This window comes from Faecalibacterium sp. 3 (assembly GCF_048323735.1).
Classification (GTDB): Bacteria; Bacillota; Clostridia; order Oscillospirales; family Ruminococcaceae; genus Faecalibacterium; species Faecalibacterium wellingii.
Genome location: NZ_JBLWFN010000001.1, coordinates 2,705,855 through 2,761,835, shown reverse-complemented (window position 1 = coordinate 2,761,835; position 55,981 = coordinate 2,705,855). Strand labels below are relative to the sequence as shown.

The 55,981-nt window shown below is 52.9% G+C and carries 59 protein-coding genes and 2 pseudogenes (2 of these 61 cut by a window edge); 52 read left to right on the top strand and 9 right to left on the bottom strand.

The features are described 5' to 3' along the window. Positions 1–451: the 5' portion of an AraC family transcriptional regulator gene (locus ACNSPV_RS13040; protein WP_348583056.1), read on the bottom strand. 416 nt of this gene lie to the left of the window's left edge; only the first 451 of its 867 coding nucleotides appear in the window; its start codon is at positions 449–451; the stop codon falls past the left edge of the window. A 415-nt stretch (positions 452–866) separates the two neighbouring features. Between ACNSPV_RS13040 and ACNSPV_RS13035 the strand changes: the two genes are divergently transcribed. From ACNSPV_RS13035 to ACNSPV_RS12910, 26 genes and pseudogenes are all read left to right on the top strand, one after another. Further along, the gene (locus ACNSPV_RS13035; protein ID WP_055184864.1) at positions 867–2,240 is read left to right on the top strand and encodes a carbohydrate ABC transporter substrate-binding protein; all 1,374 of its coding nucleotides are present in this window, start codon (positions 867–869) and stop codon (positions 2,238–2,240) included. Between the two features lie 87 nt (positions 2,241–2,327). Continuing rightward, the gene (locus ACNSPV_RS13030; RefSeq protein WP_005926926.1) at positions 2,328–3,212 is read left to right on the top strand and encodes a carbohydrate ABC transporter permease; all 885 of its coding nucleotides are present in this window, start codon (positions 2,328–2,330) and stop codon (positions 3,210–3,212) included. A gap of 12 nt (positions 3,213–3,224) precedes the next feature. Beyond that, the gene (locus ACNSPV_RS13025) at positions 3,225–4,121 is read left to right on the top strand and encodes a carbohydrate ABC transporter permease (RefSeq protein WP_291016282.1); all 897 of its coding nucleotides are present in this window, start codon (positions 3,225–3,227) and stop codon (positions 4,119–4,121) included. An 11-nt stretch (positions 4,122–4,132) separates the two neighbouring features. After that, positions 4,133–4,321 (top strand): DUF6903 family protein, encoded by a 189-nt coding sequence (locus ACNSPV_RS13020; RefSeq protein WP_005926920.1) that lies wholly within the window; start codon positions 4,133–4,135, stop codon positions 4,319–4,321. Positions 4,322–4,361: 40 nt separating this feature from the next. Next, positions 4,362–6,521 carry a 1,3-beta-galactosyl-N-acetylhexosamine phosphorylase gene (gene gnpA / locus ACNSPV_RS13015; protein WP_348583057.1) on the top strand — a complete coding sequence of 720 codons (2,160 nt, stop codon included), beginning with the start codon at positions 4,362–4,364 and terminating at the stop codon, positions 6,519–6,521. Between the two features lie 149 nt (positions 6,522–6,670). Further along, positions 6,671–6,805, top strand: a pseudogene (locus tag ACNSPV_RS13010) (type I restriction enzyme endonuclease domain-containing protein); the annotation flags it as partial. 44 nt (positions 6,806–6,849) lie between these two features. Continuing rightward, complete coding sequence (locus tag ACNSPV_RS13005) at positions 6,850–7,188, top strand: ADP-ribosylglycohydrolase family protein (RefSeq protein ID WP_418268285.1); 339 nt, start codon at positions 6,850–6,852, stop codon at positions 7,186–7,188. A gap of 164 nt (positions 7,189–7,352) precedes the next feature. After that, entirely contained in the window at positions 7,353–8,177 is an 825-nt protein-coding gene (locus tag ACNSPV_RS13000; RefSeq protein WP_097785016.1) for a purine-nucleoside phosphorylase, read from the top strand. Positions 8,178–8,189: 12 nt separating this feature from the next. Then, the gene (locus ACNSPV_RS12995; RefSeq protein WP_339395915.1) at positions 8,190–8,387 is read left to right on the top strand and encodes a PfkB family carbohydrate kinase; all 198 of its coding nucleotides are present in this window, start codon (positions 8,190–8,192) and stop codon (positions 8,385–8,387) included. Further along, the gene (locus tag ACNSPV_RS12990) at positions 8,329–8,649 is read left to right on the top strand and encodes a pyridoxal-phosphate dependent enzyme (protein WP_348583059.1); all 321 of its coding nucleotides are present in this window, start codon (positions 8,329–8,331) and stop codon (positions 8,647–8,649) included. Before ACNSPV_RS12995 ends, ACNSPV_RS12990 begins: the two co-directional genes overlap by 59 nt. A gap of 237 nt (positions 8,650–8,886) precedes the next feature. Further along, positions 8,887–9,351: an Hsp20/alpha crystallin family protein gene (locus ACNSPV_RS12985; RefSeq protein ID WP_120019616.1), complete on the top strand. Its 465-nt coding sequence runs from the start codon at positions 8,887–8,889 to the stop codon at positions 9,349–9,351. A gap of 249 nt (positions 9,352–9,600) precedes the next feature. Continuing rightward, positions 9,601–10,458 (top strand): YitT family protein, encoded by an 858-nt coding sequence (locus ACNSPV_RS12980; protein ID WP_348583060.1) that lies wholly within the window; start codon positions 9,601–9,603, stop codon positions 10,456–10,458. Between the two features lie 107 nt (positions 10,459–10,565). Next, positions 10,566–11,600 carry an alcohol dehydrogenase gene (locus tag ACNSPV_RS12975; RefSeq protein ID WP_348583062.1) on the top strand — a complete coding sequence of 345 codons (1,035 nt, stop codon included), beginning with the start codon at positions 10,566–10,568 and terminating at the stop codon, positions 11,598–11,600. 172 nt (positions 11,601–11,772) lie between these two features. Then, positions 11,773–13,512: an adenine deaminase gene (gene ade / locus ACNSPV_RS12970; RefSeq protein WP_348583063.1), complete on the top strand. Its 1,740-nt coding sequence runs from the start codon at positions 11,773–11,775 to the stop codon at positions 13,510–13,512. 241 nt (positions 13,513–13,753) lie between these two features. Beyond that, positions 13,754–14,359, top strand: coding sequence for a YczE/YyaS/YitT family protein (locus ACNSPV_RS12965; protein WP_021885137.1), 606 nt, complete (start codon positions 13,754–13,756; stop codon positions 14,357–14,359). Between the two features lie 43 nt (positions 14,360–14,402). Then, positions 14,403–14,573 (top strand): hypothetical protein, encoded by a 171-nt coding sequence (locus ACNSPV_RS12960; RefSeq protein ID WP_172678648.1) that lies wholly within the window; start codon positions 14,403–14,405, stop codon positions 14,571–14,573. Between the two features lie 34 nt (positions 14,574–14,607). Then, a complete protein-coding gene (locus ACNSPV_RS12955) occupies positions 14,608–15,012 on the top strand; it encodes a GNAT family N-acetyltransferase (protein WP_227621721.1) in 405 nt (134 codons plus the stop codon). Between the two features lie 97 nt (positions 15,013–15,109). Then, complete coding sequence (locus ACNSPV_RS12950) at positions 15,110–15,592, top strand: peptide-methionine (S)-S-oxide reductase (RefSeq protein ID WP_097774964.1); 483 nt, start codon at positions 15,110–15,112, stop codon at positions 15,590–15,592. Further along, positions 15,585–16,328, top strand: a pseudogene (locus ACNSPV_RS12945) (DUF554 domain-containing protein). The gene ACNSPV_RS12950 and the pseudogene ACNSPV_RS12945 overlap by 8 nt, the downstream one beginning before the upstream one ends. Before the next feature lie 28 nt (positions 16,329–16,356). Then, positions 16,357–16,617: a hypothetical protein gene (locus ACNSPV_RS12940; RefSeq protein ID WP_004798084.1), complete on the top strand. Its 261-nt coding sequence runs from the start codon at positions 16,357–16,359 to the stop codon at positions 16,615–16,617. Positions 16,618–16,669: 52 nt separating this feature from the next. Continuing rightward, positions 16,670–17,161, top strand: coding sequence for an HD domain-containing protein (locus ACNSPV_RS12935; RefSeq protein ID WP_097778870.1), 492 nt, complete (start codon positions 16,670–16,672; stop codon positions 17,159–17,161). 2 nt (positions 17,162–17,163) lie between these two features. Further along, a complete protein-coding gene (locus tag ACNSPV_RS12930) occupies positions 17,164–17,676 on the top strand; it encodes an NAD(+) diphosphatase (RefSeq protein ID WP_005922551.1) in 513 nt (170 codons plus the stop codon). 138 nt (positions 17,677–17,814) lie between these two features. After that, the gene (locus tag ACNSPV_RS12925) at positions 17,815–19,029 is read left to right on the top strand and encodes a Fic family protein (RefSeq protein WP_348583064.1); all 1,215 of its coding nucleotides are present in this window, start codon (positions 17,815–17,817) and stop codon (positions 19,027–19,029) included. Further along, positions 19,026–19,481 carry a (deoxy)nucleoside triphosphate pyrophosphohydrolase gene (locus ACNSPV_RS12920; RefSeq protein ID WP_348583066.1) on the top strand — a complete coding sequence of 152 codons (456 nt, stop codon included), beginning with the start codon at positions 19,026–19,028 and terminating at the stop codon, positions 19,479–19,481. Before ACNSPV_RS12925 ends, ACNSPV_RS12920 begins: the two co-directional genes overlap by 4 nt. 701 nt (positions 19,482–20,182) lie before the next feature. Continuing rightward, positions 20,183–20,419, top strand: a complete 237-nt coding sequence (locus ACNSPV_RS12915) for a hypothetical protein (protein ID WP_005922522.1) — start codon at positions 20,183–20,185, stop codon at positions 20,417–20,419. Positions 20,420–20,738: 319 nt separating this feature from the next. Then, on the top strand, positions 20,739–21,824 hold the full coding sequence (locus tag ACNSPV_RS12910) for a hypothetical protein (protein ID WP_055185778.1): 1,086 nt from the start codon (positions 20,739–20,741) through the stop codon (positions 21,822–21,824). A gap of 122 nt (positions 21,825–21,946) precedes the next feature. On the opposite strand, the gene ACNSPV_RS12905 is transcribed toward ACNSPV_RS12910, so the two are convergent. The 3 genes from ACNSPV_RS12905 to ACNSPV_RS12895 all read right to left on the bottom strand — a co-directional run bounded on the left by ACNSPV_RS12905 (position 21,947) and on the right by ACNSPV_RS12895 (position 23,876). Further along, positions 21,947–22,381: a helix-turn-helix transcriptional regulator gene (locus ACNSPV_RS12905; protein WP_348583067.1), complete on the bottom strand. Its 435-nt coding sequence runs from the start codon at positions 22,379–22,381 to the stop codon at positions 21,947–21,949. A 104-nt stretch (positions 22,382–22,485) separates the two neighbouring features. Continuing rightward, positions 22,486–22,932 carry a sigma-70 family RNA polymerase sigma factor gene (locus ACNSPV_RS12900; RefSeq protein WP_348583069.1) on the bottom strand — a complete coding sequence of 149 codons (447 nt, stop codon included), beginning with the start codon at positions 22,930–22,932 and terminating at the stop codon, positions 22,486–22,488. 143 nt (positions 22,933–23,075) lie between these two features. Continuing rightward, the gene (locus ACNSPV_RS12895) at positions 23,076–23,876 is read right to left on the bottom strand and encodes an SDR family oxidoreductase (RefSeq protein ID WP_348583070.1); all 801 of its coding nucleotides are present in this window, start codon (positions 23,874–23,876) and stop codon (positions 23,076–23,078) included. A gap of 299 nt (positions 23,877–24,175) precedes the next feature. Here ACNSPV_RS12895 and ACNSPV_RS12890 point away from each other — a divergent pair, with 299 nt between their 5' ends. From ACNSPV_RS12890 to ACNSPV_RS12860, 7 genes are all read left to right on the top strand, one after another. Beyond that, complete coding sequence (locus ACNSPV_RS12890) at positions 24,176–27,388, top strand: response regulator (RefSeq protein ID WP_348583071.1); 3,213 nt, start codon at positions 24,176–24,178, stop codon at positions 27,386–27,388. Between the two features lie 210 nt (positions 27,389–27,598). After that, positions 27,599–29,653 (top strand): TIM-barrel domain-containing protein, encoded by a 2,055-nt coding sequence (locus ACNSPV_RS12885; protein WP_348583072.1) that lies wholly within the window; start codon positions 27,599–27,601, stop codon positions 29,651–29,653. Positions 29,654–29,823: 170 nt separating this feature from the next. Further along, positions 29,824–31,329: a DNA methylase gene (locus ACNSPV_RS12880; protein WP_348583074.1), complete on the top strand. Its 1,506-nt coding sequence runs from the start codon at positions 29,824–29,826 to the stop codon at positions 31,327–31,329. Beyond that, the gene (locus tag ACNSPV_RS12875; RefSeq protein WP_348583076.1) at positions 31,310–31,807 is read left to right on the top strand and encodes a hypothetical protein; all 498 of its coding nucleotides are present in this window, start codon (positions 31,310–31,312) and stop codon (positions 31,805–31,807) included. Before ACNSPV_RS12880 ends, ACNSPV_RS12875 begins: the two co-directional genes overlap by 20 nt. A 97-nt stretch (positions 31,808–31,904) precedes the next feature. Then, positions 31,905–32,117: an HFLK protein gene (locus tag ACNSPV_RS12870; protein WP_348583077.1), complete on the top strand. Its 213-nt coding sequence runs from the start codon at positions 31,905–31,907 to the stop codon at positions 32,115–32,117. A gap of 286 nt (positions 32,118–32,403) precedes the next feature. Then, entirely contained in the window at positions 32,404–33,459 is a 1,056-nt protein-coding gene (locus tag ACNSPV_RS12865) for a macro domain-containing protein (RefSeq protein WP_348583078.1), read from the top strand. Between the two features lie 90 nt (positions 33,460–33,549). Then, on the top strand, positions 33,550–34,353 hold the full coding sequence (locus ACNSPV_RS12860) for an ADP-ribosylglycohydrolase family protein (RefSeq protein ID WP_348583080.1): 804 nt from the start codon (positions 33,550–33,552) through the stop codon (positions 34,351–34,353). Positions 34,354–34,447: 94 nt separating this feature from the next. Here ACNSPV_RS12860 and ACNSPV_RS12855 read toward each other — a convergent pair whose 3' ends face one another. After that, positions 34,448–35,101 (bottom strand): NAD(P)H-hydrate epimerase, encoded by a 654-nt coding sequence (locus ACNSPV_RS12855; protein ID WP_348583082.1) that lies wholly within the window; start codon positions 35,099–35,101, stop codon positions 34,448–34,450. Between the two features lie 202 nt (positions 35,102–35,303). On the opposite strand from ACNSPV_RS12855, the gene ACNSPV_RS12850 reads away from it, so the two are divergent. From ACNSPV_RS12850 to ACNSPV_RS12825, 6 genes are all read left to right on the top strand, one after another. Continuing rightward, complete coding sequence (locus tag ACNSPV_RS12850; protein ID WP_348583083.1) at positions 35,304–36,287, top strand: Gfo/Idh/MocA family oxidoreductase; 984 nt, start codon at positions 35,304–35,306, stop codon at positions 36,285–36,287. A 95-nt stretch (positions 36,288–36,382) separates the two neighbouring features. Further along, complete coding sequence (locus ACNSPV_RS12845) at positions 36,383–36,592, top strand: hypothetical protein (RefSeq protein ID WP_339395934.1); 210 nt, start codon at positions 36,383–36,385, stop codon at positions 36,590–36,592. 584 nt (positions 36,593–37,176) lie between these two features. Further along, positions 37,177–37,944 carry an EFR1 family ferrodoxin gene (locus ACNSPV_RS12840; protein ID WP_348583085.1) on the top strand — a complete coding sequence of 256 codons (768 nt, stop codon included), beginning with the start codon at positions 37,177–37,179 and terminating at the stop codon, positions 37,942–37,944. Positions 37,945–37,978: 34 nt separating this feature from the next. Further along, entirely contained in the window at positions 37,979–38,605 is a 627-nt protein-coding gene (locus ACNSPV_RS12835; protein ID WP_348583086.1) for an alpha/beta hydrolase, read from the top strand. Between the two features lie 377 nt (positions 38,606–38,982). Beyond that, on the top strand, positions 38,983–39,741 hold the full coding sequence (locus tag ACNSPV_RS12830; RefSeq protein WP_112091591.1) for a cyclase family protein: 759 nt from the start codon (positions 38,983–38,985) through the stop codon (positions 39,739–39,741). 25 nt (positions 39,742–39,766) lie between these two features. Further along, positions 39,767–40,096 carry a YbaK/EbsC family protein gene (locus ACNSPV_RS12825; protein WP_348583087.1) on the top strand — a complete coding sequence of 110 codons (330 nt, stop codon included), beginning with the start codon at positions 39,767–39,769 and terminating at the stop codon, positions 40,094–40,096. A 212-nt stretch (positions 40,097–40,308) separates the two neighbouring features. Here ACNSPV_RS12825 and ACNSPV_RS12820 read toward each other — a convergent pair whose 3' ends face one another. After that, positions 40,309–41,145 (bottom strand): hypothetical protein, encoded by an 837-nt coding sequence (locus tag ACNSPV_RS12820; protein WP_348583089.1) that lies wholly within the window; start codon positions 41,143–41,145, stop codon positions 40,309–40,311. Positions 41,146–41,432: 287 nt separating this feature from the next. On the opposite strand from ACNSPV_RS12820, the gene ACNSPV_RS12815 reads away from it, so the two are divergent. The 3 genes from ACNSPV_RS12815 to ACNSPV_RS12805 all read left to right on the top strand — a co-directional run bounded on the left by ACNSPV_RS12815 (position 41,433) and on the right by ACNSPV_RS12805 (position 44,004). Next, on the top strand, positions 41,433–42,215 hold the full coding sequence (locus ACNSPV_RS12815) for a ZIP family metal transporter (protein ID WP_097770701.1): 783 nt from the start codon (positions 41,433–41,435) through the stop codon (positions 42,213–42,215). A 246-nt stretch (positions 42,216–42,461) separates the two neighbouring features. Beyond that, a complete protein-coding gene (locus ACNSPV_RS12810; protein WP_348583090.1) occupies positions 42,462–43,073 on the top strand; it encodes a class I SAM-dependent methyltransferase in 612 nt (203 codons plus the stop codon). Between the two features lie 88 nt (positions 43,074–43,161). Next, positions 43,162–44,004: a class I SAM-dependent methyltransferase gene (locus ACNSPV_RS12805; RefSeq protein ID WP_348583092.1), complete on the top strand. Its 843-nt coding sequence runs from the start codon at positions 43,162–43,164 to the stop codon at positions 44,002–44,004. 83 nt (positions 44,005–44,087) lie between these two features. Here ACNSPV_RS12805 and ACNSPV_RS12800 read toward each other — a convergent pair whose 3' ends face one another. Further along, entirely contained in the window at positions 44,088–45,479 is a 1,392-nt protein-coding gene (locus tag ACNSPV_RS12800) for a sodium-dependent transporter (protein ID WP_348583093.1), read from the bottom strand. Positions 45,480–45,595: 116 nt separating this feature from the next. Here ACNSPV_RS12800 and ACNSPV_RS12795 point away from each other — a divergent pair, with 116 nt between their 5' ends. From ACNSPV_RS12795 to ACNSPV_RS12770, 6 genes are all read left to right on the top strand, one after another. Next, positions 45,596–46,492, top strand: coding sequence for a LysR family transcriptional regulator (locus ACNSPV_RS12795; RefSeq protein WP_348583094.1), 897 nt, complete (start codon positions 45,596–45,598; stop codon positions 46,490–46,492). Between the two features lie 288 nt (positions 46,493–46,780). Beyond that, positions 46,781–47,158 (top strand): desulfoferrodoxin family protein, encoded by a 378-nt coding sequence (locus tag ACNSPV_RS12790; protein ID WP_348583095.1) that lies wholly within the window; start codon positions 46,781–46,783, stop codon positions 47,156–47,158. A gap of 183 nt (positions 47,159–47,341) precedes the next feature. After that, positions 47,342–47,863 carry an O-acetyl-ADP-ribose deacetylase gene (locus tag ACNSPV_RS12785; protein ID WP_348583097.1) on the top strand — a complete coding sequence of 174 codons (522 nt, stop codon included), beginning with the start codon at positions 47,342–47,344 and terminating at the stop codon, positions 47,861–47,863. A gap of 3 nt (positions 47,864–47,866) precedes the next feature. After that, entirely contained in the window at positions 47,867–48,532 is a 666-nt protein-coding gene (gene sfsA / locus ACNSPV_RS12780) for a DNA/RNA nuclease SfsA (protein ID WP_348583100.1), read from the top strand. Further along, positions 48,529–48,735, top strand: a complete 207-nt coding sequence (locus ACNSPV_RS12775; RefSeq protein ID WP_348583101.1) for a hypothetical protein — start codon at positions 48,529–48,531, stop codon at positions 48,733–48,735. Before sfsA ends, ACNSPV_RS12775 begins: the two co-directional genes overlap by 4 nt. Positions 48,736–48,794: 59 nt before the next feature. Beyond that, positions 48,795–49,067: a hypothetical protein gene (locus tag ACNSPV_RS12770; protein WP_044960098.1), complete on the top strand. Its 273-nt coding sequence runs from the start codon at positions 48,795–48,797 to the stop codon at positions 49,065–49,067. Between the two features lie 511 nt (positions 49,068–49,578). Here ACNSPV_RS12770 and ACNSPV_RS12765 read toward each other — a convergent pair. Further along, positions 49,579–50,706, bottom strand: a complete 1,128-nt coding sequence (locus ACNSPV_RS12765; RefSeq protein WP_348583103.1) for an SLC13 family permease — start codon at positions 50,704–50,706, stop codon at positions 49,579–49,581. Between the two features lie 455 nt (positions 50,707–51,161). Between ACNSPV_RS12765 and ACNSPV_RS12760 the strand changes: the two genes are divergently transcribed. Next, positions 51,162–52,145, top strand: a complete 984-nt coding sequence (locus ACNSPV_RS12760) for a hypothetical protein (protein WP_348583105.1) — start codon at positions 51,162–51,164, stop codon at positions 52,143–52,145. Positions 52,146–52,211: 66 nt separating this feature from the next. Next, the gene (locus ACNSPV_RS12755; protein WP_348583107.1) at positions 52,212–53,027 is read left to right on the top strand and encodes an alpha/beta hydrolase; all 816 of its coding nucleotides are present in this window, start codon (positions 52,212–52,214) and stop codon (positions 53,025–53,027) included. 146 nt (positions 53,028–53,173) lie between these two features. On the opposite strand, the gene ACNSPV_RS12750 is transcribed toward ACNSPV_RS12755, so the two are convergent. Then, positions 53,174–53,839 (bottom strand): Crp/Fnr family transcriptional regulator, encoded by a 666-nt coding sequence (locus ACNSPV_RS12750; RefSeq protein ID WP_113993024.1) that lies wholly within the window; start codon positions 53,837–53,839, stop codon positions 53,174–53,176. Between the two features lie 99 nt (positions 53,840–53,938). On the opposite strand from ACNSPV_RS12750, the gene ACNSPV_RS12745 reads away from it, so the two are divergent. Continuing rightward, a complete protein-coding gene (locus tag ACNSPV_RS12745) occupies positions 53,939–54,661 on the top strand; it encodes a 4Fe-4S binding protein (protein WP_348583108.1) in 723 nt (240 codons plus the stop codon). Positions 54,662–55,050: 389 nt separating this feature from the next. Further along, on the top strand, positions 55,051–55,981 hold the 5' portion of the coding sequence (locus ACNSPV_RS12740) for an ATP-binding protein (RefSeq protein ID WP_348583109.1). 1,901 nt of this gene lie beyond the right edge of the window; only the first 931 of its 2,832 coding nucleotides appear in the window; its start codon is at positions 55,051–55,053; the stop codon falls past the right edge of the window.

The following is a 55,981-nucleotide window of genomic DNA, read 5'->3' as shown; positions in this document are numbered from 1 at the left end:
TCAGCAGTACCTCCAGCAGGTCCTGACAAACGGTCTCGCAGCCGTCTAAGCTGCGGTCGGCCTCGGCCAGCAGCATGTGCAGCAACGTAACCATCCGCTCCCGGTTCTCCCGGCAATTGAAGATGGCGTAGTTCGTATCCGCCTTGCTGAACAAAAACTCCATGCTGGCAACGCCCAGCACGATATACTCCAAGGGCGAGGCGTTCAGGCTAAGCTCGGTATGCTCCACCTGCGGATTCACAATGACCATATCGTCCGGCTTTACCGGGAACAGCTGCCCGGCAAGGTAGAACTGTCCCTCGCCGCTGAGGCAGTAGAACAGCTCCGTGCAGGAGTGGGTGTGGGCAGTGCTGTTCCAATCGCCGCCAAACCGGCTCTTGCTGATGTACAGCAGACGGAAGGATTCCCGCGGGGCGGGCGCGTGGCGGATATCAAAGCGCTGGGTACTCATAGATGATCGGCTCCTTCGGGAAACGCAAATTTTCTAAAAATAAACGCAACATTCTAAAAACATTACCCCAAAATGGTGCGTTGTTTCGTGCACTTTACCCTCATTATAGAGGGAACACACAAAAAAAGCAAGCCCTGATTTTAGGCTAATTTTTATATTTTTGTTTCTCAAGTCCCTTCGAAATATGTCAAAATAGTTACAGGCTGGGGATTATGCTGAAATTTTTAAAAGATTTTTAGCACTTTTGCTGGAAGAATTTTTCAGAAAGCAACATCTATAAAAAATGAAACAACAAACCTCTTGAGCAAGGAAGCGAAAGAATTTATATTGGAGGCAGAAAAACACACAGTCCTTCGGGCAAAGCCTGTTTGCCCGGCTGTGTTTGAACGGAACAAAATGATGGAGGCAACACAGTATGAATCGTATTTCTCGTCGTAATTTCCTGAAGGCGGCCGGCGTTGGCGCCGCTGCACTGGGTCTGGCTGCCTGCGGCGGCTCTTCCAGCTCCACCGCATCCAGCGTGGCATCCTCCACCGCCGCTTCTTCCGCAGCGGCGGCTGCAGACGTTACCATCAAGGTAGCCGCCATCGAGACCGGCTACGGCGCTGATATGTGGAAAAAGGTCGCCGAGGCCTTTACCGCACAGACCGGCATCAAGGTGGACCTGACCACCGACAAGAAGCTGGAGGACGTCATCGGCCCCTCCATGCAGGGCGGCGACTACCCCGACGTTGTCCATCTGGCTACCGGCCGTGAGGCTGCCCTGACCGAGCAGTTCATCAAGGGCAACCTGATCGCCGACATCACCGACGTGCTGAGCATGACCGTGCCCGGCGAGAGCAAGAAGGTGAGCGAGAAGATCGCCGGCGGCTTTACCGACACCTCCCTGACCAACCCCTACGGCGACGGCAAGACCTATCTGGCTCCCATGTTCTACAGCCCCTGCGGCCTGTTCTACAACGCCGGTTTCCTGAAGGAAAAGGGCTGGGACGTGCCCAAGACCTGGGACGAGATGTGGGCACTGGGCGACAAGGCTGCCGCTGAGGGCACCTACCTGTTCACCTACCCCACCACCGGCTACTTCGACGCCTTCTTCTATGCGCTGATGTACGCTGCCGGCGGCCCGGAGTTCTTCAACAAGGCCACCCACTACGAAGAAGGCATCTGGGACACCCCCGAGGCAAAGACCTGCTTTGATATCGTGGCAAAGCTGGCTTCCTACACCAACCCCATCACCCCCGCACAGGCCAACGATCAGGACTTTACCCAGAACCAGCAGCTGGTGCTGGACAACAAGGCCCTGTTCATGCCCAACGGCACCTGGATCGTGGGCGAGATGGCCGAGGCTCCCCGTGCAGACGGCTTTGAGTGGGGCATGACCGCCCTGCCCGCTGTCAAGGCCGGCGGCGATGGTTACAGCTACACCTGGTTCGAGCAGGCATGGATCCCCGCCGGTGCCGAGCATCAGGATGCCGCCAAGCAGTTCGTGGCTTACCTGTACAGCGACGAAGCCTGCAAGCTGTTTGCCGAGAGCGGCGCTATCCAGCCTGTGCTGGGCATCGCCGACAGTCTGGAAGGCGACAACAAGATGTTCTACTCCATCTACGACAACGGCGCAAAGGCCGCCATGGGCAACTTTGCAGCCTTCAGCGCCATCCCCGGCGTGGAAGTGCGCACCGTGTTCTTCGACCCTGTCAACTCTCTGGTGTCCGGCAGCATGACCGAGCAGCAGTGGATCGACGGCATCAAGTCCGCCAGCGACCAGATGCGCGCCAACATCATCGAGTAATTAAGCCCTGCCCAGCGGGGGCGGTTTTTACCGCCTCCGCTTTTTTGGGCTGTACAGTACCATCAAGAAAGGAGCGGTCAATCCCCTATGAGAACGGATAAAAGCCGCAAACGGTTCGTATTCCTCTGTGTGGCACCGGCTACCATCCTGTTTTTCCTCTTTATGATCCTGCCCACCCTCAACGTGTTCCGCATGAGTTTGTATGAGCGGGGTGCCTATTCTCCCAACGAGACCTTTGTGGGGCTTAAAAACTTCCAGCATCTGCTGCGGGACGCCCAGTTCATCCGCTCCATGCAGAATATGATCCTGCTGGTGGTAACGGTCACCCTGATCACCTTCGCCTTTGCACTGGTGTTTGCGGCCATCCTCACCCGGGAGAAGATCAAAGGGCAGAACTTTTTCCGCATCATCTTCTACATTCCCAACATCCTGTCGGTGGTCGTCATCTCCGGCATCTTCTCTGCCATCTATAAGCCGGAAAACGGCATGTTGAACAGCATCATCGGCCTGTTCCGCAACATGAGCGACCCCATCCTGTGGAAGGGCGAAAAACTGGTCATCCCCTCCATCATCATTGCCATGGTGTGGCAGGCCATCGGCTACTACATGGTCATGTACATGGCCTCCATGTCTGCCGTGCCCATCAGCCTGTACGAGAGCGCCAATCTGGACGGTGCCGGGCGGCTGACCCAGTTCTTCCAGATCACCATCCCCCTCATCTGGACGAATATCCGCACCACCCTCACCTTCTTTATCATCTCCACCATCAACATGGCCTTCCTCTTCGTCAAGGCCATGACCAGCGGCGGGCCCAACGGCGCATCGGATGTGGCGCTGAGCTATATGTACAGCCAGAAAGACGCTGGCCTGTATGGTTACAGTATGGCCATCGGCGTGGTAATCTTCCTGTTCTCGTTTGCCCTGTCCGCCTGTGTCAACAAGGTTACCAACCGCGATACGCTGGAATTTTAAGGAGGGAAGAAGATGCAGAATACCACCGAAAAATCTTCCCGCTCTGCGGAAGGTCTGTACAAGTTTTTCATCTATTTTGTGCTGGTTCTGCTGGCCGTTACCATCATCGTGCCGGTGGCATGGGTGTTCATGGCCTCCATCAAGCAGAATGCAGAGTTCTACGGCAACCCCTGGGCACTGCCCGCCGGCTTCTACTGGCAGAACTTTGTCAACGCATGGAACGGCGCGAAAATGGGCGAATATATGCTCAACTCGGTCATCGTCACCGCGCTGGCGCTGGCGCTGCTGCTGGTCGTTGCCCTGCCCGCCGCCTACTGCCTGTCCCGCTTTCACTTCAAGGGGTGCAAGGTGCTGAACACCCTGTTCATGGCGGGCTTGTTCATCAACGTGAACTACATCGTGGTGCCCATCTTTCTGATGCTGCGGGACGGCGATGTGTGGCTGAAAGGCCATTTCGGCAGCGGCTTTCTGCTGAACAATCTGGTGGTGCTGGCGGTGGTGTACGCCGCCACCGCGCTGCCCTTTACCATCTACCTGCTGTCGGGCTACTTTGCCACCCTGCCCCACGATTTTGAGGAGGCCGCCTATATCGACGGTGCAAGCTATTTTTCCACCATGACCCGCATCATCTTCCCCATGGCAAAGCCCTCCATCATCACCATTATCCTGTTCAACTTCCTGTCCTTCTGGAACGAGTATATCATCTCCATGACCCTGATGAGCTCCACCAAGGCACCCCGCACCCTGCCGGTAGGTCTTTTGAACCTGATGCAGGCGCAGCAGAGCGCCGCCCAGTACGGCACCATGTACGCAGGCCTTGTGCTGGTAATGCTGCCCACCCTGATCTTGTACATCTGCGTGCAGCGGCAGCTGACGCAGGGCATGACCGTGGGCGGCCTGAAAGGTTAAGGTGACAAACGATGAAAGCATACTGGAAAAACCATCCCGCCCTGCGCATGATCCTGATGCTGGTGCTGTTCGTACTGGCACTGGTGCTGGTGGTGTCCGGCTGGAAAATGACTGGACAACTGGCAGGGCTTGGCATCATGCTGGTGGGCGTAGCGCTGCTGCTGGCAGTGCTGGCGCTGTATAACGCCGCCTACGATTGACCCCCCTACGATTCAAAGAGAGGCAAAAGGAGAGTTTCCCATGGATGAAATAAGAAAGACCGGGCGCGTGACCATTCCCACAGACTTGGACGTTGTGCCCGAAACATTGGAGATCTTAAAAAAGTGGGGTGCCGATGCCATCCGCGACTGCGACGGCACCGACTTCCCGCAGCAGCTCAAGGATGCGGACGCCAAGATCTACTCCACCTACTATACCACCCGCAAGGACAACGCATGGGCAAAGGCAAACCCGGACGAGGTACAGCAGTGCTACATCATGACCGGCTTTTACACCGCCCCCGGCGACACCGTGACCATCCCGCTGATGAAGGGCATCAGCCCGGAGCTGATGCAGGTGAACACCAACGACGACATCACCCGCTGGTGGGAGGTCATGGACCGAACCACCGGTCAGCCCGTGCCGCCGGAGCAGTGGAGCTACGCCGACGGCAGTGTGACCGTGCAGGCCGTACCGTTCCATGAGTATACCGTCAGTTTTCTGGCTTACCTCATCTGGGACCCGGTGCATATGTACAACGCTACCACCAACGGCTGGACGAACTTTGAGCACCAGATCACTTTTGATGTGCGTCAGCCCAAGACCCACAAGTATTCTATGGAGCGCCTGCGCAAGTTCATCGCAGAGCACCCCTATGTAAACGTCATCCGCTACACCACCTTCTTCCACCAGTTCACCCTGATTTTCGACGAGCTGAAGCGGGAGAAGTTCGTGGACTGGTATGGATACTCTGCTTCGGTCAGCCCTTATATCCTCAACCAGTTTGAGCAGGAAGTGGGCTACAAGTTCCGCCCGGAGTACATCATCGATCAGGGCTACTATAACAACCAGTACCGGGTGCCCAGCAAGGAATTCCGGGATTTTCAGGCCTTCCAGCGCCGCGAGGTGGCAAAGCTTGCCAAGGAGATGGTGGATATCACCCACGCGTGCGGGTGCGAAGCCATGATGTTCCTCGGCGATCACTGGATCGGCACCGAACCTTTCATGCCGGAGTTCAAGACCATCGGACTGGATGCCGTAGTGGGCAGCGTGGGCAACGGCTCCACCCTGCGCCTGATCTCTGACATTGAGGGCGTGAAGTACACCGAGGGCCGTTTCCTGCCGTACTTCTTCCCCGACACCTTCCACGAGGGCGGCGACCCCGTGCGGGAAGCCAAGGAGAACTGGGTTACAGCCCGCCGCGCTATCCTGCGCAAGCCCATCGACCGCATCGGCTATGGCGGCTATCTGAAACTGGCCTTGCAGTTCCCGGAGTTCGTGGACTACGTGGAGAGCGTCTGCAACGAGTTCCGCGAACTGTACGAGAACATCAAGGGCACCACACCCTACTGTGTCAAGCGAGTGGCCGTGCTGAACTGTTGGGGTAAAATGCGGGCTTGGGGCTGTCACATGGTGCATCACGCCCTCTATTACAAGCAGAACTATAGCTATGCCGGTGTCATTGAGATGCTGTCCGGTGCGCCCTTTGATGTGAAGTTTATCAGCTTTGAGGATATCAAGAACGACCCGCATCTGCTGGATTCGTTGGATGTCATTATCAATGTCGGCGATGCCGACACCGCACACACCGGCGGCATCTGGTGGGAAGACCCGGAGATCTCCTCCGCTATCCGCAAGTTCGTCTGGAACGGCGGCGGCTTTATCGGCGTGGGTGAGCCTTCCGGTCACCCGTATCAGGGCCACGTTCTCCAGCTTGCCAGCGTGCTGGGCGTGGAGGAAGAAAACGGCTTCACCCTCAACTACGACAAATACAACTGGGAGGAGCACCCCGACCACTTTATCCTGCAGGACGCCGACCGGCCCGTGGACTTTGGCGAGGGTAAAAAGAACATCTACGCCCTCGAGGGCACCGAGGTGCTGGTGCAGCGAAACAAAGAAGTGCAGATGGCGGCACACGACTTCGGCAAGGGTCGTGCCGTGTACATCAGCGGTGTGCCTTACAGTTTTGCCAACAGCCGCACCCTTTACCGCGCTATCCTGTGGAGTGCCCACAGCGAGGAGGAACTGCATACATGGTTCAGCTCCAATTATAATGTAGAAGTTCACGCCTACGTCAAGAACGGCAAGTATTGTGTGGTGAACAACACGTACGAGCCGCAGGACACCACCGTTTACACCACAGACGGCAGCAGCTTTGCTCTGCATCTGGATGCCAACGAGATCAAGTGGTATGAGATCTAAGTTCTCCTTTTCATAAACGAACACAACGGGCAGCTCTGTTACCAGAGCCGCCCGTTGTGTTTGCTGTATCTGCCGATAACTCAACCTGTGTCAATCGAACGCTGCAATGGAGATGGCTGGAAACGCAGAAATTCAGTAATGCAAGCGTAATAGACCTGCAGAAAAAAGAAACTGCCCGTGCGAGTATGCGTAAGATGGTGAAGCACTTGCTGAAAAAATATAAGTATCCACCGGAAGATTATGATACGGCAATCAGCACGGTCATTAGCCAGTGTGAGATGTGAACTGACAACATGGTAGTATGAATTGTATGAAATGTCGTTGATTTGTGCTTGACAATCGGATTCCTTATGTGGAGCAGACCTTCGGTTATGACCTGAACCGCACCTGCGATGAAATTCGGCCGACCTATCATCATGTGGAGACCTGTCAGGAAACTGTGCCGGAAGCCATCATCGCTTTTCTGGAAAGCGTCAGTTTTGAGGATGCACTTCGCAATGCAGTTTCTCTGGGCGGCGACAGCGACACCCTTGCCTGCATCACCGGCGGCATTGCCGAAGCTTTTTACGGGATGCCGCAGGAACTGCGGGACGAGACTTTGAAACGTCTGCCGGAGGATATCCGGGAAGGATATGAGCTGTTTCGGTGGAACATCGGCCAGAGATAAGACATTCGGAGAACCAAGGAGCAGATACAACACACTCGTGATGTGAAGTATCTGCTCCTTGGTTTTTAATAAGACTCGATGGAGGGCGTCTTGCATCGGCCTGAGAAATCCGATATACTGAATCCAGAGAGTATATCGAATTTTTGGGAAAAGGAGAGAACGGTATGGAACATCTTTATGAAAAGGCACTGGAAAGTGCGGAATATATCAAGACGCACACGAAAAAGCGCCCGAAGATCGCGGTGGTGCTGGGCTCCGGCCTTGGCAAGCTGACCGCGGACTTTACGGACACGGAAGAACTGTCCTACAAGGATATCCCCAACTTCCCGGTATCCACGGTGGCAGGACACAAAGGTGCATTGTTGGCTGGCAAGCTGGGGGACACGGAAGTCTACGCCATGGAAGGCCGCTTCCATTTCTATGAGGGCTACTCCATGAAGGAAGTCTGCTACCCGTTCTATGTGTTCAAGCTGCTGGGCGTGGAAAAGGTGGTGCTGACCAATGCATGCGGCGGCATCAACCGGGAGTTTGCGCCGGGCACCCTGATGCTCATTACCGACTTCATCAACATGATGGGCACGAACCCCCTCATTGGCCCCAACGATGAGCGCTTCGGCCCCCGCTTCCCGGACATGACCGAACCTTACAGTCTGGAACTGCGGAACCTTGCCAAGCAGACTGCCGATGAACTGGGCATTGCCTACAAGGAGGGCGTTTACATGGGCTTTATGGGCCCTTGCTATGAAACGGCGGCTGAAATTCGCGCCTTTGCGGGGATGGGAGCCGATGCCGTGGGCATGAGCACCGTGCCGGAAACCATGGTCTGCAACTACATGGGCATGAAGGTACTGGCCGTCAGCTGCATCACTAACATGGCCACCGGCATCCAGACGGTCAAGCATAGCCACGCCCGTGTGCTGGAGATCGCAAATCAGGCAGGCGATACCCTGTGCCGATGGCTGGGTGCGGTGATTCAGAGAATGGAGTAAAAAAGATATACCATGAAAATCCTTTCGTTTGGTTCCCTCAACTACGATTATACCTATGAGGTCGAGCACTTTCTCGCGCCCAAAGAGACCCTTGCAGCCAAGTCCATGCAGCGGGGCTTTGGAGGGAAAGGCGCAAACCAGTCTATCGCCTTTGCACGAGCTGGATTGTCAGTATGCGCAGATCATAGATGGCGTTTTGCCGGCGTATGATGTGCCGGAAAGCGCACTTTCCGACTATCTGCGGCCAAACTGGAGCGATGCGTGCATCAATGTCCGCACCGAGGAAGCCTACGAAACGGCCCATGAGGTGCTACGGGCGGAAGGACTGTTTCTAGGCACATCGGCAGCAGCGGCTTTGCACGCAGCGGTGCAGGTGGGCCGCAGACCGGAGAATCAGGGAAAGAACATCGTGGTCATCGTCCCGGACAACGGCATGAAATATCTGTCTACGCCGATGTACCGGCAGAAATGATAAAAACACGATGATGCGACTGAATTTTGAAAAGATTGCATAGGATTTTATAAAAGTATTATTCTTTTATGAATTTTAGCGCTCTTCTATTGACACTGCTAATTAACGGTGCTATAACAGTGGCGTGCTCAGGAGGAAGGGCAAAAGGAGAGCCGCAAGGCTCCCCGGAAAGCCTTTCTGAGTGGACGCTTCAGATTTTTTGCCCCGACCCGAACGCCGGGATTGGAGGAATGATTTATGCTTATGCCGACTGTTTTCCATGAAAACCTGTTCGATGATTTCTTCGATCCGTTCTGGAATGACGCTGCACTGGAACGTGCTATGAACCGTGAGGCTCGTGGCGCCTTTGGTAAGCGTGGTGCAAACATGATGAAGACCGATGTCAAACAGACGGACAATGGCTACGAAGTAGCTGTTGACCTGCCGGGCTGCAAGAAGGAAGACGTCCAGATGGAACTGGACGACGGCTACCTGACCATTCAGGCAGTGCGCAGCCACAGCAACGACGAAAAGGATAAGAAGGGCCGCTATCTGCGGCGCGAATCCTTCTCCGGCACCTGCGCACGCAGTTTCTACGTGGGCGATGTGAAGAAGGAAGACATCCACGCAAAGTTCGAGGATGGCGTCCTGCACGTCGAGCTGCCTGCTCCTCAGCAGACGAAGGCTTTGCCTGAGAACCCGAACCTGATCGAAATCGAGTAAAACGCCGGTCGTGTGCGCCAAAGCACAACGCACATAAGATGCCCCCGGAGAGCCGCAACAAGCCCTCCGGGGGCATTTTTGTTTCGCTATCTTTTCCGCAAGGGAAAATCATGGTATACTGAGAACAGCAACTCGGAATTTATGGAGGTACTTCACTATGGAATACAAACGCTTTGGCGGTAAGCTCCTTGTCCGCATCGACAAAGATGAGGAGATCGGTGAAACAAATTTGATTTTAGGGGGACAAAGATGAGTGATGTAAAAGGAAAGACCGGCGCAGTCCTGAGGGAGACGGCAGTCCTGACCGGGGCGGTGGCGATCATTGCGGCGGGTGTTTTCTTTTTTCTGGTGCCGAGCCATACATCCGTCAGCAGCATTTCCGGCCTTGGCATCGTGCTGTCCAATTTTGTGCCGCTGCCCTTGTCGGTCATTACGATGATCCTGAACGTCGTGCTTCTCATCATCGGGTTCTTTACCTGCGGCAGAGAATTTGGCGCAAAGACCGTATACACCAGTGTGCTGCTGCCGGTGTTTCTGGGGCTGTTTGAAAAGCTGTTCCCGGAGTTCGGCTCGATGACCGGCAGTCAGGAGCTGGACGTGCTGTGCTATATTCTGGTGGTCAGCGTCGGGCTGAGTATTTTGTTCAACCGCAATGCATCCTCCGGCGGGCTGGATATCGTGGCAAAGATCATGAACAAGTACCTGCACATGGAATTGGGAAAAGCCATGTCTCTGTCGGGAATGTGTGTGGCGCTTTCCGCGGCCCTGGTCTACGATAAAAAGACCGTGGTGCTGAGTATCCTCGGTACTTATTTCAACGGCATCGTGCTGGACCATTTCATCTTTGATAACAGCATCAAACGCCGCGTCTGCATCATCACCGAAAAAGAGGAGGCGCTGCGTCAGTTCATCCTCCATGACCTGCACAGCGGTGCGACCATGTACGAGGCCATCGGTGCATACAATCTGGAAAAGCACAACGAGATCATTACCATCGTGGACAAGAGCGAATATCAGAAGCTGATGAACTTTATCAACCGGGAAGACCCCAAGGCTTTTGTTACCATTTACAATGTGTCCAGCATGCAGTATCAGCCCAAGATCTGATCGGCGGAGAGCTGCCGCAAAGGGCGGGCCTTTTGCGGCTTGCTCTTTGCCATAGCTGCGTGGTATACTCAAGTCCGGAAAGATCAAAGCGCATGGAGGAAATAAGCATGCTGACCTATACCTATGTTTCAGAGGGAACGTTTGCCCTGATGGAAAAACCAAAGCCGGTGCTGCAGCACGAGCGGGACGCCATTGTAAAGGTGACCCTTGCCAGTATCTGCTCCAGCGATCTGCACATCAAGCACGGCAGCGTGCCCCGGGCGGTACCCGGCATCACGGTAGGGCACGAGATGGTGGGCATCGTAGAAGAAGTGGGCAGTGCGGTGACCAATGTGAAACCCGGCGACCGGGTGACGGTGAACGTGGAGACCTTCTGCGGAGAGTGCTTTTTCTGCAAAAAAGGCTTTGTGAACAACTGCACCGATCAAAACGGCGGCTGGGCGCTGGGCTGCCGCATCGACGGCGGGCAGGCGGAGTACGTCCGGGTGCCCTTTGCGGATCAGGGGCTGAACAAGATCCCGGACGGCGTTACCGATCGGCAGGCGCTGCTGGTGGGCGATGTGCTGGCCACCGGCTTTTGGGCGGCACGCATCTCGGAGATCACCCCGGAGGATACCGTGCTGATTTTGGGCGCAGGGCCTACCGGCATCTGCACGTTGCTGTGCGTCATGCTGCACAGCCCCAAGCGCATCATCGTGTGCGAAAAGGACGAGAACCGGTTGCAGTTCATCCGTCGGCACTACCCGCAGGTGCTCACGGTGCAGCCGGAGGACTGCGCCGCCTTTGTGCGTGCCCACAGCGACCACGGCGGGGCCGATGTGGTGCTGGAGGTGGCAGGGGCAGACTCCACCTTCCGGCTGGCATGGGAGTGTGCACGGCCCAACGCCGTTGTAACGGTGGTGGCGCTGTACGATAAGGCACAGACCCTGCCGCTGCCGGAAATGTACGGCAAAAACCTCACCTTCAAGACCGGCGGCGTGGACGGCTGCGATTGTGAAGAAACGCTGCGTCTCATCGCAGAAGGCAAGATCGATACCGAACCGCTCATCACCCACACCTACCCCCTGCGCCGGATCGCAGAGGGCTACGAGCTGTTTGAAAAGAAACGGGACGGCGTGATCAAGGTGGCAGTGGAGTGCTGACGGTCTGCGCCAAGGCACAACGCACATAAGGTGGCCCCGGAGAGCTGTAACAAGCCCTCCGGGGCCATTTTTGTTTCCCGACATCTTTTCCGCAGCGGCAAGGCGTGGTAGAATAATGGCAGAACCAATCCACAGGTGAGAAAATCGAACTTCAGAGAGAGGAGATGTTTCTATGCAGTCTGATGAGCTGAAACGCCGGATCTCGGCAGGCAGAGGAGATGCTTTGGCTGATCTGGTTTTGAAAAATGCCAGAATTGTCAATGTGTTTACCGATGAGATCGACACCGCTGATATTGCCATCAGCGGAAATTCGATCGTGGGCGTGGGAACGTATCATGGCCGGAAAGAAGTTGATCTGCACGGCAAATATGTCTGCCCGGGCCTGATCGATGGGCATATCCACATCGAAAGCTCCATGCTCTGTGGTCCGGCTTTCGAGCAGGCAGTGCTGCCCCACGGTACCACTGCGGTGGTCACAGACCCACACGAGATCTCGAACGTTGCGGGGCTGGAAGGCTTGGATTTTATGCTGGAAACGACAAAAAATCTGACCCTTTCGGTTTATTTCATGCTGCCCTCCTGCGTTCCGGCCACGGATCTGGATGAATCCGGTGCGGTGCTGAACGCAGAACAGCTCCGGCCTTACTACGGCGATCCCCGCGTGCTGGGGCTTGCGGAGCTGATGAATGCCTATGGGACGGTGCGCTGTGACCCGAAGATCCTGCAGAAGATCCGCGACTGCACCGAAGCGGGAAAGATTGTGGATGGACACGCACCGCTTTTGAGTGCTAAGGACCTGAATGCTTATATTGCGGCAGGCGTTCAGTCCGATCACGAGTGCTCCAACATCGAGGAAGCCATGGAAAAACTCCGGCGCGGACAATACATCATGATCCGGGAAGGAACGGCTGCCAAAAATATGGAGGCCCTGATGCCGCTGTTCCGGGAGCCCTATTGCAGCCGCTGTATGCTGGTGACGGATGATAAGCACCCCGGTGACCTGCTGGACAGCGGCCACATCGATTCCAACATCCGTAAAGCGATCCGGCTGGGCGCAGACCCAGCAGTGGCCGTCAAAATGGCAACGCTGGTCCCGGCACAGTATTTTGGGTTCAAGCAGCGCGGTGCCGTAGCACCGGGGTACCGGGCAGATCTGGTTGTGGTTTCTGATCTGGAATCCTTTACGGTCGAACAGGTTTACAAGAATGGCACGCTGGTGGCCGAGCACGGAAAAACGCTGAAACCCGCACCGCTTGACATCGACCGTGTGAGATTTTCCCACGTTATGGATTCCTTTGATCTGGATGAGATCACACTGCAGGACCTGGAACTTCGGGAAAGCGGGGAGCAGGAGCGTGTCATCTGCCTGAACCGGGGCGAGCTGCTTACGGAGGAAAAAATCATCCCGTTCCAACGGCATCCGGGCAAAGCTCCCGGTGTGGACCCGGAACACAACATCGTAAAACTGGCCGTTTTTGAGCGGCATCATCACTCCGGCCATGTGGGCATTGGCTTTTTAGGAAACTTCAGCCTGAAATGCGGAGCCGCTGCATCGAGCATCGCACATGATTCCCATAACTTGATTGTGGCAGGGGACAACGATACCGATATGATGCTGGCCGGCAACACTGTGCGGAAAAACAAAGGCGGACTTGCGTTTGTGGCAGGTGGACAGGTCGTGGCAGAACTTGCGCTTCCGGTGGCCGGATTGATGAGCACCGAAAGCGCAGAGAGCGTTGCGGCGAAAATGCAGGCGCTGAACGATGCCCTCAAGGCACATGGCGTGGCGGAAGACATCGGCATTTTTATGACCCTCGCCTTCGTCAGCCTTCCGGTCATTCCAAAACTCAGACTGAATACATACGGCATCATCGATGTAGCGCAGCAGAAAGTCGTTCCGGCTGTTTTTTAATAGGCGATAACAAAAATACTGCCGGAGACCGACCCGAATGGTCCGTCTCCGGCAACAGAACAGTTCGTTCCTACTCTTAGAAGCGAGCCACATCAAGAGAAAAATTGACGGAAATTCTTATTTGATAAATCGGAATTTGTGGAGGAGAGTAATTTGCTGGTATTAAATAAATTAGAGCGGTTGCTAACGGGATGCTTTAAACCCAAAGAAAATTATACGAGGAGTGAATTATTAAAAGTCAATGAAAAATAACAATAAAAAAACACTAAAGAAATTGGCAATCCTCGTAATAGGTTCTATAATTGCGGCTTATGGAATTACACTTGCACTGTATGCTGGATTTGGCGGAGCTACGCTTGCGGTGCTGTGGCAGGGGATTGCAAGAACATTTCACATAAGCATTGGCACAGCATCTTTTGTTGTAGCATTGGGAATGATTTTGTTTGCGCTCATTTACGATAAAAGTCAGATTCATATAGGAACTGTGTTGTACCAGATTGTATACAGTACCTGTGTAGATTTGTTTGCTAACTGCCATATTTACAGTACCTATAAGTGGATCAATTTTTTAATTATGTTGTTAGGAGTGGTTTTGTTTGCTGTCGGAACAGGACTATATGCGTCGGCATCCCTTGGTAGAGGCTCCTATGAGGCAGTCACTTTTGCTTTAGCAGAAAAAAATCACTGGCAGATTAAATTTGTCCGAATGGCATTGGATATTTTGGTTGTTGTTACAGGTGTTTTGTTTGGCGGAAAGTTTGGTGTATGCACGCTTATTACAGTTATCATTTCAGGCCCAATTATCCAATTTGTTAATGCGAAAGCAAAACAAGTTTTAAAGATATGATAGTAAAGAAACTTACAACTTAGAATTTGTGGAGGAAACAAATATGGAAGATAATAAATCAACGAATGTCAAGAAAACGGTAAAATCAGGAATAACTTTTGGAAGTGCATTAGCTATGGTTATTAGTTATACAGCGTGGAAGTCTGTCGGTTGGGCGATTTTTCATGGATTACTTAGTTGGGTGTATGTCATATACTTCCTTTTGCGTTACTAAATTCACGTTTGTGGAAGTTATAAAGGGGTGCATCATGGAAATCGAGTATAAACAAACAAAAGATTTCACGGCCGATGAATTGCAGAAACTGTTTTTATCCGTTCACTGGGAATCCGGCAATTATCCCGAAAAACTTGTCCGTGCGATGCACAATTCCACACGAGTTATTTCTGCGTGGGATGGTGATAAGCTGGTCGGGCTGGTTCGCGCGCTTGATGATGGAGAAACAGTCGCATTTTTGCATTATCTTTTGGTGGACCCTGCTTATCAGGGACAGTACATTGGAGATGAGCTGATGAAACGGATCATGAGTTTCTATCAAAATCTTCTGTATGTGAAAGTTATGCCGTCTGATCCTAAAACGATCCCATTTTATGAGCGATATGGCTTTCAACAATATGATAATTACTCTGCAATGGTGCGGAAGCACTTTTTGTGAGTTGGTATGATGGATCGATTTGCAGCTAGCAAGGAAACCGTAAGGAGTACAGAGCATGGATGCAAACTGTACCAGTAAAAGAAGGAAAGTCAAGAGTATGGAAACGGTATACATTGCAGGCGGGTGCCTTTGGGGCGTCCAGCATTTTTTTGACACGGTGCCCGGTGTACGGACGACCGAAGCCGGGAGAGCCAACGGAACAACAAACACGCTGGACGGCCCGTATGATGGATACGCAGAGTGCGTTAAAGTGGTCTTTGATGAGAAATGTACCAGTGTTACAGAGCTTATGGAGCATCTGTTTGAAATCATCGACCCGTACAGCCTGAACAAACAGGGCGTTGATGTTGGAAAAAAGTATCGCACGGGGCTTTACAGCACAAATCCCGGACATCTGGAAGAAGCAAGAGCCTTTATTGACAGCCGGAAGGACCGGGATAAAATCGTTGTGGAAGTGCTGCCGCTGACGAATTACGTCCGGAGTGCAGAGGAGCATCAGCACCATCTGGAGCGGTACCCGGAAGATTGCAGCTACTGTCATATCCCGGATGAAGTCTTAAACAAATACAGGAATCAGTAAGCAAAGGAAAAACGAAAATGCGGGGATTGGGAACGATCATCAATGCGCTGGCCATTGTGATAGGCGGTGTGCTGGGTATTCTGTTCAAACGCTTTCGAAAGAGCGCTATCAGGATACAATCATCAAAGCCACGGGCTTTTCCGTGGTGTTTCTGGGAGCGGCGGGAACGCTCTCCAAGATACTGACGGTTAGGCCAGACGGAACTTTGAGCACCGGTGGCTCTATGGTCATGATTCTATCGCTGGCGTTGGGTGCGCTGCTGGGTGAACTTATTGATCTGGATGCACAGTTTGAACGCTTTGGCGAGTGGCTCAAACACAAGACTGGCAGTGACGGCGACAACTAGTTCGTCAACGGCTTCATGTCGGCATCCCTGACGGTGAGCATCGGGGCAATGGCCGTCATCGGCTCCATTCAGGATGGCATCTACGGCGACCATTCCACGCTGGTGGCAAAAGCGATTCTGGACTTTATCATTGTGCTCATCATGGCGTCCTCCATGGGCAAGGGCTGCGTGTTTTCATTTATTCCGGTGGCAGTGCTGCAAGGTGCCATGACGGCTCTTGCGGTAGTGCTGTCCGGCTTTATGACGGACGCTGTGCTGAACAATCTCTCGCTGATAGGAAATATTCTGATTTTTTGTGTGGGCATCAATCTGGTATGGCCAAGAACCATCAAGGTGGCAAACCTGCTGCCGTCCCTTCTGGTTGCAGTGGCGCTGACGGGGATTTTATGAATCGGAATTTGTGGAGGGGTGTGATTATATGAAAAACAATAGCCCACAAAAGCAGGCCGCCATTTCTTGGATCATTTTGATGATAGGAATATTGCTCGCAGTAATAGGAGCAATGACGGCAAAGGAGTACAGAGTAAACCTATGCCTGCTAATCGGTGCAATGGTTGTTATTGGTGGTATTGTATATCATCTCACCATGATGAAATGTCCTTATTGCGGTTGCTCGCTTGTTGGTTATAGGCCGATCCCTAAAGAATGTCCAAAGTGTCATAAAAAATTTGAAGAATAAGTTCGCGTTTATCAAGGTGAACATTTAAGTATTAAAAACGGGAGTGAAACAAATGATGACCATTGCACAGATCATGGAAAAGATGATCGCCTTTTCCGAAGGGAATATCCATGACATCACGCACCTGAGCTGCGTGTGGACCTATGCCAAAACCATTGGTGAGCTGGAGGGGCTGGACGCAGACACGCAGTTTATTCTGGAGGTGGCGGCCATCACCCACGATATCGCCTGCCCGCTCTGCCGCAAAAAGTACGGCAACACCAATGGTAAATATCAGGAGCAGGAGGGTGCCCCGCTGGTGAGGGAGTTCTTGGCGGATACCGGCATGACAGCAGAACAGATCGACCGGGTGGCCTATCTGGTAGGGCACCACCATAGTCCGGCGCAGATCGACGGCATTGACTATCAGATTCTGATTGAGGCAGATTATATCGTCAATGCGTCCGAAAGCGGGTACGGTCAGCAGGCAATCCGAACCTTTATGGAACATACGATGAAGACGGCAGCAGGTATCCGGCTGACGAAAACAGTGTTTGGAGTGTAAAAATGATTCAGAAGCATTGCTTTGAATGCGGTACGGCATTGATTGAAAAAGAACTGGAAGAAGAGGGCATTGTGCCTTATTGCCCGAAATGCCAGCAATACCGGTTCCCGATGTACAATGTGGCAGTCAGCATGATTGTTGTGGATGAGGAAACCGGGAAAATTCTGCTCATCCAGCAGTACGGCAAGCCCTCTTATATTCTGGTGGCCGGGTATGTGAACCGCGGTGAGGCAGAAGAACACGCCGTGGTGCGGGAAGTCCGGGAAGAAACCGGGTTGGAAGTAGAGCACCTCCGGTTCAACCGTACTAAGTTTTTTGAGCCGTCCAACACGCTGATGTGCAACTTTACAGCTTTCGTCAGAACCGCAAAGGCGCTGCATATCAACCACGAAGTGGACCGCTGCAAGTGGTTCACCCCACAGGAAGCCAGAGAAAACATCCGTCCCAACAGCCTTGCAGCGGAATTTTTGAATGCGTATCTGGACGAAGTGGGGAATAAGCCGATGGAGATGTGATTCGTGGCTGTGCCGCGGGAATTTTGACGGAAAGTATGGAAAAAAGTTGGTTCGGCCTGTTTCGGTTGACTTTTTTATAAAGAATCGGTATATTGATACTATGTAGTATCAATAAGTATTAACTGCGAGGTGGACAGAATGGATGGGGCACAGTTTGCCAAAATGCTTTCAGATAAGCATTTGTTTGAACTCAATCGGATGGAATACAAGTACTCGACTGTCAGCGTCAAAGAATTTGCCGAATTGCTGCGGCAAAACTTTGCGCAGCCTCTGCCGTTGACTGATTTTTCTGGAAATAAGCTGTTTTACCTGCCGAACCTCGCGCAAATTTCAACAAATGGTATGAAGCGGTTGCTCTCTGTCCCTGTCAGTGGACAAAACTTCGGTTTGTCGGCGATGACCGAGGAAATTTATGCTACTTTTCAAATTGAAAGTATCCGCTCGACCCGCAGCAGTATCCGTTATATCCTCGATGGTTATGCCCCTCGTGATGAACAAGAAGCCCGCATCTATGGTATGAAGCGCGGACTGGAGTTTATCGCGAATCGTCAGAATAGGATCACCGAGGAGAATCTGCATTACCTATATCAGATCAGCACAGGGGATTGTCTCCCGGATGAAGATCGATTACTGCCAAACCACTTTTATCGGCATGGCGAGGTTTTTATTGTGGGCGGTGAAGAACCCAGACCGGGACTTCCGGCAGAGCGGCTTCCCGGTGCCATGAAATGTCTTGTCGATTTTGCGAATGCCAATGACGGCATCAATGAGCTGCATAAGGCTGCCATTCTGCACTTTGCCTTTGCGTACTACCACCCCTATTTTGACGGGAATGGACGCACTGCACGGCTATTCCACCTCTGGTATCTTGTTCAGCAGGGCTATCCTGCGGCACTGTTCACGCCGTTTTCCCGATACATCGCTGAAAACAAGGACGCATATTACAAAGCCTACGAACGCGTGGAGAGAAATGCTCTGATTTCCGGCTATACGGATGTGACTCCCTTTCTGTTCTACTTCTGCAATGAGGTCTATAACCGCCTGCAGGTGGATGCAGTCCCGCCGAAAACTGATCTTGAGGTATATCAAACTGCTCTTGCGGAAGGAAAAATCACAGAAAAAGAACGGCTGCTCTGGGAGTATGTTCTGTCTGCTTATGGTGCAGAGGAGTTTACCACAAAGCAGCTGGAAAAGGATTTCCGAAACGCTGCGTATGCAACCATTCGGACGTTTGTGATGAAATTCCATGAGATGGGGCTGCTTACTGCAAGAAAAGCAGGAAACAGGGTGTTCTATCGTGTCGGTGGGACTTCTGATGGTCGGCCTAATGAATCCAAAAGGAGAACGTTATGAAAACGATTCGTGTTGTGGCCGCTGTGATTTGCGACTCCATGCAGGAAAAGCGCAAAATCTACGCCACTGCCCGCGGTTATGGCGACTACAAGGGTCAATGGGAGTTTCCGGGCGGCAAAATCGAGCCGGGCGAAACCCCGCAGCAGGCTCTGAAGCGGGAAATCGAAGAAGAACTGGACACGGAAATCGCCGTGGGTGACCGGATTGGTACGGTCGAGTACGATTATCCGGCGTTTCATCTTTCCATGGACTGCTTCTGGTGTGAAGTGGTTTCCGGCGAGCTTGTGCTGAAAGAAGCGGAAGCTGCGCGGTGGCTGACGAAGGAGGAGTTTGATTCCGTTCCGTGGCTCCCGGCGGATCAGACTATTTTGGATGTTATCAGAAGTTCAATGCAGCCAGTGAAACCACTCCATACCAGCGAATATGACAACGAACCTCTGCAGAGATGCTGAGGATTCCCGGAATGAAAGATGAACTGCGCCGTCCTATGACGCTGCTGGTGAAAGCCGCTATTTCGAAAAAATTGTAAAACAGAGGCCTCTGAATCTTTTCCTAATAAGAAAGAGGTTCGGAGGCCTTTATTGGTTGATTTAGCTAACAGTCGTGTCGAAAGACATCCTGTCTGAGGGCAAAGCGAAGGTTTTGCTTTTCAGGCGGGATTTTTTTGCTTTTTGGGACTGTTGTATACAATATATGGACTAAGAGGGTGGGTGACTTGGACTACGAGTCCATAAACTTTTGCTCGAAAGTACGATACACTATTGTCACGGCAGCGGCCCACCTCCGAAAGGGAGCGGGAGCCGCAGCCGGGCGGACCTTGAAAATTGAATATGCAGCTTCAGGTACTTCCAGATAATGATACTTCCGTAATTCGCGGCCCGGTCATAAAGAAGACGGGGTGGCCGAGAGGCCAATGGAGTGGTGCAAATCCAACGCCTGAATGTTTCCCTTTCTCAGGGGTGCCGGGGGCAAATTAAGAGAAACCATCGAACGCTTTATGGGCTATGCCAGCAAGGCTGAAATGCTCCGCATTGATATGGCTTTGCTGGTCAGTCTGGCTCTGAATGTTCTGAGCGGAAACCGCAGCGAATAGCGGACAACCAGTAACCCGTAAAAATGAGGTGATAGCGATGTAATCGGAGGTGAGTGAGCCATGCGAAAGAGTGCCCCCATTGAAGTGGTGGTACATTACCCCAAAACGAAAGAGGGATGGGACGAACTCGGAAAACGGGTCGCGACCGCCCACGCCAACTATGTGATCGAAAAAATCGACCGTCTGAACTGCCCCACATGGCAGAAGCTCGAATTGCTGCAGGCGGTGATCGATACTACCAAAGGAACCTACAAACCCAAAGAACACCAAAAGCCCGGCTGGCAGCCGAGCCGATAAACAAAGCCCCACGCTCAACATATGTTTTTCTGCTCCGACCAGAGATAGTCGGATTCAGAGGCAGTGTTGAGCGTGGGGCTTTTTGTGTTACATAAGTTTTTGGAATTTTGCTGACAAAAAATCATTGATTGTTGGCGGCCAATATGGTATCCTATGGCATTGCATAACACTCAAAACAGTTCCACTTTTTTCTGAAAGAGCGTATCGAAACCGTCCTGATGGAGCAGCAGAAAAAGCTTTTTGAAAAGTAAAAGCTCTTGCGTCCCGTGAAAAAAGAAGGTAATATAAATACAGAGCAAGACACAGAACGCAGGGAGGGATGAAAACCATGTTTTACGAGATCATGCACCGAGAAAGCTGTGTGGCACAACTCAGCACGACAGGGGAATGCAGGGTCTGCCTCGAGGATTTCATGCCCTATGATCTGGTTCTGGTGGAATCGGATGATTTTGACGAGCGCATCAATAATGTAACGAACTTTTACTATTGGTGCGCCTCCCGGATGTTGACGTTGGATCGCACCTATGCCAAGGAAATCCTGAACAGTATCGGTGCATCTCAGAGTGTTACGGACAGGGAACGAGCACAGATTGCATTATCCTACCATTGTCTGTCTTTGCTGGATGTGTTCTGGGTGAAAGAAGAAAACGAGAAGATTCGATTCGAGGATATCAACCTTTTTGCACACTCCTTAAGCAATGCGCTTGTGGATATTGCGCTGCGGGGGCACCAAATGACGGTGACAAACGCCCATCTTCTGGCAAATGACCTGTCTACGGGCGGCTTGTACCCCAAGGCGTGGGTGCGAAAAGAGGATGGCTTCTATCTTTACAAGGATGGTGGCAGAGAAGCGGTGGAACGTGAAGTGCTGGCAAGCAAAATCTGCCGGTGCTTTGACTGCCATCAGGTACTGTATGAGCAGGGGATGTTTGAAAATGAGCCGGTTTCTATCAGCAAAATCATGACATCTCAGCGATACAGTCTTGTGACCTATGCAGCCTATGACGTCTACTGCACGAACCATGATTGGAACACGCTGGATAAGATCTTAGAGCTGGATGCTCCCAGCTACTATATGATGAACATTCTGGATTATCTGGTGGGCAATACCGACCGTCATTGGGAAAATTGGGGTCTGCTGGTAGACAACGAAACCAATCAGCCCATCCGTCTGCATGACCTGATGGACTTCAACCGGGCGTTTCAGCAGTACGACACGCCAGAAGGCGCAAACTGTCTGACCGTGGGAAAACGCCATCTGAGCCAAAAAGATGCTGCAGTGGAAGCGGTGCGGAACATCGGACTGAACCAAGTCCGTCAGGTGGAGCACACCGTATTCTCCGAGCATCCGGCATGGAAAGCAACGTTTGAAGAACGACTGCGTGTTTTACGGAACGCCATGTAAGTCAGAGCGAATATCAGAATAATTGAAACAGAATGATTCCATAACGAAAGCCCGTCTGCGCTGCCACATATCGTGGCTTGCAGACGAGCTTTTTCGTTTGGCCGGAGAAAAATTACCATACCTCACATGCGAAGCATAGATGGAAAATCGGAACCAAGGTTTTCCACCAGATGGCAAAAGCACTTCTGACTGATGGTCTTTTGTCCGTTTTCCCAGCAACGGATGCTTGTCCTGCCGACCTTCGCATGGTCGGCAAGCTGCCTGCGGGTCCAGCCTTTGGATTCCCGGTAGCGTCGGAGCAGCTCTCCACCGCCGCGGTGCAGGAACAGGGTGTAGTCATCCAGAAGGTCTTCCGCCGGGATGCTGTAAAGGGCGGCGAGCTTGTCCGCCAGTTCCGGCGTAAAGCTGCGGTGAAATGCGCCGCTTTCCAGATCCCGATAGAGCCATTCCTCCATGCCCACCATGGCAGCAACCTCTTTTTGCAGCAGGTCAAGACCATAGCGGCACCAACGCAGACGGTCCCATGGGTCCGGGATATCGGCGTAAGAATGGTACATACGGTAGAACGCCTGCGCCTCTACGGTGGTGCGGGGGCCTGCCAAACTTACCTGTAAGATGTATAGAGGGGTTAGACCACAACCCTCACATGACACCCTCTGAATCAGAAAAAAGGAACCGCTCTCTCGGCTCCAAAAAATCCATTTTGACGTAGATGCGTCATTGCGTGAAAGAGGTGGATTCTCTTTTCCATCCCAAAGTGCGCTGGGGAGAGGATAGCATTTTCAATGCACCGGCTGGCGTAGGTAGAAAACCGTGTCCGGCGGGCAGAGTCGAAGGTGTCCACCGCTTTCAGCAGGCCGATGGTTCCGATGGAAACAAGGTCGTCCTGATCGCCGGGCAGGGCGTAGTATTTTTTTACGATGTGTGCCACCAGACGCAGATTGTGCCGGATCAGCTTTTCCCGTGCGGCAGGGTCACCGGCACGCAGTGCGGCAAAGGCTTCGGCTTCCTCCTGGGCAGAGAGGGGCCGCGGAAAGCTGCCGCTCTCCAGATGAAGCGCCAGAACCAGAAACTTTGTGGCAAAAAATTGCAGAAGAGATAAAAACATGCCGACCCCTCCCCAAAGCATCATAAACGGTTTACTGCAATTTATGAAGGAGGGCTTGCCCTTTTTCCGGACTCCGGGGCGAAAAGCTCCGCTTCATTGTCCACAAAATACGGATATAGCAGCTTTGCGGAGCAATGCGCCTGTTACCCGTATATTTTCCCCACGATCTTTCCGCGTGCTGCGGCAGGCAGGAGCTTGCACAAAAGGCTCAGGAATTTATACTGTGCACCGGCAACATAAACGACTGCCGGCTTCTTTTTCTCCACAATACCGGCGATGTACCGTCCAATGCGTGCCGGGTCCATGCCGTTTTGCTCGTCATGCTCCATCTGACTGACGCTCCGGGAGATGCGTCCGCCGTATTCTTCATCGCCGAGAATGCTTTTCTGGCGTGCCTTTGTAAAACCGGTGCAGATGTCACCCAGTTCTACGACGGTGACATGGATGCCGTAGGGCTTGACTTCATTTGCCAGTGCGTAAGAGTAAGAAGAAACGGCGGCTTTGCTTGCAGAGTAGAAGGTCTGGAACGGAATGTGCGCTACGGCAGCAACAGAGCTGATGTTCACAATATGCCCCTTCCCTTGATGGCGTAGGAAGGGGAGAACCGCTTTATTTACATTGACTGTCCCGAAGAAATTCACATCAAACTGTGCTTTGGCTTGCTCCATGGACGTAAACTCCACCGCACCGGAGATCCCAAAGCCTGCACAGTTGATCACTGCATCAATTTTGGTCTCTTTTTGGATGACCTGCTGCACAGCGGCGTTGACCGCATCTTCATCGGTCACATCGACAGACAGATGGGTGACGCCCTCCATAGGGATATTTCTGCGGCTGAACTCATAGACGATGCAGCCGTTCTCTTTCAGAGCGGATGCCGTGCACCGTCCGATGCCGGAGCTTCCGCCGGTAACAATGACGACCCTGTTGTTTTCTCCCGCCATGATTTTCCCTCCTGAAAATGTTGATCTGGTTCGAGTATACCGCATCGCAGGGGCGGCTGTCTATACGGATAGCCGGATTGTGGAAAAGTACAGGGATCAACTTGTGTAAATTTTTACGCAGATTGGCCTCTCTTTTTTACACAACCAATGCCAATTAGCGCTTGAAAACGAAACGCTGCGCAAGTATACTATACTAGTTATACTGTACAAGCTTGATCACAAATCAGTATGCCAGTTGACCATAAAAGACATGCCAGAATTGAAGTGCGCGGCAGAATCAAAACCCTACGAGGATGAAAATGAAATTCGATAGAAGACTTACGGATGAAATCTACACTTCCGATACGGTAAGGCTGGGAAAAAATGCATTTCAGGCCATGCAGGAGACGATCTATCATAATGGCGGTGTCGGAACCATTACCGGGTACTATGATGCCGAATTGTCGATCCTGTCGGTCAGTGATCTGTTGCTGCATAATCTGAACCACAGCTATGCATCCCTGATGGAGCAGACAAAGGGTTCGCTGAAGAATCTTTTCTATAAGGAAGATGCCGCATTCCTCGACAATGCGCGCTTTCGTCAGCTCCAAGGCGAAGGAGAAGGCCGGATCCTTACAGCAGATGGGGCTCCCGTCTATGTGCGTCTCTACAAAAAAGATGCAGTCGATACGGATGGAACACCGATCTGGATCATGTCAGTACAGATGAACTGGGCGTATGAGAACCTTGCGCTGGTTAATGAATCCATCCATTCTGCACTATGGTATTTTGAGTGTAATGAAAACGGTGAGATCGTTCATGTGAACTGGAGCCATGCGTTCCGGCAGATCCTTGGATATCATGACATTCTGGATTTTCCGAACAAACTGGATTCGTGGTCGAACCTTCTGCACCCGGAGGACTATGACCGGGTAATGCAGCTGCTTTTGGAAACGATTGCGGACAAAACCAATACTACAAAATATAATGTTGAGTACCGGCTGAAAATACAGGATGGCCAATACCACTGGTTCCGGGCATCGGCGGAGGTGATACGCCGTCTGGATGGTTCGGCCAATCGAATTGCCGGAATCATCAGCAACATTGACGCGGAAAAAAGAAGCCGGATGCAGGCGCAGCGGGCAGCGGCATTTCACCGTGCATTTACCAGCGCAAACCTCTGCGAATACTATGTAAATCTGGAAAAGAACACCTTTGATACTTTCAAAGTGGAGCCCTCTTTGATGACGGCCTTTGAGCAGAACCACACATGGGATGGACTGGTCAGATTCCTTGTGGATAACTATGTGGTGGAAGAGGACAAAAAGTCTGTAACAGATTTCTACAATCGCGCCTACATCACGGAAAAATTAAAGGGGCTTGAGACGGAGCTGCGTCAGGAGTGCCGCATCGTTCTGGATGGAGAGGAACGATGGGTCAGCAACGTGGTCATGCGCGGCGAGATCGAAGATTCCGAATATGCGATGATTTTTCTGCGGGACATCACAGAGTCCAAAGCAGAGACGGCACGGCGGATGCAGATGGCCTCAGATAACGCATCGATGGATCTTTTGATCAAGAGTATGGTGCGTCTGCTGGACCGCTTTGTCGTCTGCGATCTGGAGAATGACCGATATCGGTTCTATAACCTGCAAGGCGACATGATCTACGCGCCGACGGGGGCTTACCATGATTTTGTGGAGCAGGTGGCTGTAAGGTATAAGACGTTGGAGCCATTGGCGGCGATAGACGCATTGTTCTCACCGGAAAATATCCGAAAGAATCTGCAGGGCGAGAACGACATCTACAAATTTGAATACTGCTCCATAGACGAAAACACCTATAAGATCGCTTCCTTCATTCCGCTGGAGTGGGATGGCACAAAGCTTGTCAAAGCACTGTTGGCATCTATGGATGTGTCACAGGAGAAAAAGGCCGAGATCGAATCCCATAAGGCACTGAAGGATGCGTACCGGGCGGCGGAAAACGCAAGCCGCGCCAAGACGGAATTTCTCTCCAATATGTCCCATGATATCCGTACACCGATGAATGCAATCGTTGGCTTGACCGCCATTGCGGGTGCGAATATCGAGAGTCAGGACAGGGTGGTCGAGTGCCTTGGCAAGATCACAAAGTCGAGCCGTCATCTGTTGGGACTGATCAATGAAGTGCTGGATATGGCCAGAATCGAGAGCGGGCGAATGAGCCTTGCCGAGGAGGATTTCAGCCTGCCGGAGCTGGTCGATAACCTGCTCACCCTCACAAAACCGGCAATCGACGAGCACAGACATCAGCTCGAAGTCCATATTGAGCACATTGAGCACGAAGCTGTCTGCGGCGACAGCCTGCGCATCCAGCAGATCTTTGTGAACCTGATGAGCAACGCCGTCAAGTACACCCCGGATGGAGGAAACATCACCCTTACGATCAAGGAAAAACCGAACGGCTTCTCGGAGCTTGGCTGCTACGAGTTTTCCATCGAGGACAACGGCATCGGTATGACGCCGGAATTCCAGAAGATCATGTTCGAGCCGTTCAGCCGGGCAGACGATCACCGGACGACCAAGGTGCAGGGCACCGGTCTTGGCATGGCCATTGCAAGAAACATCGTCAACCTAATGAATGGTGATATTCAGGTCGAAAGCGCTCCCAACAAGGGAACGAAGATCACGGTCACGGTCTATCTGAAGCTTCAGGAGAACGAGAAGGAACAGGAAAAAGAACTGCTCGATCTGCCGGTACTGGTCGTGGACGATGACAAGACCTGCTGCGAAAGCACTGTTGCAACCCTTCAGGAGATCGGCATAGCGGGCGAATGGGCCCTGACCGGTAAGGAAGCTGTGGAACGCTGCGCGGCGCGGCACAAGACCGGCCGTGACTATTTTGCGGTGATCCTGGACTGGAAGATGCCGAAAATGGACGGTATTGCAACCGCCAGAAAAATCCGGGAACGGGTAGGAGAAGATGTCACGATCATCATCCTGACTTCCTTTGATTTCAGCGAGATCGAAGAAGAAGCCAGAGCAGCGGGCGTGAATGCGTTTATGGCAAAACCGCTGTTCCGTTCCCGTCTGACGGCAACTCTGCGGCAGTTTACATCCGGGAAGAAGGAGAAAAACGCCCGGAACTATCTGGAAGACTTTGCGAAGGAAAACTATGCGGGTAAGCGGATCCTTCTTGTGGAAGACAATGCGCTGAACCGTGAGATCGCAACCGAGATCCTAGGCATGACGGGCGTGACCATCGACAGCGCCGAAAACGGAAAAACTGCAGTCGAAAAGGTGATGGAAGCACCGGAAAAGTGGTACGATCTCATTTTTATGGACATCCAGATGCCCATCATGAATGGTTACGAAGCCACTGCTGCGATCCGTGCGCTTGCCGGCAGCCGTGGAAAGGTGCCCATCATTGCCATGACGGCAAATGCCTTTGCCGAGGACGTGCAGCTGGCAAAGAACACCGGCATGAACGAGCATATCGCCAAACCGCTTGATTTGAATAAGCTGAACGATGTGCTGAAACAGTGGCTGTGATCTGTGCATTGCAGTATCTGGGTAAACAGGAACATCACGTTTTGAGGATCTTGTATTGAAATAGCTGCACAACCGCAGCTATTGGGTTGAAAATAAGGCTGAAGCCCCAATTGCTCCAGCCAATGTCAGAGTTTCTTAATTGTCCATCAAAAATACGTTGGTACGTTTTACACTGTGACAATTCAAAAAACAGAGGGGAGATATTTTACTATGATCTACAAAAAGCAATACGGTCAACCGTTTGATACCGAAAGTGTAGTGGGTTCTTTTTTGCCCATGATGGAAACGATACCCTATCTGACCAAGGAGCCGGATGGCTTCTCCTATGCCATGGAGCCGCAGGACGTCCTGTATGGTCTTGGCGAAAACGTCCGTGGTATCAACAAGCGCGGGTGGGTGTACGAAAGCAAGTGCTCCGATGACGGCAACCATACCGAGGGCAAATCCTCGCTGTACGGTGCTTATAATTTTATGATCGTGTCCGGCAAGGATACATTTGGCTTTTTTATCGACTACCCGGGCAAGGTCACCTTTGACTGCGGCTACACCGACCTGGATACCTTACGCATCACGGTGGCCGAGGAAAATTACGATTTGTACATCATTGAGGGCGAAAGCCTGACCGATATTGTGCACCAGTTCCGCCAGTTGGTGGGGCGCAGTTATATTCCGCCCAAATGGGCTTTTGGCAACGCCCAGAGCCGCTGGAGCTACATGAACGAGGACGAGGTCCGCGAGGTGGTGGCAAATTACCGTGCCAATCATATGCCGCTGGACGCTGTGGTTCTGGATATTGATTACATGGAGCGTTACAAGGACTTTACGGTGGATGCGCAGCGCTTCCCGCGTTTTGCAGACTTTGCCGCCGAGATGAAAGCGCAGGGCATCCATCTTGTCCCCATCATCGATGCAGCAGTCAAGGTCGAAGATGGATATGATGTGTACGAGGAAGGCGTGAAAAACGGCTACTTCTGCACGAATCAGGATGGCACCCCCTTTGTAGCCGGTGTGTGGCCGGGACGGGTACACTTCCCCGATATGCTCAACCCGGAAGCCCGTGCTTGGTTTGGCAGTCAATATAAAGTTCTGCTGGATCAGGGGATCGAGGGCTTCTGGAATGATATGAACGAGCCTGCTATCTTCTACGCAGAAGAAAGACTGAAAAAGACCTTTGCTCAAATTGAGAAATACAGCAAGCAAAACCTGGATATTTCCAGCTTTGGTGCTTTTACCGGCATGGTGGCAGAGCTTTCCAACAACGAAAACGATTATAAGCTGTTCTACCACAACACCAAACAGGGGCGTATGCGGCACGACAAGGTACATAATCTTTTTGGTTATAACATGACCCGTGCGGCAGGCGAGGCTTTCGAGCGGCTGGAGCCGGACAAGCGCATTTTGATATACTCCCGTTCTGCCTGCATCGGGATGCACCGGTATGGCGGCATCTGGACCGGCGATAACCATTCTTGGTGGAGCCACATTCTGCTTGCGCTGCACATGATGCCCTCCCTGAATATGTGCGGCTTCCTGTACGAAGGCCCCGACATTGGCGGCTTTGGCAGCAATACCACGGAGGATCTGGTGCTGCGCTGGTACGGCATGGGCATCTTCTCTCCGCTGCTGCGGAACCACTCTGCCAACGGCACCCGCCGGCAGGAACCCTACCGCTTTAAGAACAAGGCCGCCTTTGCCGGGATTTTACAGCTGCGCTACCTGCTGCTGCCCTACATTTACAGCGAGTACATGAAAGCTGCCCTGCGCGACGGCATGTACTGTATGCCGTTGGCGTTCGCCTTCCCGGAGGACGACTTTGCCCGCCGGGTGGAGGATGAGGTGATGATCGGTGAAAGCCTGTTGATCGCCCCGGTATATGAGCAAAACGCCCGAGGTCGGTATGTTTACCTGCCGGAGGAGATGCTGCAGGTGCGGGTAAAGTGCAGCGAAAGCAACCGCATCGAAACCAGCGTGCTGCCGGCAGGCCATCATTACATTCCGGTGGAGCTGGATGAAGTGGTGTTCTTTATGCGCAAGGGACACCTTCTGCCCCTTGCCAAGGACGGCAAAAAGATCCAGAGCGTTGCCGATGTGGATTTTGCAGATCTGCGCCTGCTTGCCTATGCTCCCGATGGTGCATCCTATGAATACTATACCGATGACGGCGAGACAAAGGATTATGATAAGCCGGAACATTTTGTGCATATCACGCTGGATGCGGATGGAAACGCAAAGAGCGATCGTGCTACGGTCAAAGTAGAAGGATAATCGTCAGTCATTACGCAGTTCCCACAGAGTGACAGCGTTTCAGCTTGAAATGCTGCCACTCTTTTTTGTTGTCTATATCACAGATAAAATAGCGTTTCATCTTGAAAACAGCGTAAAGATTTATTATAATAAAATAAATAGTTGTGACTTTTGCAAAGGAGGGCTGAAGTATGGCAGCACAGCGCACCTATCTGGCAATCGACCTGAAAAGTTTCTATGCCTCGGTGGAGTGCGTAGACCGTCATCTGGACCCCTTGACCACGAATCTGGTGGTGGCAGACGCCTCCCGCACCGAAAAGACCATCTGCCTTGCGGTGTCGCCCTCCCTGAAAGCCTACAAGATACCCGGCAGAGCACGGCTGTTTGAAGCCGTTCAGCGGGTGAAAGAGGTCAACGCCCAGCGGCTGCAGACCGCCATCCGGCAGAAAAAGGCAGTCCGGGGAGAGGATGGCAAGTACCACTTTGCCAGCACCTCTTTCGATGCCAACGCACTGAACGCAGACCCGGCGCTGGGGCTGAGCTACATCGTTGCGCCGCCCCGGATGCAGCGATATCTGGACGTTTCCACCCAGATCTACAAGACCTACCTCAAATATGTGTCCCCGGCGGATATCTACCCCTACTCCATTGACGAGGTTTTTATTGATGTGACGGGCTATCTGCCCTATTACCATATGAGCGCCCACGAGCTTGCCATGACCATGGTGCGGGAGGTGCTGTACAACACCGGCATCACCGCAACGGCAGGCATCGGCACCAACCTCTACCTTGCAAAGCTGGCCATGGACATTGTGGCAAAACACATCCCGGCAGACAAAGATGGTGTCCGCATTGCAGAGCTGGACGAGCAGTCCTACCGGTATCTGCTGTGGAACCACAGACCGCTGACCGATTTCTGGATGACTGGTCCAGGTACCGTCAAGCGGCTGGAAGCCCACGGCATTTATACGATGGGGGATTTGGCACGGTTTTCCATCTACGGAGAAGATCGTCTGTATGAGATTTTCGGCGTGGATGCAGAAATCCTTATTGACCACGCATGGGGCTATGAGCCCTGCGGTATGGCTGAGATCAAAAGTTACAAGCCCAGCACCAACAGCATCAGCGAGGGGCAGGTGCTGACCTGCCCCTACCCCAACGATAAAGCAAAGCTCATTGTCCGGGAGATGGCGGAGATTCTGATGTTCCGGCTCACCGAAAAGAAACTGGTGACGGAATCCATCACCTTGGAGATCGGCTACGACCGGGAGAATGTGGACAAGGGCGGCTACCGCGGTCTGACCCAGACCGACCGCTACGGCAGAACCATCCCCAAGGCAGCTCACGGCACTGTCCGGTTCGATGCCCCTACCAATCTGGGCAGCACGATTATCAACGAAAGCGCAAAGCTGTTTGAGCGCATTACAAATCCGGCGCTGACGGTGCGGCGCATTACCATCAACGCCAACAAGGTCATGCCGGACGAGGGCATCTATCAGGTGGACTTTTTTACCGACACCAAGAAGCTGGAAAAGGAGAAAAAACTCCAGCAAGCCATGTTAGGCATCAAGAACAAGTACGGCAAAAACGCCGTGCTGAAAGCCAGCAGCTACGAGGAAGGTGCCACCATGCGCCAGCGCAACGCGCAGATCGGCGGGCACAGCGCGGGAGGTTCAGATGGAAAACTACAAAAATAGCAAAATCGGGCTGGAGACCGCCCAAAAGTACGGGGACATCCTGGAGATGGAACGTCCCCAGACCGAAGAATCCCTCCGCAAGCACCCCCGCATGACCCTTCAGAATCGTGCCAAGATCTTCTCGCCCTTCTCTCCGTTGCGAGGATATGACGAGCAGCTTGCCGCAGAAAAGCAGCGCACGGAGCGTGTGACTAAGCGCATTCTGACCGAGGAAGAAATGTCCGCCCTGTCCGATCGGCTGATGCAGGTTACCAAGGGCATGACCATCACAGTGCGGTACTTCAAGGAGGACACTACCCACCCGGAGGTTCCGGCAGTGGGCAACTACCTCGCCCTGACCGGAAAAGCGGACCGCATCGACCCGGTGTTCCGCACCCTGCAGGTGGGCGAAACCGTAGTGCCCTTTGAAGATCTGGTGGAGGTCAGCGGGGAAGGTATCATGGACATTGATGCATATCTGGGAATCCGGGAAGAATGAGATGACGAGAAATGCTGAAAGAGATGTTTATGGGACAGCTCTTTCGATAAAATGACCTCAGAAGAAGCAAAACACACTTCAGACGGAGGAAAGTACAATGGCAAACGGTGATTACGGCTATTTCGGCAAAGGGGACACGGGCTATGCCCAGTACATGACGGCTTTCAACCGCAACTTTGGCGGCTCGTCCGGCGGCGGTGGCGGCGGCAGCCACAACAATGGTGGTGGTGGCGGAGACGGCAGCGGCTGCGGCTGTCTCATCGCCATTGCGGTGGTGGTCGTGCTGGTGCTCCTCGGCATGGGAAGCTGAGGGCATACAGAGAGATCGTGGACGGCATTTTTCTTGATCGCCCCAACCGTTTTATGCTCCACATAACAACCATCTGAGGGAAAGGCTGATGGTTCTTGCACAGGAGTTGGAAAGGCTCACGATGGACCTTCCTGCATGGGGGTAAAACGCTATCTCTGATGCGGCACTCCGGTCTTTTACAGCCTGCTCCCTGCCAGAGCTGTGTGGACGGCAAAATAAGCGCAGCCCTTGCACCACTCTGCCGGATGTGATAGGATGAAGAAAACCGTGTAAGGGAGGAACCAGCATGCCTTTTTTGATGATCCGCAACGACATCACCAAGGTAACAGCGGATGCCATCGTCAACCCCGCCAACCGGAACCTTTTGCAGGGCAGCGGCACCAGCCGTGCCATCTATCAGGCGGCAGGGGAGCAGGAGCTGACCGCTGCCTGCGAAGCCATCGGGCACTGCGATTTGGGCAGGGCGGTGTGCACCCCGGCGTTCGGACTGCCCGCAAAGTATATCTTCCATGCGGTCTGCCCGGCATGGCACGGCGGATTTTTTGGCGAAGCAAAACAATTGGCCGGTGCATACCATTCTGCGCTGGAACTAGCCGCAGAATACCACTGCGAGAGCGTGGCTTTTCCGCTGCTGTCCAGCGGAAACTACGGCTACCCCAAGGAGCAGGCTTTCCGCATTGCAGTGGATACCATCACGCAGTACGTCATGGAGCACGACCTGACCGTGTATCTGGTGCTCTACGACCGGCACTCGCTGGCGGTGAGCCTCAAGCTGTTTGCCTCGGTGGAGGAGTACATCGACGACCATTATGTAGCCCAGAACGATGAAAGCTATGGGTCTGGCCGTCGGCGCAGAGAATACGTGGAACGCTGGGAAGATGCTGTGCTTGCCGACCGGGAGTATCCTGCGCAAGAGTGCGCATCGCCGGTCTTTGCGACTGTGCTGAGGCAGCAGAGTGCCCCCATGGCGGCCCGCAGTCTGGAAAACCTGATGGACAATCTGGGCGAGAGCTTCACCACCCGGCTGCTGCGGCTCATTGACGAGCGGGGGCTGAAAGACTCCACCGTGTACAAGCAGTCTAACATCTCCCGGCAGCATTTCTCCAAAATTCAGTGCAATCGCGACTACAACCCCAAAAAGAAAACGGTGCTGGCCTTTGCGGTGGGGCTGCATCTGTCGGAGGATGAGACCATCGACCTGCTTAAAAGCGCAGGCTATGCCTTCTCCGATGGCTCCAAGCGGGACTGGATCGTGCGGTACTGTCTGGAACAGAAAATTTATAATATCAATCAGGTCAACACCCTTTTGTTCCAATGGGATCAGGAGTTGTTGGGGACATGATTTGTCGCCTGCCCGTTGACCTTTTGCCCTTCGGTTTGTGGTATCCTCTTGTCAGAAAGACAGAACACCACAAAAAACGGAGGGCGTTTTATGTTGGGAGCAATCTTGGGCGACATCGTGGGCAGTCCCTTTGAATTTGACCACAACAATTACAAGCGCAAGGATTTCCTCTTGTTGAGCGAAAAATCGCACTTCACCGATGATACGGTCATGACAGTCGCAGTGGCACGGGGCTTGATGGCAGGGCAGGGAGATGCACCGAAAACCTTTGTCGAGGTGCAGCACGAAATGCGGCGCTGGGGCAGGGCATATCCCGATGCCGGTTACGGCGGGATGTTCCGCCGGTGGCTGCGTGCGGAGCATCCGCAGCCCTACGGCAGCTTTGGCAACGGCTCCGCCATGCGAGTGGCGGCGGCAGGTTGGCTGTTCGATACACTGGACAAAACACTGGAGATGGCAAAGGTGACTGCCGAGGTCACCCACAACCACCCGGAGGGAATCAAGGGTGCACAGGCCACGGCGGCAGCGATCTTTCTGGCACGCACCGGCCACAGCAAGCCGGAGATCCGGCAGTATGTGGAGCAGACTTTCGGCTACGATTTGAGCCGCACCTGCGATGAAATTCGTCCGGGCTATCGCCATGTGGAGACCTGTCAGCAGACCGTGCCGGAGGCCATCATTGCCGTTCTGGAAAGCACCGGCTTTGAGGATGCCCTGCGCAATGCTGTTTCCCTCGGCGGTGATAGCGACACCCTTGCCTGCATTACCGGTGGAATTGCCGAAGCCTTTTATGGGATGCCGCCTGAATTGCAGCAGGAAACCCTGAAGCGTCTGCCTGAGGAGATGCGGGCAGCGTATGAGCTGTTCCGGCAGAACCTTGAGCGCAAGGTGTGACACCGCCGGTGCTGAGAGCTAGAGAGCCGCCGCACAGTGATTTGTGCGGCGGCTCTTTTGTGCGCAGGTGCTTTTCCGCAGCGGCAAGCCCTCGTCAAAACTCCGGGTGCCATTCATCCCGGATGCCAATGTCGGCACAGACGATTTTTCCGCACAGCGGCGCAGAAGCTTCTGCCAGATGCAAAGGCTTATAGCTGTCGAAGGTTACGGTCAGATCTGCATGGGCAGCACCCTCGGCAACCTCGCCAGTGTCCGTATTGATGCCGCTGGGCAGGTCTACGGCCAGCACAAAGGCACCGCTCTTGTGCAGACGGCGTATCAGCCCGCAGGCAGCAAGACCGGAAGGCCGCAGTTCACCATGAAACCCGGTGCCGTAGAGGGCATCCACAACGGCAGCAAAGCTCTGGGTTTCCAGTACAGAACCGTTAGCGCAGATATGCACCGGAAGGGAATGCAGACGCTCAAAATTGCGGATGGCGTCAGCGGTTTTCGGCTCGCCCTCAGCCAGAAGAACGGTCACACTCCAGCCGTCTTTTGCTGCGGCACGGGCGATCACGAACCCGTCGCCGCCGTTGTTGCCCTTTCCGCAGACCACCAGCAGCCTGCCGGGATGCGAAAACTGCTTTTGCAGTTCGGCGTAAGCCGCCAGCCCGGCATTTTCCATCATTTGCAGGTAAGGCAGACCGTGGGAATCCCCGGCTCGTTCAATTTCCTTCATCTGCGCAGCCGTCACAATGCGATGTTTCATGTTGGCACCCTCTTTCTATCTCTATTATAATGGATGAGAATGTTTGGAACAAGATGAAAGATACCGGTGCATAGAATCTGTCCCCGGAGAGTTGGAACAAGCCCTCCGGGGACGTTTTTTGTTTTCGGAATCTTTTCCGCAGACGAAAACCATGGTATACTGAATGCAACGAATCCAAAGGAATAAACCGGGAGGTACCGTTATGAAGTGGGGAATTTTAGCGACCGGCACCATTGCCAAAAAGTTTGCGTTTACGGTGGAACAGATGGACGCAGAGGGGGAGCAGCTTGTTGCCGTGGGGTCAAGGCACATGGAAAGCGCACAGGCGTTTGCACAGCAGTACGGCATTCCCAGCTGCTATGACTCCTACGAAGCTCTTGCCGCCGACCCGGAGGTGGAGGCCATCTATATCGCCACCCCTAACACCCTGCACTACGAAAACTGCAAGCTCTGTCTGGAGCAGGGCAAGCACGTTTTGTGTGAAAAACCCTTTACCATCAGCCCGGAGCAGGCGCAGCAGCTGTACCGTCTGGCAGAGGAAAAGCACCTCTTTCTCATGGAGGCGTTCTGGATCTGGCTGCTGCCGCTGTACGACCGCCTGCGCGAGATTCTTGCGGCGGGCACCATCGGGGAGCTGAAGCAGATCACCTGTCAGTACGGCTTTGTTGCCTCCGGTGCCCGGAAGGACCGCAAGTTTGATTCCGGTCTGGGCGGCGGTGCGCTGCTGGATATCGGCATCTACAATCTGGGCTTTCTGCGCATCCTTACCGGACAGGACCCGGAGAAGGTGGAAACCAAAGAGGTGCACATCAACGAGTACGGCACCGACGATTACAGTCGCCTTGTGCTGACCTACCCCGGCGGCTGCAAGGCAGAGTCGGTCCAGACCATCGGGCAGGAGCTGGAGCGCAATGCCCGCATCGTTGGCACCAAGGGCAGTATTTTCCTGCCGGATTTCCAGCACGCCGAGACCATGACGCTGGAAGTGGAGGGCAAAGAGCCGGAGGTCATCCGCTGCCCGGTGGACATCAACGGCTTTGAGTATGAGATCCGGGAAGCAAGCCGTTGCGTCAAGCTGGGACGTACCGGCAGCGACCACTACACCCCGCAGGACAGTCTTGCCCTGACCCGCCTGATGTACGACACCCGCATGAGCTGGGGCATGAAGTTTGCGGGTGAGGTGTAAGCACACACCTTGCCGCAAAGGGCTTTTTGCGTGCGGAGACTATGGCATACGGAGAGCGGCAACTCGGAATTGATATAAAAAAGAAGGACACATAGATGAAAACAGTGGTTCTTTATAATATTATTTCTTTTATCATCCTCGTTGCTTTGATTTTTGTCTTAAGGATTGTTAGTAAGAGTAATTTAAGACAAAATCAACAACTTGTTATTAAAGTCATTGCAACTATTTTAATTGTTCGTGTGATAGCGTTCGTGCTTTTTATTGATGCAATAGCATTTGGCATTATAGGACCAGTTCAAGATTAACAATTCCAGTTTGACAAGGAAGTGCTTTGCATGAAAAAGCGTATATCAAGGATTCTCGGTTTAATAATGCTGATTATAGCTATTGCATTTATAGTGTTTGCATTGAACCATCCAGAAATGAGTTTTCCTTGGAACAATACCATTACTTGGTTACTGTATGGTTTATATATTCTTGTGACAGTCATGTTGCTTATTGCGCCTAAGACGAAGAAGTAAACAATTCGCGTTTGTGGAGCGAAGCGGAACAATGAAAGCCCCAGTGGGGCTTTCAAGCGACCGAACGGTCCTGCGGCAGCAAGATGGAGGGGCCTCGCCCCGACAAGTTCGCGTTTGTGGAGCAAAGTGGAACAATGAAAGCCCCAGTGGGGCTTTTAAGTGACAGAACGGTCTTGCGGCAGCAAGATGGAGGGGCCTCGCCCCGACAAGTTCGCGTTTGTGGAGCAAAGTGGAACAATGAAAGCCCCAGTGGGGCTTTTAAGTGACGGAACGGTCTTGCGTTAGCAAGATGGAGGGGCCTCGCCCCGACAAGTTCCAGTTTGCCGGGCAGACTGGTATCTAAAAACACAAAAAATAAGGGAGCAGCCATGGTACTTTATTTTACGGGAACCGGCAACAGCCGGTATCTGGCGCGGCGCATTGCCGAAGGGTTGGAGATGCCGCTTTACGACCTGAACGCCTGCATCAAGGCAGGGGATACCGCCCCGGTGCAGACCGGGCGTGACGTGGTGCTGGTAACGCCTACCTACGCATGGCGCATCCCCCGGGTGGTGTCGGAGTGGCTGGGCAAGACCGCGCTGACCGGGGCAGAGCGTATCTGGTTTGTGATGGACTGCGGCAGCGAGATTGGCAATGCGGCAGGCTATAACCGGCAGCTTGCGGCGCAAAAGCACTTGCGGTACATGGGCACAGCTCAGATCATCATGCCGGAAAACTACATTGCCATGTTCAATGCACCCCGGAAAGAGCAGGCGCGGAGCATCGTGAAACAGGCAGAGCCTGCGCTTCAGAAGGTGCTGGCTCAGCTCAAGGCCGGGCAGGAATTTCCTCCGCCGAGAGAAAACCTCTACGATCGCTTTATGAGCGGCCCGGTGAACCCGGTGTTCTATCGCTTTTTTGTAAAAGCGGATGCCTTCCGGGCAACGGACGCCTGCATCGGCTGCGGTAAGTGCGTGGAGCTGTGCCCCCTGAACAATATCCATCTGGAAAACGGCAGGCCAGTCTGGGGCAAAAACTGCACCCACTGCATGGCGTGCATCTGCTATTGCCCTAAAGAAGCCATCGAGTACGGTAAAAAGAGCAAAGGCAAGCCCCGGTATCACTTTGAAGCACTGGAAAAGCAGCAGGACGTATGAAGAAAAAAGGAAAAACGATGATGGTAAAAAGTAGATGAAGTATTTATACTTACATGGATTAGGACAAAAACCAGACAGTTGGGATAGAGTGATAAAAGAAACGACGGTCTCGGATAGAAGCGCCAGCTTGAGCTTGGCAGAGATGCTGGAAGGAAAAGCGGCCACCTATAGGGAGCTGTATACTGCATTCTCAGAAGAGTGCAATAAGGAAAATGACAAAATCGTCTTATGTGGGCTCTCTCTGGGTGCTGTTTTGGCACTTAATTATGCAATAGACCATCCGGATAAAGTAAAGGCGCTTGTGTTAATTGCGGCACAATACAAAATGCCTAAAAAATTATTGAAATTCCAGAATATGCTGTTCCGCTTTATGCCAAATGCAATGTTCAAGCAATTTGGATTCAAAAAAGCAGATGTGATTAGTTTGTGCGGCACGATGGCAGAATTGGATTTCAGAGATTCATTGTGTAAGGTGTCTTGTCCTGTATTGATCGTTTGTGGCGAAAAAGACGATGCAAATAAAAAAGCCTCAAAAGAACTTGTCAGCTATTTGAGCAATTCCTGCTATCGTGAACTTTTGAAAACGGGTCATGAAGCAAACATAGAAGCTCCGGAGGGATTAGCGGCAGTGTTACAGAGATTTTATGACGATATCGAATAAATCTGATTTATCAAAAGAGAGACGAAGACTGTCAAGCAAACTCGAAGAACAGCAACGCAGGCTGTTACTTGGAAAGCACCTGCGGTACACGAATCGACGCGGTGATGGCGGCGGGCAACCGGCGGACGAAAAGGCAGATTTGTCTTTGAAAGAATAAACCTATTGACATGGTGTGAAAATGGGTTTATACTATTCCCAACACAAGGAAGAGAGCGCAGACAGATGGAACATACAGCAGATGCCCGGCACAGACTACCCGGGCGAATGCGCTGCTCCCAGACAAATTCCCGGCAGACAGACTGAGAAAAAACAGGAAGATGCCGTTGTCTGGGAGAAGTGCCCGAACATACATCGTCACAACAAAAGGAGAACCGACAATGGCTGATTATAAACTGTGGAACGCACTGAAGGATGCTAAAAAATATCGCTGGGTGGAACTTTCTCACTCGCTGAACAACGAAAGCCCCTACTGGTCCGGCATCCCGGAAGGCTCTGTGGAGCTGGCAAAGACCGTGTGGGACTGGGGCAAGCCGGAACTGGAATGCCTGATCCAGACCTTCAAATTCCCCGGACAGTTCGGTACCCATATCGACTTCCCGGGTCACTTCATCAAGGGCAAAGCATTGTCCGAAAAGTACGATGTGAACGACCTGATCTTCCCGCTGGTGGTCATTGATATTTCTGAGCAGGCCAAGAAAGACCCCCGCTATGCTGTGACGGTGGAGGACATCAAGGCCTATGAGGCAAAGTACGGTCCTATCCCGGATGGTGCGCTGGTGGCTCTGCGCAGCGACTGGTATAAGAAGTGGCCGGATATGGATGCGCTGTCCGGCATCGACGCAGAGGGTAAAGAAAATGCCCCCGGCTGGTCGCTGGAAGCATTGGAGTATATCTACAAGGTGCGCAACGCCGCCGCCAACGGCCACGAAACGCTGGATACCGATTCCTCTGCGGTGGCGGAGGAAAAGGGCGACCTTGCCTGCGAGCGCTATGTTCTGGACAACGACAAGCTGCAGGTGGAGGTGCTTGCAAATCTGGATAAAGTGCAGCCGGCTGGTGCGGTGGTCATCGTTTCTTATCCCCGCATTGAAGGTGCAACCGGTCTGCCCGCACGGGTCTGGGCCATTACCGAATAAGAGCGGAGAAGTGGGAAAATGTCCTTTGAAAAAGCAAAAGCCGGTGCTCATCGTCACCGAGGGTACGGCAAAGCTGGACAACCACAAGTACAAGAGCCTGTTCCACATCAAGGCCAAAATGATCCCCTACGATGAGGTGGAAGCCTATGTGGGTCATGCACCCGGCGGCGTGTGCCCCTTTGGAGTGAACGAGGGCGTGGCGGTCTATCTGGACGAGAGCCTGCGCAAGTTTGATACCGTCTACCCGGCGGCGGGCAATGGTCACACCGCCGTCAAGCTGACCTTGCAGGAGCTGGAAGTAGCCGCCGGAGCCGAGGGCTGGGTGGATGTCTGCAAGGAGCCGGAAGGCGAATAAAAAGGGCCCATCCCGCAGTATTGCTGTTGGATGGACCCTTTTGTGATTCGCAGAGTAATGCCGGCAATATTGATTCCATATTGCAGACGTAAAAACTGTTGACCCTGCGATTGGGCTCCATCTGCAATAAAAAAGGGCAAAGCCGCCTGCATTCAGGAGACCTTGCCGTTTTGTGTTATATTTTACAATAAATTAGGCAGTTTCCCGTGTATTCACAGCGCCACATTGACCGGCAGGACATACACGCCGTCGGCGGCGTAGAAGGTGATCTGAGTAATCGTCTTGCCGATGATGGATGCAAAGTAAGGATCATCGGCATTGAAGCCCAGTTTGGTACCATGCCAGATGTTGGTCACATGATGCAGGCCGTACTCACTGCCATCGGCGGTGGTCAGAACTACGCCGTAGACCTTGTTGGCCTTGTAGTCCAGATCAAAACCGGAGATTTTCATCTCGTAGGTGGCGCGGTGACCGTTGGTATTCAGCTCCACAGTGGTGCCCTCTACGGTGGTCTCGGTGGCGTGGACCTTGCCAAACTCCCACTTGCCGCTCAGCAGGTTATACCATGAGGTGATATAGTAGGCAGGGGTCTCACTGAGCTTGTAGTAAGCGTAGCTCTCGTTCTCAAACAAGGCATCTGCGCCGGTGTAGGTGGTGGTGGATTCCTTGCCCTTCAGGGTAACGGTAATGTCGTAGCTGTCGGCATCGGTGACCTGCTTTGCATTCTTCAGCGCCCACGGGGTCAGCACCTTGACCGGGAAGGAAACGCCGGTGATGTCGGAGCCGTCCGCGTTGATGTGGTAGGAACCGGCGGCAAGGTTGCCCGCACGGGTCTTGTTCCTGGTGGCGCTGGTCACAGCGTCGATCTCAGATGCGTTGTCCACACCGGCAGCCTTGTAGAAGTCGGCGTAGGGGATGTTCATCTGGACATAGCTGGAGGTCAGGCAGTTTTCCTGTTCCACCTCTTCCGCAGCGAAGGCCGGGACTGCCACAGCGCATACCAGCATAGCGGCCGCAAGTGCACCTGCAAATACTTTTTTCAATCTCATGGTAACACACCTCTATCTCAGTTTTGAGAAAATAGTTAGCTTTGCCTAACAATTGGCGCAAAAAAGCAGGGGAAAAACCCCTCAGATAGTTAGGTAAAACAAATTCGCGAAGTAAAAATAGCACTCCCACCGGGCGTTGTCAAGTAGAAACCGGAAAGTTTGCAGAGGTGAATTTTTCGATGCGGGAAACGATCTGCATCCTCTATACCGCAAAGCCCTTGACCTTTTTGCCGGAGCGCAGTATACTGCTTGTGCGGTTAGCTATACTTAACCACAGGAGGTACTACATGATACAAGACGCATTCTGGGGGATTTTGATCCCCTTTCTGGGCACAAGCCTTGGGGCGGGCTGTGTGTTCTTTTTGAAAAACTCTCTGCGTGACGGCATCCAGCGCGCCCTCACCGGCTTTGCCGCCGGAGTGATGGTGGCGGCATCGGTGTGGAGCTTGCTGATCCCGGCTATGGAGCAGGCCGCAGATCTGGGCAGGCTGGCATTTTTCCCGGCGGCGGTGGGTTTCTGGCTGGGTATCCTGTTTTTGCTGCTGCTGGACCATCTCATCCCGCATCTGCACCAGAACAGCTTGCAGGCCGAAGGGCCAAAAAGCCAGCTCCAGCGCACTACCATGATGGTTCTGGCGGTGACGCTGCACAACATCCCAGAGGGTATGGCAGTGGGCGTGGTTTATGCCGGTTACCTTGCCGGAACGGCTCAGATTACCGCCGCCGGGGCGCTGGCACTTTCCCTTGGCATTGCCATCCAGAACTTCCCGGAGGGTGCCATCATCTCCATGCCACTGCGGGCGGAAGGAATGAAAAAAGGTCGGGCGTTCTGGGGCGGCGTGCTGTCCGGCATCGTAGAGCCCATCGGGGCAGTGCTGACGATTCTGGCGGCAGGCATCGTGGTGCCTGCTTTGCCCTATCTGCTCAGCTTTGCTGCCGGAGCCATGCTGTATGTGGTGGTGGAGGAACTGATCCCGGAAATGTCGCAGGGGCAGCACTCCAACGTTGGCACAGTATTTTTTGCGGTGGGCTTCAGCGTGATGATGGTGCTGGACGTAGCACTGGGGTGACGGTTGGAGTCCCCGAAAACGAAATCTCTTTCGGAATACCCGAAAATGCCCAAACTTCTTGACAGAGGAGACGGCAGGGCGTATTATTTTGGCAGAAGGACCGCTGAGAAGCGGCTTTTTATAGAATAAAAAGTTAGCTCTATCTAACTTTTGGCACGAGGAATTGCTGGCCTGTCATCCGGTGCAGTGGGCGCATCTGGTAAAAAGTATTGCATTGTGAACGGTAAATAGAAAGAGGGTGGCGTTATGTCCTTTTTTGAAAACACCCGAAAGCCCGTAGGCCTTGGCGGGAAGATCATGGTCGCCATGATGAACTTTGGACACAGCGCAATGGCAGAATGGGGACTGAGCTTTTTACAGCCTGCCCCGGATGCCATGGTGCTGGACTGCGGCTGCGGCGGTGGAGCGAACATTAAAACGCTGTTGAAACTGTGCCCCAACGGCAAGGTGCAGGGCATCGACTACTCGGCCGTCAGCGTGGAAAAAGCGCGAAAAGTCAATGCCAGAGCCATTGCGGCAGGACGGTGTGCTGTGCAGCAGGCAAGTGTGGCAGAACTGCCGTTTGAAGCGGAGCAGTTTGATGTGGTGACTGCCTTTGAAACGGTCTATTTCTGGCCGGAACTTGCGCAGAATTTCAGAGAGGTTTATCGAGTGCTGAAGCCCGGCGGAATCTTTTTCATCTGCAATGAAGCAAACGGCGAAACGACAAAAGACGACAAATGGACGCAAATCATTAACGGTATGACCATCTATACGGATGCTGATCTGAAAGTGTATCTGGAACAAGCAGGATTTTGTCAGATCCAAAGCCACAAAAATAAAAAGGGCTGGCTGTGCGTTACGGCGCAAAAGCGGTGAAGTAGTGCAACCGTAACACTTGGAACAGTGAAGAGCATGGCATGGTTCGTCTGCCGGAAAGCAGAATAAGGAGAACAGGAAGGAACCTATGAAATACAAAATCGAGAAAAACACCGTGCAGGAGACGCTGATCCTCCCGCTGTATTCCCGGAAGCTGTGCACCGAGCTGTATCCGAACCTTTACCAAGACGAAACGGCGGTGCGTCTGCTCGACCAGATCGACTACGACTTTTCGCAGGCGGAGAAAAACTCCCGCAGCCTGATGCAGCGCTTTGGTGCGCTGGAGGTCGCCATGCGGCAGAATGACCTTGCCTTTGAGGTGCGGGCATACCTGAAAACGCACCCCTGTGCGGCAGTGGTCAATCTAGGTTGCGGGCTGGATAACACCGGCAGAGCCTGCGACAACGGCAGATGCAAAATCTACAATCTGGACTTCCCGGATGTTATCGCCTTGCGGCAGCAGCTGCTGCCCGCCGGGGAGCGGGAGCAAAACATCCCCTGCGACCTGAAAGACCCCGCATGGTTTGACAAGATCGATGCCTCCGGCGGGGCGGTGTTCTTTGCCTCCGGGGTGTTCTATTACTTCCTGACGGAGCAGGTTCGGGAACTGGTGCAGGGGATGGCGGATGCTTTCCCCGGCGGGGTACTGGTGTTTGATGCCGCCAACCGCACGGCGGTGAAGATGATCGCCAAAACGTGGCTCAGGACGGCGAAAATCAAGAATGTGGGAGCATATTTCGCGGTTTCGGATGCGAAAAGCGAGCTTTCCCCATGGGACAGCCGTTTGCAAGTGTCCAGCCGGGGCTATATGCTGGGGTACAACGATTTGAAAAATCCTTCTGTCAGCGGCTTTTTCCGATTCCTCGCAAAGGTTGGAGACAACGGGATGAAAATGCAGATCGTGAAGATCGGATTTGGAGACAGACAATGAAATATGCCGGAATACGATAAAACCAAAGGGAGCTCTGCCCGGATCTTCGTCCGTGACAGAGCTCCCTTTTTTACTTTAGCTTTTTATGCAAGAATCCCGGTGGACTGCAAAAACAGCACCAGCATCATTACCGGGGCAACATAGCGGATCATCACCCGGTAGAGTTTCTTGCGGCGGAAGGTCTCGCCGTTGCGCTGCATCTCGTCAATGACGTAATCCGGCGTCATGACCCAGCCGATCAGGATGGTAGACAGCAGAGCAATGAAAGGCATCATGACGCTGTTGCTGACGTAGTCCATGATATCCAGCAGCTGAGCCGCAGAGCCGTTGGGCAGCTGTACCTCAAAATAGAAGACGCTGTAACCCAGCGCAATGATAGCGGAAGCAGCCAGATAAATGACCGCCAGCACAAGCACCGTCTTTTTGCGGCCCGAGTGGAAGATCTCCATGCAGTTGGCAGCGATGGATTCCAGCACCGAGATGCAGGAGGTCAGGGTGGCAAAAATGGCGGTAACGAAGAACAGGATGCCCACGAAAGTGCCGGCTTTGCCCATAGCGGCAAACACCTTGGGCAGCGAGACGAACATCAGGCTGGGGCCTGCGCTCATGCCCTCGGTGCCGGAGAACACATACACGGCGGGGATGATCATAGCACCGGCCAGCAGAGCTATACCGGTATCGAAGATCTCGATCTGATTCACCGCCTTGTTCAGGTTGACCTCCGGTTTGACGTAGGAACCGTAGGTGATCATAATGCCCATGGACACGCTGAGGGAGAAGAACAGCTGGCTCATGGCGTCCAGCAAGATCTGCAAAAAGCGGCTGACGGTCAGCCCTTCCATGTGCGGGGTCAGGTAGTAGCGCAGACCTTCCAGACCGGTGCGCATCTGACCGGAAGCGTCCTCGTGGCGCAGGGTGAGGGCGTAACCCGCAATCACCACCACCAGAACCAGCAGAATGGGCATCATGTAGCGGGACACCCGCTCAATGCCGCCCTCCACGCCGTTGTACACGATGAAAGCCGTCACGCCCATGAACAGCAGAGCGAACACCACAGGCGACACCGGCGAGGTAATGAAGCTGGTAAAATAGCCGTCCTCCGCAGCGGCGGCAGACTGTCCGGTGAGGTAGACCACCGCATATTTCGTGATCCACCCGCCGATGACGGCATAGTAGGTCATGATCAGAACCGGCACCAGAAAGGTGAGGATGCCGAGAAATTTCCACTTGGGACGCATCGTCTCGTAGGCGCGGATGGCACTCTGTTTGGTGCGGCGGCCAATGGCGATATCCGAGGTGAGCAGGGTAAAACCAAAGGTCAGCACCAGTGCCAGATACACCAGCAAAAATAAACCGCCGCCATCCTTTGCGGCAAGGTACGGGAACCGCCACAGGTTGCCGACACCCACCGCACTTCCGGCGGCAGCAAGGACAAATCCGATTTGTCCGGAGAAACTGCTTGCTTTCTTTTCCATGATTCTTAAACTCCTATCCTAAAAACCTATTGTAATATAGGATAACATGAAGTATCATATCAGTAAACCCAATAAAATTACTACGACCTATAAATTTTACTTATGGAGCGTTTGCAATGCGGGAACAGAAAGACCGATACGAGATATTCTTGAAAGTATGCGAAACGGGCAGCTTTTCCAAAGCAGCGGAGGCACTGAACTATACCCAATCCGGCATCAGCCAGATGATGGCAGGGCTGGAAGAGGAATTGGGCGTGCAGCTGTTCGCCCGCATCAACCGGGGCGTGACCCTGACAGATAACGGCACCCGCCTTTTGCCCTACATCCGGGAGCTGGCCAACCAGAAGACCCGGCTGCGGCAGGCGGCGTTCAATATCAACCACAAGGTGGAGGGCAAGCTGCGGGTGGGCAGCTTTTCCAGCATCACAACGCTCTGGATGCCGGAAGTCGTGCATTATTTCAAGGAGAATTACCCGAAGGTGAAGATAGAAATTCTGGACGGCAACTATGATGAGATCCGGGAATGGATCATCCATGGGCAGGTGGATTGCGGTTTCCTCTCGTCCATTGTGGCAGACGACCTGAAATTCTACCCGCTCCGGGACGACCCGCTGTGCGCTGTGTTCCCGGAGGGGCATCCACTGGCTGAACGCTCCAGCGTAACGCTGCCACAGCTGTTTCAGTATCCGCTCATCATCGAAACGCCCGGCTGTGATAACGACATCCAGCACCTGATGCTCAAATGCCTGGTGAAGCCGAATATTTCATACAGCTTCCGGGACGATACCCTCATCATGGCGTTCGTGCGCAGCGGGCTGGGCGTGACCATCTCGCAGGAGCTGGTGATGCAGGCATTTGGCTGCCCCGGTGTGGTGTCCCGCCCACTGGAGCCTGCCTGTTGCCGGACATTGGGGCTGGCGTTTTCTAAGACGGCAAGCTCGGTGGTGAGCCGGACGCTGCTGGAATATCTGAGATCCACCCGGCAGCGAAAGGATACACCGCAGATAAAATAAGAACAAATAGCAGTCATATTGAAAGACGTCCCGTCTGAAAGTGAAGGCTTTATTTTCAGGCGGGACTTTTTGTTTTTTTTATCCCCATAGTACAGGGCTGCTTGCGGCAGGCCAACTACGATATAAAGGCCATCTTCTGCTGCTTTGATGCCCGGACGGTGCGGGCGTGTCAGGAAAAGCCGTAAGAGGAACACAGGAAAACGTGACCCGGTCACAGAAAATCTAACTAGGAAATGTTATCATATAGTCACAGAAAACACCAACAACATTCCGATGGAGGATTTTAATATGAAGGCAAAGTTTTATATCTGTGAGCACTGTGGCAACCTGATCACCACCATCCACAACGCAGGCGTTCCGCTGGTCTGCTGCGGCGAGAAGATGAAGGAGCTGCTCCCCAACACGGTGGAAGCCAGCGGCGAAAAGCATCTGCCGGTGGCCCAGCTTTCCGGCAGCACCCTCACGGTTACGGTGGGTGCGGTGGAGCACCCCATGGTGGATGTGCACCACATCCAGTGGCTCTTTGTGGAGACCGAAAACGGCGGACAGCTCCGCTACCTCGCCCCCGGTCAGGCACCCAAGGCGGTGTTTGAACTGGGCAGCGCAAAACCGGTGGCGGTCTACGCCTACTGCAACCTGCATGGTCTGTGGATGACGAAACTTTAAGAAATAAACGGGCTCCTGCCAGTGGTTAAACGCTTGCAGGAGCCTGTTTTGGCGTGCAGCCAGAGGGATGATGCAGCGTTAAAAATATTCTGCTTGACCTTGTGCAGAGGATGAAGTAATATACTCGCAAGAAACCGACTTCCGAGTATAGTTTATGCAAGTACGCTTTGAGGAGGAAATGCTATGCGTTCCGAACAGATAAGAAATCAACTGGAAATCGTGCAGGGGAACATTACCAAGCTGGACTGTGACTGCATCGTGAATGCAGCCAACCGCAGTCTGCTGGGCGGCGGTGGCGTGGATGGGGCCATTCACCGGGCAGCAGGGCCGGAACTGCTTGCCGAGTGCCGCACCCTGCACGGCTGCCGCACCGGCGAAGCGAAAATCACCAAGGGCTACCGGCTGAAGGCAAAGTACATCATCCATACGGTGGGTCCCATCTACTCCGGCACCCCGGAGGACGCTGTGCAGTTGGCAGACTGCTACTGCAATTCGCTGGAGCTGGCAAGGTCCTACGACATCCACAGCATCGCCTTCCCGGCAATTTCTACGGGCGTGTATGGCTATCCGCTGGATGCCGCCACCCAAATTGCGGTGGATACAGTGACCGATTGGCTGCAAAACCACGCCGACTACGATATGAGGGTTATCTTCTGCTGCTTTGATGCCCAGACGGCGCAGGCGTATCAGACAAAAATGGAGTAAACATTGAAATACAGAGAGATCGTGGACGGCATTTTTCTTGACCGCCCCAACCGTTTTATTGCCCATGTAGATGTGAATGGTACGGTGGAAACCGTCCATGTCAAAAACACCGGGCGGTGCAGGGAACTGCTGCTGTCCGGTGCGGCGGTGCGTCTGGAAGTGTCGGACAACCCGAAGCGCAAGACAAAATACGACCTTGTGGCGGTACACAAGCAGGAACTTGGCTGGGTCAACATGGACAGTCAGGCACCCAACAAGGTGGTAGGAGAATGGCTCTCAAAGCAGGAGTTTGACCTTGTCAGGCCAGAGTTTGCATACGGAAAATCCCGCATTGATTTTTACATGGAAAAGGGCGAACAGAAATACCTGCTGGAAGTCAAAGGCTGCACATTGGAAGTGGGCGGCATCGGTTATTTCCCGGATGCACCCACCGAACGGGGCGTGAAGCACTTGCACGAGTTAGCGCAGGCACAGCGGGCAGGGTATCGGTGCACAGTAGCCTTTGTGATTCAGATGGAAGGCATCACCGAGGTGAGGCCGAATGTTGGCACGCAGCCGGAGTTTGGCACAGCACTGGCTGAAGCGAAAGCCGCAGGCGTGAGCGTGCTGTTCCTGCTTTGCCATGTCGGGCGGGACAGTCTGGAAATCGTGGAGCAGCGGGAAGCGTGAAAAAGGGAGAAAATGAAAGAACACTCTATTTGTGTTTGGCGAATGCAGTCTCCTTCGGCGGCGACAGCGACACCCTTGCTTGCATCACCTGCGGCATCGCCGAAGCCTTTTACGGGATGCCGCAGGAGCTGCGGAACGAAACCTTGAAGTGCTTGCCGGAGGATCTATGGGCGGCTCTTTTTCGTGCAGGTGCTTTTCTGTAAGGTGGGGAAACGTGGTATACTGAGGGCGGCAAATCGGAATTTGGTGGAGGGATGTTTCTATGAAATCTTTTGTTTGCAGTTTGTGTCACAATGGCATAGTTGGAGGAGGTCTGTACCTCGATAGTCAGTCGCTTACTTACAAGACAAACAAGCTTACAGTTGGCAAAAAATACAGAAATTTAGTTTTGCCGATGCAGGAAATAAAAGAAATCTCTTGGAAGTGGATAGTCTTTCCAATTGCAACAGTTAATATGAAAAATGGAGAACTATATAAATTCATTATTTTCAATAAATCACGCTTTGCAAAATGGTTTCAAGAGTATTCTCGATAAATACAAAGTGTCAAATTCGCGTTTGTGGAGCAAAGTGGAACAATGAAAGCCCCATTGGGGCAGCGAAATCGGCAATGCGGCAGGCTATAACCGGCAGCTTGCGGCGCAAAAGTAGCTGAGGAATCCCGACAGGGGCAAAAAAGGAACAGATGCCGTGGATTCAGCGCAGCCAGAGGTAGTAGAACGAACGCGGATAGATTTGTTAGAAAAAGATATACTGCCATCTTCAGGAAGGCAAAAGAGGACTTTTCGAAGATTGTAGATTTTTTGAAGTAGTAAAAAGCTGAAGCGTTTGGAGCTGACCGCTTACGATTTGAGCCTTGTAGTGGTTGTTTTGCAAAATTTTTATTCTTTACTTGATAACTGTATACGATAAAACCAAAGGGAGTTCTGCCCGGACCTTCGTCCGTGGCAGAGCTCCCTTTTTGCCTCATAAAACTTATTGCGAAGTGGGTGGTGGTCTGCCGGGCAGCAGGAAAAAAGATGTTCATAGCGCTGCCTGATACCGCGCTCAGCGGAGCAAGAACCACACGCCCAGCAGGATCGCAAGGAAGATCAGGTTGGACAGGGTGAACAGCCCAAAATACTGCTTCTTCCCCTGTGGCAGCTCCCGTGCGACCTGCCGGTAGGAAATAAGACTGGCCATGGATGCGATCAAAGTGCCAAGACCTCCCAGATTGGTGCCGATGATGAGGGCTTGTGTCTCTGCCGTGAATCCGGACAGCAGCAGGGCGGCGGGAACATTACTGGTGACCTGCGAAGCAAGAACCGCCACCAGCACTTCCCGGCCGGTCAGAAACTCCTGCAGCCAGCCGGAAAAGGCCGGAATGCGGCCAAGATTGCCAATGAAGATGAAAAAAGCCACAAAGGTCAGAAGCAGGGAATAGTCCACCGTCCGCAAGGTGCGTGGGTCTGCAAAAAGGGCGCAGACGAGCACAGCGGCAAAGGCAATGCCATAGGGCAGCACCCGGATCACGGACAGCAGGCAGACGGCAAACAGAAACAGATACAGCAGGATGATCTTCTGATCTCCCTGAGATGCAGAAGAAACAAACTTATCCATGGAAAGGGCGGCAGAGGCTTTCCGGCAGACCAGCGCTGCCCAAGCCAGCAGCAGGAGCAGAGAGACCAGTGTGTAGGGCAGCATAAGAAGCACAAATCCCCCGATGCTCATGCCGCTTTTTCCGTAAAGATAGAGGTTCTGCGGGTTGCCGATGGGAGTCAGCATACTGCCAAGGTTTGCCGCAATGGTCTGCATACAGACCACCGGGATCAGAAGGGAGCGGCGGACATCCGCTCCCAGACGGCTCAGGACCACGAACGTAAAGGGAACGAAGGTCAGCAGGGAAACATCGTTGGTGATGAACATGCTTCCGAAAAAGCACAGCCCGACCAGTACCAGCGTCAGCTGAAAGGTGCTGTGGGTGCGGGACAGCAATGCCCGTCCCAGTCCATCAAAAAAGCCCTGCCGCCGCAGTCCGGCCATGACCGTCATCAGGGAGAACAGAATCGCCAGCGTGCGCAGGTCGATGTAGCCGAGATACTGCACATCCGGCGGAACAAAGAAGGCGGAGACAACGGCCAGCACAGCGGCTGCGGTGAGGACCGTTTCCTGCTGAATGAATTGTTTGAGTTTCATAGAGACACATCCTTGTAGTTGTAAAGGCTGCCCTGCTACGGTGCCGGACGGCCTTCTTCCGCATTTCAGAGCAACAGCTTCTGCGATCTTTTTTTTGCAGCACCATCCTACTCCATTAGCGGGGCATCGTCAAGAGAAAACACAAAAAATGCAATCAGAATAAATTCATGCGGTATGAGCGGAGCAACGTGCCGGAGTACATGCTCTCCGGCTCTCGAGGTGACTTTACCGGCGTGGGTGATACTCAACATATGCTTTTCTGTTCTGACCAAGCACGGTCGGATTCAGAGGCTGTGTTGAGCGTGGGACTTTTTGTGTTATATATTGCTGAAAGACCGTATCAAAATTGTTCTGATGGAGCAGCAGAAAAAGCTTTTTGAAAAGTAAAAGCTCTTGTGTTCCGTGAAAAAAGAAGGTAATATAAATACAGACCAGGACACGGAATGCAGGGAGGGATGAAAACCATGTTTTACGAGATCATGCACCGGGAAAGGACATTCCATATGAGTGATTCTACGTTGAAAGAGCTTTGGCAGCAGGTCGCAGAAAAGAAAAGCTGTGAAGCAAAACAGAAAGAACTGACCGCCCAGCGAAATGCGCTTGCTGATCGTCTGAAAAAGCTGGAAAAATCCAAGCTGGCGGAACAGGCTGATGTTGACCGTCTGGAAGGTCACAGCCTTGCCGCATTTTTCTATCAGGTCATCGGAAAAATGGATGAAAAGCTGGACAAAGAACGGCAGGAAGCCTATGCAGCCCGTGTCAAGTACGATGCGGCTCTCCATGACCTTTCTTCCGTTGAGGCCGACTTGGAGCAGATTCAAAACAGGCTGGTAAGGCTGTCCGATTGCGATAGGCGGTATCAAGCTGCTCTTTCTGAAAAGATCAAAAGCATCAAAGCCTCTGCCCACCCGGCCGCACAGCAGGTTGCGGAAAGTGAAAGCCGTATTGCCGCTTTGAAAGTTCAAAAGCAGGAGCTGCTGGAGGCCATCAACGCAGGAAAGACCGCCCTGCATACGGTCAACGAAGTTCTGGAAACCCTCGACAATGCCGAGGGCTGGAGTACATGGGACGTAATGGGCGGCGGTTTGATGGCCGATCTTGCCAAGTATGAGGAACTGGACAATGCACAGAAGCAGATTGAACAGCTCCAAGTGGAACTGCGGCGGTTCAAAACCGAACTTTCCGATGTCGAGATCACTGCAGACCTTCAGGTCACGGTAGACAGCTTTTTGAAATTTGCCGATTTCTTCTTTGATGGCCTCTTTGCAGACTGGGCGGTTCTGGACCATATCAATCAGGCACAGAGCAGAGTAGAAAACACCAAGGGTCAAATCAAGCGAGTACTTGCACTTCTGAAAAAGATGCGCGAAGATGTTGATGTCCAGATCGCTGATGAAAAAGAAAAGCAGGAGCAGCTTGCGGTGGAAACCGAGCTGTAAGGTTAGAGCGTTCGCTTATGTGATATGCTCAATTCAATAACTCGGAAGTTATGGGAGAAAAGCTCAATGGAGGAACGGACATATCAGACCCGTTGCGGAACGATTCACTATTGGGTGAGTGTGTCAAACCCGGATACAATTACTCTTGTTTTTCTGCCGGGATTGACTGCGGACCATCGATTGGTTGATAAGCAGATTCAGTATTTCGAGAGAAGGTATAATGTTATCGTCTGGGATGCGCCGGCACATGGCTCCTCATGGCCGTTTCGATTTGATTTTGATCTGTTCGATAAGGCAAAATGGCTGAACGATATCTTAAGCCGTGAAGGAATCGCAAAGCCTGTTATTATCGGGCAGTCTATGGGCGGATATGTGGGACAGGCTTATGCGCAGCTTTACCCAAACAAAATGACAGGCTTTGTCGCCATTGATTCTGCACCGCTGCAACGAAGCTATGTGACAGCAGTTGAAATCTGGCTCTTGAAACGGATGGAACCGGTATATGCTCACTATCCGTGGAAATGGCTCCTGAAATCGGGGTCGGAAGGCGTTGCCACGTCTGATTACGGTAGAAACCTCATGCGTGAAATGATGCTGACCTATGACGGCAATCAGAAACGCTATGCACAGATTGCCGGACATGGTTTTCGTATTCTGGCAGCGGCTATGGAGAAGGACCTGCCGTATGAAATCAAGTGTCCGGCGTTGCTGATATGCGGCACACAAGATCACGCTGGTTCGTGTATACGGTACAACAAAGCATGGCATCGCAATACGAATATTCCTTTGACGTGGATCGAAGGAGCAGGACACAATTCCAATACAGACAAACCCGAACAGGTGAATCGTTTGATAGAGGAATTTGTTGCTGATATTTTATAACGGGCAATTTCCATTATTCGACCAACAAAATCAAACCATCCCTTCAGCGGACGACCCCAAAACGGTTGTCCGCTCTTTTTATGCCCGCGCATCCCGGCAGGGGAGAACTGCCCGGCGAAACCGTCTGCGGGCGGCGCATGAAACGGTCAACGGGTCAACAGCTCAAAATGATTCCGCTTTGTGACCAGCAGCCCTTCCTTTTGCAGCTTGGAAAGCTCCACCGACATGGCGGCACGTTCCACGCAGAGAAAATCTGCCAGCTGCTGACGGTCAAAGGGGATGTCAAAGGAGAGGGAAGACTGCCGGATGGATTCGGCAGACAGGTAGGACAGCAGCTTTTCCCGGGTGGTGCGCTTGCTGACATGGGTGATCTTATCGTTAAAGAGCAATATTTTGTTTGCCAGAACGCTGACCAGATTGCGGATGAGCTTCTGGTGATGGTCGCAGGCGGTGGGGCAGGCGGTGAGCAGCCGCTTGACGTTCAGCAGCAGGATCTCGCAATCCTCCTCTGCCACCACGCTGATGTTCAGGATGGCACCGGGGGTGGCGGCGTAAGGTTCGCCGAAAAAGTCTCCGGTGTTGCACTTGGACAGGATGTTGCGGTGTCCCCAAAGGTCCTCCTGAATCACAAGGGTGGAGCCGGACAGCATGAGCCCCATGACCTCTGTGGAATCTCCGGCACGGAAGATGTAGGAGCCCCGGGGCCGGGTGATCTTTGCCGCACTGACACAGTGCAGGATGGACAAAATTTCATCATCGGTAAGCCCGGTAAAGAAGGGGCAGCTCCGCAGAACAGGCAGATATTTTTGCATAAAAGCTCTCCTTGTTGGAATTCAAACATACAAGTTGCCTTTAGTATACTATAATAAGGCTGCAAATGCAAAAAACACCCCAAATTGGAGGAAATAGATATGATTCGGAAGATCATCCATATTGACGAAGAAAAATGCAACGGCTGCGGCTTGTGCGCAACCGCCTGCCACGAGGGAGCTATTGATATTATCAACGGCAAGGCAAAGCTGGTGCGGGAAAATTTCTGCGATGGCTTTGGTGACTGCCTGCCAGGCTGTCCCACCGGCGCAATCACCTTTGAGGAGCGGGAAGCCCCCGCTTACGACGAGGCGGCAGTGCAGGAGAACAAAAAGAAGAAGGAGCTGCAGGAGAAGATGAAACACCTCCATGAGGGCGGCTGCCCCGGCTCCCGGATGCGGATGCTGGAACAGCCGGAGGCCACTGCCGAAAGCACAGTTTCTGCCCCCGTGCAGCCGGTCTCCCGCCTGCGCAACTGGCCGGTGCAGATCAAGCTGGCACCCGTCCATGCGCCCTACTTTGAGGGCGCGAAGCTCCTGATCGCAGCGGACTGCACGGCATACGCCTACGCCAATTTCCATCAGGAGTTTATGCGCGGCAAGGTGACTCTCATCGGCTGCCCGAAGCTGGATGCTGTGGATTACGGCGAAAAGCTCACCGAGATCCTGCGCAATAACGATATCCAGAGCGTGACCATCCTCCGCATGGAGGTGCCCTGCTGCGGCGGCTTGGAGATGGCAGCGAAAAAGGCGCTTCAGGTCAGTGGAAAGTTCATTCCGTGGCAGGTGGTCACCATCTCCATTGACGGAAAAATTCTGGATTGAATGCACCGGGCAGACCTATACCGCTTTTTAATGCTTCACGCATTTCCTGCCTTGCGGTAAAATACCATAGATTCCATAAGCGGGCGACCTGAAAAAGGCTGCTCGCTTTTTTATCGTCATCGCAGTATTTTTGCGGGAACGGCTTTTTGCCGGTAAGGGCTAAAAGCGTTCCATAGAAAATAGGTGCTCTTTACAAGAAAAAATCTTGAAACGCTTCTGTTATAATGTTACAATTATGCTACATAATGGGATAGATATTCAAAAAAAGCTGCTGACAACCTGACGTGATCAATGCTGCAATGAACTTCTTGAAACCTGTGCAATGGAAATGAAACCGGAATGCGGCCGTCTGGGGCGGAGAAAGATTGGATAAAATGAAAAACTCTGGAATGAGCGAAACCATGCAGACCTTGACGCGGAAAAGCGCCTGTGTGGTGCTGAGTCTGCTGTTGCTACTGTCAGCCGTGCTCCCTGTGAAAGCTGCCGCGGAAACCGCCCCTGCAAAGGTCGTCCGTGTCGGCTCGTTTGAGGACACCTTCAACTATGTCAACGAGAAGGGCGCAAGAAAAGGCTACGGCTACGAATTGCTGGAGACCTTATCCGGCTATACAGGCTGGCAGTTCGAGTATGTGACCTGCGACTGGTCAGACTGCTTTGAAAAACTTGAAAACGGCGAGATCGACATTATGGGCGGTATCTCTTATACGGAGGACCGCACCGAGGAGATGCTGTTTTCAGACGAGCCGATGGGAGTGGAAAAATATTACCTCTACGCCGATCTCTCACGCGCAGACATCTCCGCCTCCGACTTCAAAACGCTGAACGGCAAAAAGATCGGCGTTCTGATGGGAACGGAGCCGGAAGTGATGCTGACCGAGTGGGAAGAAAAATACGGCCTGGAAACGGAACACGTCAACATCTCCAACAACGAGGATGTGAAGCAAAAGCTGGCAAATCACGAGATCGACTGCTTTGTTTCGCTGGAAGAATCCTTCTGGGCAGAGCTTGGCATCTCGACCATAACCCGTGTGGGAGAATCCGGCATCTACTATGCGATCAACAAAAACCGGCCTGATATCAAGGAAGAATTGGACGATGCAATGCGCGCGTTGGACGAAGCTGTGCCTTTTTATACGGCGGATCTGTACAAAAGATATTTCTCAATGGATTATACGCCCATCCTTACGGGGGAGGAAAAAGCGTGGCTCAGAGAGCACGGGGCCATCAAGATGGGTTTTCTGACGAGTGACAGCGGCGTCAGCACCTTTGACCCTGCCACCGGAGAGTTTACCGGGGTAATCACGGACTATATTCAGTTTG

Excerpts from the sequence above, each read along its gene's own strand:
- ACNSPV_RS13035 (WP_055184864.1), top strand. The coding sequence starts at position 867 with ATGAATCGTATTTCTCGTCGTAATTTCCTGAAGGCGGCCGGCGTTGGC.
- ACNSPV_RS13030 (WP_005926926.1), top strand. The coding sequence starts at position 2,328 with ATGAGAACGGATAAAAGCCGCAAACGGTTCGTATTCCTCTGTGTGGCA.
- ACNSPV_RS13025 (WP_291016282.1), top strand. The coding sequence starts at position 3,225 with ATGCAGAATACCACCGAAAAATCTTCCCGCTCTGCGGAAGGTCTGTAC.
- ACNSPV_RS13020 (WP_005926920.1), top strand. The coding sequence starts at position 4,133 with ATGAAAGCATACTGGAAAAACCATCCCGCCCTGCGCATGATCCTGATG.
- gnpA (WP_348583057.1), top strand. The coding sequence starts at position 4,362 with ATGGATGAAATAAGAAAGACCGGGCGCGTGACCATTCCCACAGACTTG.
- ACNSPV_RS13000 (WP_097785016.1), top strand. The coding sequence starts at position 7,353 with ATGGAACATCTTTATGAAAAGGCACTGGAAAGTGCGGAATATATCAAG.
- ACNSPV_RS12995 (WP_339395915.1), top strand. The coding sequence starts at position 8,190 with ATGAAAATCCTTTCGTTTGGTTCCCTCAACTACGATTATACCTATGAG.
- ACNSPV_RS12985 (WP_120019616.1), top strand. The coding sequence starts at position 8,887 with ATGCTTATGCCGACTGTTTTCCATGAAAACCTGTTCGATGATTTCTTC.
- ACNSPV_RS12980 (WP_348583060.1), top strand. The coding sequence starts at position 9,601 with ATGAGTGATGTAAAAGGAAAGACCGGCGCAGTCCTGAGGGAGACGGCA.
- ACNSPV_RS12975 (WP_348583062.1), top strand. The coding sequence starts at position 10,566 with ATGCTGACCTATACCTATGTTTCAGAGGGAACGTTTGCCCTGATGGAA.
- ade (WP_348583063.1), top strand. The coding sequence starts at position 11,773 with ATGCAGTCTGATGAGCTGAAACGCCGGATCTCGGCAGGCAGAGGAGAT.
- ACNSPV_RS12965 (WP_021885137.1), top strand. The coding sequence starts at position 13,754 with ATGAAAAATAACAATAAAAAAACACTAAAGAAATTGGCAATCCTCGTA.
- ACNSPV_RS12960 (WP_172678648.1), top strand. The coding sequence starts at position 14,403 with ATGGAAGATAATAAATCAACGAATGTCAAGAAAACGGTAAAATCAGGA.
- ACNSPV_RS12955 (WP_227621721.1), top strand. The coding sequence starts at position 14,608 with ATGGAAATCGAGTATAAACAAACAAAAGATTTCACGGCCGATGAATTG.
- ACNSPV_RS12950 (WP_097774964.1), top strand. The coding sequence starts at position 15,110 with ATGGAAACGGTATACATTGCAGGCGGGTGCCTTTGGGGCGTCCAGCAT.
- ACNSPV_RS12940 (WP_004798084.1), top strand. The coding sequence starts at position 16,357 with ATGAAAAACAATAGCCCACAAAAGCAGGCCGCCATTTCTTGGATCATT.
- ACNSPV_RS12935 (WP_097778870.1), top strand. The coding sequence starts at position 16,670 with ATGATGACCATTGCACAGATCATGGAAAAGATGATCGCCTTTTCCGAA.
- ACNSPV_RS12930 (WP_005922551.1), top strand. The coding sequence starts at position 17,164 with ATGATTCAGAAGCATTGCTTTGAATGCGGTACGGCATTGATTGAAAAA.
- ACNSPV_RS12925 (WP_348583064.1), top strand. The coding sequence starts at position 17,815 with ATGGATGGGGCACAGTTTGCCAAAATGCTTTCAGATAAGCATTTGTTT.
- ACNSPV_RS12920 (WP_348583066.1), top strand. The coding sequence starts at position 19,026 with ATGAAAACGATTCGTGTTGTGGCCGCTGTGATTTGCGACTCCATGCAG.
- ACNSPV_RS12915 (WP_005922522.1), top strand. The coding sequence starts at position 20,183 with ATGCGAAAGAGTGCCCCCATTGAAGTGGTGGTACATTACCCCAAAACG.
- ACNSPV_RS12910 (WP_055185778.1), top strand. The coding sequence starts at position 20,739 with ATGAAAACCATGTTTTACGAGATCATGCACCGAGAAAGCTGTGTGGCA.
- ACNSPV_RS12905 (WP_348583067.1), bottom strand. The coding sequence starts at position 22,381 with ATGTACCATTCTTACGCCGATATCCCGGACCCATGGGACCGTCTGCGT.
- ACNSPV_RS12900 (WP_348583069.1), bottom strand. The coding sequence starts at position 22,932 with ATGTTTTTATCTCTTCTGCAATTTTTTGCCACAAAGTTTCTGGTTCTG.
- ACNSPV_RS12895 (WP_348583070.1), bottom strand. The coding sequence starts at position 23,876 with ATGGCGGGAGAAAACAACAGGGTCGTCATTGTTACCGGCGGAAGCTCC.
- ACNSPV_RS12890 (WP_348583071.1), top strand. The coding sequence starts at position 24,176 with ATGAAATTCGATAGAAGACTTACGGATGAAATCTACACTTCCGATACG.
- ACNSPV_RS12885 (WP_348583072.1), top strand. The coding sequence starts at position 27,599 with ATGATCTACAAAAAGCAATACGGTCAACCGTTTGATACCGAAAGTGTA.
- ACNSPV_RS12880 (WP_348583074.1), top strand. The coding sequence starts at position 29,824 with ATGGCAGCACAGCGCACCTATCTGGCAATCGACCTGAAAAGTTTCTAT.
- ACNSPV_RS12875 (WP_348583076.1), top strand. The coding sequence starts at position 31,310 with ATGGAAAACTACAAAAATAGCAAAATCGGGCTGGAGACCGCCCAAAAG.
- ACNSPV_RS12870 (WP_348583077.1), top strand. The coding sequence starts at position 31,905 with ATGGCAAACGGTGATTACGGCTATTTCGGCAAAGGGGACACGGGCTAT.
- ACNSPV_RS12865 (WP_348583078.1), top strand. The coding sequence starts at position 32,404 with ATGCCTTTTTTGATGATCCGCAACGACATCACCAAGGTAACAGCGGAT.
- ACNSPV_RS12860 (WP_348583080.1), top strand. The coding sequence starts at position 33,550 with ATGTTGGGAGCAATCTTGGGCGACATCGTGGGCAGTCCCTTTGAATTT.
- ACNSPV_RS12855 (WP_348583082.1), bottom strand. The coding sequence starts at position 35,101 with ATGAAACATCGCATTGTGACGGCTGCGCAGATGAAGGAAATTGAACGA.
- ACNSPV_RS12850 (WP_348583083.1), top strand. The coding sequence starts at position 35,304 with ATGAAGTGGGGAATTTTAGCGACCGGCACCATTGCCAAAAAGTTTGCG.
- ACNSPV_RS12845 (WP_339395934.1), top strand. The coding sequence starts at position 36,383 with ATGAAAACAGTGGTTCTTTATAATATTATTTCTTTTATCATCCTCGTT.
- ACNSPV_RS12840 (WP_348583085.1), top strand. The coding sequence starts at position 37,177 with ATGGTACTTTATTTTACGGGAACCGGCAACAGCCGGTATCTGGCGCGG.
- ACNSPV_RS12835 (WP_348583086.1), top strand. The coding sequence starts at position 37,979 with ATGAAGTATTTATACTTACATGGATTAGGACAAAAACCAGACAGTTGG.
- ACNSPV_RS12830 (WP_112091591.1), top strand. The coding sequence starts at position 38,983 with ATGGCTGATTATAAACTGTGGAACGCACTGAAGGATGCTAAAAAATAT.
- ACNSPV_RS12820 (WP_348583089.1), bottom strand. The coding sequence starts at position 41,145 with ATGAGATTGAAAAAAGTATTTGCAGGTGCACTTGCGGCCGCTATGCTG.
- ACNSPV_RS12815 (WP_097770701.1), top strand. The coding sequence starts at position 41,433 with ATGATACAAGACGCATTCTGGGGGATTTTGATCCCCTTTCTGGGCACA.
- ACNSPV_RS12810 (WP_348583090.1), top strand. The coding sequence starts at position 42,462 with ATGTCCTTTTTTGAAAACACCCGAAAGCCCGTAGGCCTTGGCGGGAAG.
- ACNSPV_RS12805 (WP_348583092.1), top strand. The coding sequence starts at position 43,162 with ATGAAATACAAAATCGAGAAAAACACCGTGCAGGAGACGCTGATCCTC.
- ACNSPV_RS12800 (WP_348583093.1), bottom strand. The coding sequence starts at position 45,479 with ATGGAAAAGAAAGCAAGCAGTTTCTCCGGACAAATCGGATTTGTCCTT.
- ACNSPV_RS12795 (WP_348583094.1), top strand. The coding sequence starts at position 45,596 with ATGCGGGAACAGAAAGACCGATACGAGATATTCTTGAAAGTATGCGAA.
- ACNSPV_RS12790 (WP_348583095.1), top strand. The coding sequence starts at position 46,781 with ATGAAGGCAAAGTTTTATATCTGTGAGCACTGTGGCAACCTGATCACC.
- ACNSPV_RS12785 (WP_348583097.1), top strand. The coding sequence starts at position 47,342 with ATGCGTTCCGAACAGATAAGAAATCAACTGGAAATCGTGCAGGGGAAC.
- ACNSPV_RS12770 (WP_044960098.1), top strand. The coding sequence starts at position 48,795 with ATGAAATCTTTTGTTTGCAGTTTGTGTCACAATGGCATAGTTGGAGGA.
- ACNSPV_RS12765 (WP_348583103.1), bottom strand. The coding sequence starts at position 50,706 with ATGAAACTCAAACAATTCATTCAGCAGGAAACGGTCCTCACCGCAGCC.
- ACNSPV_RS12760 (WP_348583105.1), top strand. The coding sequence starts at position 51,162 with ATGAAAACCATGTTTTACGAGATCATGCACCGGGAAAGGACATTCCAT.
- ACNSPV_RS12755 (WP_348583107.1), top strand. The coding sequence starts at position 52,212 with ATGGAGGAACGGACATATCAGACCCGTTGCGGAACGATTCACTATTGG.
- ACNSPV_RS12750 (WP_113993024.1), bottom strand. The coding sequence starts at position 53,839 with ATGCAAAAATATCTGCCTGTTCTGCGGAGCTGCCCCTTCTTTACCGGG.
- ACNSPV_RS12745 (WP_348583108.1), top strand. The coding sequence starts at position 53,939 with ATGATTCGGAAGATCATCCATATTGACGAAGAAAAATGCAACGGCTGC.